This is a genomic window from Ekhidna sp., assembly GCF_965227465.1.
Taxonomy (GTDB): domain Bacteria; phylum Bacteroidota; class Bacteroidia; order Cytophagales; family Cyclobacteriaceae; genus Ekhidna.
This window is the reverse complement of the sequence record NZ_OZ245746.1, coordinates 345,842-403,512: the sequence shown is the minus strand read 5'-3', so window position 1 is coordinate 403,512 and position 57,671 is coordinate 345,842. Positions and strand designations below refer to the sequence as shown.

The following is a 57,671-nucleotide window of genomic DNA, read 5'->3' as shown; positions in this document are numbered from 1 at the left end:
CAGCCTTTTCTTTAACCTCTTCCTTTTTAGAGATTTTCACCATGTTTACCGCTTGTTCCACAAGGTCACGAACCATACTTTCCACGTCCCTACCAACATAACCGACTTCAGTAAACTTAGAAGCCTCTACTTTGGTAAATGGAGCATCAGCAATTTTGGCCAGCCTTCTGGCAATCTCTGTTTTGCCAACACCTGTAGATCCTATGAGTAAAATGTTGTTTGGGACAATTTCACCCTGAATTTCCTCTTTCACATTCATCCTTCTCCATCTATTTCTCAAAGCAATTGCCACATTTCTTTTGGCGTCATTTTGACCTATGATGTATTTATCTAACTCAGCAACTATTTGCCTTGGTGTCAAATCTTTATTTATCTCACTCATAAAATTTTCTTGAAATCATTTAAATCTGTCCGTAAGCTGATGAAACTACTACCACCCGCTGCATGATAAGTAGCTCTTGAAAACCTGAATTCTATTCTTTTTACACGAAGCATAAGTCCGTATGACAGACCCGCTCCCCCACCTATCTCGTCCAACTTCAATTCTTGTTTCCTTTTATGACTATACCCAATCAGGAACTGGAAGTGTTTATTTAACAAGACCTCAGCTCCAAAGTTCACTCTTTTTAGAATCTGATCAACTGTTCTATTTGATCTTCCAGTATTCTCTGAAGATTCACTTGAAAAGTCATTAACCAGATTAGTTGATGTTAATGTAAACCTTAGTGGCATATACTTAGGCTTAAATGTTGTGCCAAGCTTAACGTCAAAAGGTATCTGAGGGGAGTCAAAATCAGTGAATGTAGACAGTCGAAACCCCATGTTCTCAAAAACCATGGCAACCGTCCAGTTATTATTTACCCTGAAAGTGCCACCAATATCCATCAAAAGGGCTGTGGCTCCATAGTTTTCAATTGAGGAGTGAGTCAACTTTAAGTTCGTACCCAAAGTAAAAATCCCAACCTGATGGGCCTTCCCCAGATAAAAGGTATAATCCTGTGCCTGAAAGGTCCCCAGTTTTGACCCGGATTCATCGGTCATATCAAAAGATCCAAAATTGACATAGGTAATACCTACTGCAAAATTATCTAATCCTTTTGCATTGAAAGAATACGCACCAGAGAAAATAAACGTGTCAGCGAAATAGGGATTAAAGTTTACAAAAACATTTTTTTCTCCTACCGAATCAAGGGTTGATGGATTTTCTAAAAACTGTGAAATATCGCCATCTGCCAGAGATATGGTGGTCCCGCCTAATGCCGCAGTTCTTGGATTATTCGTGAGGTTAAGGGATTGATACCCCAACCTGCCCCCTATTTGACACCATAATAAAAATGGCGTCAGACACATTATGAATCCTAAAAATCTCAATCTTTCTTTTCTTCTGGAAGGATAAATTCAATTGGATTTATCGCTTTCTGCTTGGTTAACGCAATATCGAGTACTTCAGGTACGTGTTCTACAAAATGTATTTTCAGGCCTTTTAGATATTTCGGGTTAATCTCTTCGAGATCTTTTTCATTACGCTTGCACATAAGAATTTCTTTTATCCCAGCCCTTCTGGCAGCAAGGATTTTTTCTTTAATTCCTCCAACAGGCAAAACTTTACCTCTCAAGGTGATCTCCCCGGTCATTGCCAGCTGACTCTTTACCTTCCTCTGTGTAAACACAGAAGCAAGAGAGGTGAGCATCGTAATTCCCGCCGAAGGGCCATCTTTAGGAATTGCTCCGGCAGGCACATGAACATGAAGATCGTAGTTATCAAAAACGCGATGATCAATTCCAAGCATTTCCGAATGCGATCTTAAGTAGGAGAGAGCTGCCACTGCAGACTCTTTCATAACATCCCCTAATTGACCAGAAAGTGTCAGCTTTCCTTTTCCTCTACTCAGGGACGATTCGATGAACAAAATATCGCCTCCGGATGGAGTCCATGCCAGTCCGGTAACAACTCCAGGTACGGAATTATCTTCATAATTATCCTTATCAAAAATTTCAGGACCCAGTATTTCTCTAACACGATCCGAGGTGATTTTTGACTCATACTCTTCCTCCATAGCAACTGATTTGGCCACAGACCTAATCACAGCAGCTACTTTTCGCTCTAAGCTTCGAACACCAGACTCTCTTGTATAATCGTTTATGAGTTTGGTAATCGCATGTTTATCAAATGAGATGTCAGTTGCTTTTAGTCCGTGCTCTTTTCGCTGTTTAGGTATCAAATGCTTTTTGGCAATTTCTACTTTCTCTTCCAATGTATATCCGCTGACATCAATGATTTCCATTCGATCTCGAAGCGCTGGTTGAACCGTGTCAAGTGAGTTAGCGGTTGCAATAAATAACACTTTAGATAGATCGTAATCAACTTCTAAGTAATTATCCTTGAAAGTAGAATTTTGCTCAGGGTCCAAAACCTCAAGCAGTGCCGACGATGGGTCACCTCTGAAATCTGAACTCACTTTATCAATTTCATCAAGAATAAATACCGGATTTGATGATTTAGCTCTATTCAGGTTTTGAATTATTTTTCCCGGCATTGCTCCAATGTAGGTCTTTCTATGACCCCTTACCTCCGCCTCATCATGCACACCTCCCAGAGACATTCTAACATATTTCCTGTTAAGTGCATCAGCGATAGACTTCCCTAATGATGTTTTACCTACACCAGGAGGACCATATAAACATAAAATAGGCCCTTTCAGGTCTTTCTTGAGTTTTCTAACAGCCAAATATTCGATTATCCGGTCTTTTACTTTTTCCAAGCCGAAATGATCCCTATCCAATACTTTTCGGGCATTTTTCAAGTCGAAGTTATCTTCGGTCACCTCATTCCATGGAAGATCAATTAATAATTCTGCATAGCTCATTGCAACTGGAAATTCAGCTGCAGCCGGATTCATTCGCAAAATCTTGTCTAACTCCTTATTGAAATGTTCGTTGACTTCCTCTGGCCAATCTTTTTTGTCTCCTTTCTTCCTAAGCGCTTCCACTTCCTGATCAGGACCATCCTGTCCTAATTCATCTTGAAGAATTCTGATTTGTTGCCTTAGGAAATAATCGCGTTGCTGCTGATCTATATCCGTATGAACTTTCTCCTGAATTTCCTGCCTCAACTCTAGCATCTGCAGGTCTTTGAGCATAAATTGAAGCAATTTCTCCGCACGATCTTTTGGATCATCCATTTCAAGTAAAGCCTGCTTATCTCCTACTTCTGCGTTGACATTGGATGAAAGAAAGTGAGTCAAAAAATTGAAATTATCAATATTGTCAACAGCTATCTTCGCCTCTTTAGGGATTTCAGGGCTGAGTCCCATGATTTTGGTAGCAGTGTCCTTCAATGATTGAATAATGGCCTTTTGTTCTTTTTTAGAAAGCACATTCTTCTTATCCGGAATGATTTCATAATTAATAATATGATGAGGTTCCTCCTGAACTTGGCCAGAAATCTTAAATCTTTTTTGACCTTGAATGATGATTGTGGTGTTACCGTCCGGTAGCACAATCATCTTCAATATTTTGGCAATAGTACCGTATTCATACAGGTCTTTGAATGTAGGTTCTTCGGTCTTTACGTTCTTTTGCGCAACAACTCCAATTATCCGGTCACCTTTATAGGCCTTTTTAACGAGCCTGATTGATTTAGTTCGACCCACTGTAATGGGTAATACTACTCCAGGAAAAAGAACGGTATTTCGAATGGGTAGAATTGGAAGATCAGATGGTAGATCCGATTCAGCCATTTGATTATCCTCTGGTGAAATGATTTGAATCAGCTCATCAGAATCCTCATCTTCAAATTCAGGTATAAAAATTGATTTCAAGTTTGCGTCGTTCATAAAGTGCCAATGTGTCAGACAAAAATTGTACACATCCCTTCGTTTTGGGAAAGGTACATAATTGTCAATCGCTATGCCAAAGTGGATGACTTGTACAAATAGTGCTAACTTTCAATTAATTTTAATTTTTACTGACGAATCGACAGAATGCGCCATTTTTTTCAACGCCATATTGGACTATTTTTAGTTCTCTCATGTCTTTGCGCTACCGCTCAACGCAGTAGGAAAGAGGTTCAAATAATTACTGATTCGATCCCAAAAGATGTTGTCTTTAATGTCTATGAATTCAAGGGAATAAATAAGTACCCCGAATATTTCAATAAACAAAAACTTGAACGCATAATCCAACTTGATAAAGCCCAGAAATGGGAAGAATTGTATGAAGCACTCAAGGATTATGTTAGTCGTTTTGGTATTCAGAATTTTTACAAGGACACTAAGCTAATATGGCGCCTTGCAAAAATGACTGAACTTTTTGGTAATGCCGATGAGGCAATGACACTTTACAGAATGGTTCTGCGTCATCATTATCAGGGAATAAGTATAAAAGAAATTGAGCTGTATTATGACTCACTCAATCGTCAAGCAGCAGAGCAATTTGTGCCTATTGACTACTACTATGAGCTGGTTGAACACAGAAAACTAATTGACACACTGCAACCTCCGCGAGGTGTTCTTCTAAATATGGGGATGTTAGTAAATAGTTCTAGTGCAGATTATGGACCCTCACTCAACATCCATAATGACATCCTAGTTTTCACTTCCAAACGAAAGAAGGTAGACGAAACAATAAGATTTCGAGCGGATGAGGATTTGTTTTTTAGTCGCAAAGATCCCTATGGCACCTGGTCTAAGGCTAAGCCAATCCCAAAACTCAACTCCCATTATAATGAAGGATCCCCCTGCCTAAGTGGGGATGGGAAAACTTTAGTGTTTTCTCGATGCGACTCTCCCGATTCATATGGAGACTGTGATTTGTTCATAGCCACGCTAAAAGAGGATAGTACCTGGACTCGCCCTGAAAACCTAGGTGTAACCATAAACTCATTGGCGTGGGATTCACACCCTGCTTTATCGCATCAAGGCGATACGATATTTTTCTCTTCTGATAGGTTGGGCGGATTTGGATTAGCTGACATCTACTACACGACACGAAATGAAAAGGGGAAATGGGCTCCAGCACTCAACATGGGTCCGGTTATTAATACCAGACAAAATGACGTAAGTCCATTCTATCACCCGGTATATGAGGTGCTCTACTTTAGCTCTAATGGTCAACTTTACAATTTTGGAGAATTTGATATTTATAAAGCTTATCATGTAGATGGCTTCTGGACAGAACCTCAAAATATTGGTCCATTGGTAAACGGAAGAGGTAGTGAATTCTATTTCACAATAGACTCTGAATCAGAATTGTTGTTTTATGCGCGATCATCGACCAGAGACCTGAATAAGCAGGATATTTACTCATTCCCACTCCCAATGGAGGCCCAACCAGAGGCAACAACTACTGTCACCGGTACACTAACAGACTCATTGACTGGGGCACCATTTCAAGGAATAGTTTCAATAATTGATCTGGATAAAGGGCATGAAGTAGCACCAAGGTTTTTAAAACAAGATGGGTCTTTTGAGTTTGATTTGATAAATCAGCGAAATTACCTGCTTGTATTACAAGGCGATGATTTTTTTAGAATTGAAGAAGTATTCTATCTCGACGGACCTACCGAGCTCAATACTGTGACAGAACCAATTGCTTCAAAAATGAAATTTGAATCTATTGAATTTGATGTGGGAAGAGCGGAACTCAAAACTGAGATGTATGCTGACCTAAATAAGGTGGTTAACTTCTTGTATGATAATCCTGACTTTAAATTGAGAATCTCGGGCCATACGGATTCAGTTGGAGATCCTGAAAAGAATCTTCAGCTTTCACAAGAACGTGCCCAAAATATCAGAGACTATGTTGTGATTTTTGCGGGGATCATAAAAGAACGAATAGAGGCCAGAGGATATGGCGATACACAGCCAATTGTTGAGGAAGAATTAACCGAAGCTGATCGTAAACTTAACAGACGAGTTGAGTTTGAAATCTATAGAGAAGCTCCCCCAACAAATGAGTCAGAGGAGTCTTCGAATGATTTTTAAAATAAGCTTATCGTGTCATTTATGATGACAAATGCCATTAGAGAAAGTAAGATTACCATTCCGACTTTTTGGGCATTTTCAAGAAACCTGTCTGAAGGTTTTCTTCCCGTCACAATCTCCCATGTCAAAAACATGACGTGACCACCATCCAGTGCTGGGATCGGTAAGAAATTCATGAAAGCCAAAACCATTGATAATAGGCCTACAATTCTCCAAAAGTTATTCCAATCCCAAGTACCCCCAAAGAAAGTTGCAATCCTAATCGGTCCGGAGAGTGATTTTCTTACATCCACATCACCTGCAATCATTTTCTGGAAGCCTTTAATATTAAGCCATACGACAGCAAAAGCATTGTAAGTACCCTCTCCAACTGCTTCTGTGAAAGTAAAGTCTCGACTGACATAGTCTAACTCATATTGAGCAATAAAGCCGAGTGTCCCATCTCCACCAACTGTGGTTGACATATCAACTATCTCACCATCTCTTTTTGCTTGAAGTGTGATTGGCTGTCCTTTTAGTGAATCCAGAATAGCACTTAATTGATCGAAATACCTTGTTTGTACACCATTAACAGAAATAATTTCATCACCTGCTTTTAGTCCTGCGTCTGAAGCCAATGACCCTGGAACAACTGACTGTACCGAAAAAGGTATTCTCGGCTCTATCACACTTACTCTGTTTTTCTTATCAGCAAATTTGTCAATGAAATCATTAGGCATTTCTACTCGAATCTCTTCCCCGTTCCTTAAGACTGTATAATAATTATCTGAACCTAAAAGAAGGTCAGGGCTAAGAAGATCTGAGAATCGCTCATATTCTTGACCATTGATTGAAAGAATTTTATCGCCGGTTTTAAATCCAAGCTGTTCCCCCAGGTCAAATGCGATGATCCCATGTTCATTAAGTTTATCTTTAGGTAGATAAGCTTCTCCATTCACAAGTGCTAGACCTATAAATATAATGATCCCTGTGATCACATTTACGATGATACCTCCCATCATGACTATGAGTCTTTGCCAGGCAGGCTTAGCTCTAAATTCATAAGGTTCCGGCTCAGCATTCAGGGTCTTTGTATCCAAGGATTCATCAATCATCCCTGTGATCTTAACAAAACCACCTAATGGAATTGCCCCTATTGAATATTCTGTTTCACCAATTTGCTTTCCCCATATTTTAGGAGGAAACCCAATTGAAAATTTTTCCACTCGCATGCCAAATGATTTGGCAGCAACCATGTGCCCCCATTCGTGCACCCCTACTAAAATCGACAGCCCAAGAAGCAGCTGTCCTACCATTATTAAAGTCTCCATTATCTAATTAATTCAAGCGCTTTGGCTCTAGTTTCCTTATCTGTTTGTATAAAATCTTCTAATTCAGGGTTGCGAATATAGCTTACCTTTTGCAGGCAACTTTCAATCACATCTGAAATCTCAAGAAAGCTCACCTTGTCTTCCAAGAATCCTTGAACAGCAATTTCATTTGCTGCGTTCAAAATACATGGCTGATTGCCTCCCTCCTTTGCAACTTCAAAAGCTAGGCCAAGGTTACGAAAAGTTACCATATCCGGTTTTTCAAATGTTAATTCTGGATATTCTGTAAAGTCAAATCGTGGGAAATCAGCTTTGAGACGAGAAGGGTAGGTCATGGCAAATTGGATAGGTACCCGCATATCCGGCAATCCCATCTGAGCTTTCATGGATCCATCTTCGAACTGTACCATGGAATGAATAATAGATTGTGGGTGTACAACAACTTCTACCTGATCTAAAGAGACACCAAAAAGCCATTTAGCTTCAATAACCTCCAGTCCTTTATTCATCATGGTGGCTGAATCAATGGTGATTTTGGCACCCATATCCCAATTTGGGTGTTTAAGCGCCTGTTCTTTTGTGACAGAAGCCAATAAGTCTCTATTTTTTCCCCTGAAAGGTCCTCCAGAGGCGGTAAGAATTAGTTTTTCAATTGGATTATGGAATTCACCTACGATACACTGAAATATGGCAGAATGCTCTGAGTCAACAGGTAGAATATTTACTCCTTTTTCCTGAGCCAAATTAGTGATTAGTTCACCTGCTACCACAAGCGTTTCTTTATTGGCCAGCGCAATTGTTTTCCCGGCATTGATTGCTCTTATAGTGGGCAGTAACCCTGCATAACCAACTAAAGCTGTCAAAACCATGTCTATGGCTTCCATCTCCACAACAGATGAAAGTGCATTCTCACCAGCGTATACTTTTATTTCATGTGAGTCTAGTGCATGAAAAACCTGTTGATAGAGATCTTCATTTACAATAACTACGGCATTTGGTTTGAACTCAAGTGCCTGTGTAATTAATAACTGTGCGTTGTTTTGAGCTGTTAAAACCTCGACTTCAAAGTCTTCAGGATGTCTTTTGATAACATCTAATGCCTGTGTCCCAATAGATCCTGTGGAGCCAAGAATGGCAATATTTCGTTTCTTCATTAAAAATAAAATGACATTCCAATACCGTGTTGCTGGAGACCCAAATTTAAAGTTGTTTCAACTGGTTCATTGCTCTTTTTGTTATAAATACCAATAGCAGCATTAATATTATTCTTAAAACCAGATGTTAATGGGATAGTCACTAACGCAATCGCTAAACCAGATCCAAGGACTACTCCATTTATCTCCCCACCTCCTATGACTTTTCCCAATTCCCAACCAACTAATCCGCCTCCAATGAAACCTAATGTAATCCCTACATCATAATTTGACTTTGCCTTTTGAGCATACTCTGATGCTTCTGGGTAATCATCAAGAATATCAATAATGCTTGTAAGCGACTTTTTTTCATCTAATCTGACTGCATCCTTTCCTTGCACTTCAAAATAGTATTTACCCTTTTGCTTGACCATTAGGATTTTATTCTGCGCAAAGCCCATTGTTGATAATAGAACTAAAACAAAAAAAAGAAAAGGTGATTTAGACTTCATTTGAAAGTGCCGCAAACATAATAGGCGGCAAAGATAGAAGTTTGCAATTTTTAACAATGCGATGGAATAATTTTGATCAAATTCAGTTTACTTTTCATAGCAATGAATATAAAAATCATGAATACAATTAAGACCGTTATATTGAGCCTGATCGCAGGTGCGGTAGGTGCCTTTATAGTCACTCAAAATTCCGACAATAATATTCAAGTAGATTCGATTCAACTTGTTGAGCATGAAGTTCCTGAGACGAACCAGTACATTAGTTCTGTTTCTTATTCATCGCTTATTCCAAATGAAAATTTTGTGGTCGCATCAGAAAAAAGCACTGGGAGTGTTGTGTTTATTCAGACGCTGAGTGAAGTTGAGTATCGGACCGGAGGATGGATGGATTGGTTTTTCGAGCCGCGATCTTCTCAAAGAGTAGGCAGTGGTTCAGGTGTTGTCTTCTCCAACGATGGATATATTGTCACCAACAATCATGTAATTATGGATGCTGACGAAATAACAGTGATCGCTGGCAAAAGAAGTTATAAAGCTGAATTAGTAGGTCGAGATCCAAGTTCCGATTTAGCTGTGATTAAAATTGATTCAGATGAACTACCTGCAATTGAAAAGGCAAATTCAGAAGAAGTAAAAGTTGGAGAATGGGTTTTAGCCGTAGGTAATCCTTTCAATCTTACTTCTACAGTAACTGCTGGAATTGTAAGCGCAAAAGGGCGGAATATTAACATCCTAAGGGATAAATTCCCAATTGAAAGCTTTATTCAAACTGATGCTGCAATCAATCCTGGAAATAGTGGTGGAGCTCTGGTGAATTCCAACGGCAAGCTCATTGGTATAAATACGGCAATACTTTCTCGAACGGGATCATATGCAGGGTATGGTTTCGCTATCCCGGTCAATATTGTAAATAAGGTATTCAATGATCTCGTGAAATACGGAGAAGTTCAGAAAGCTTTTACAGGAGCAGAATTTATTGATATCGATAGCGAAATAGCGTCTAGAATAAGCGTTCAAGATCTAGATGGTGTTTTGATAGCAGATATCAAAGATGGTAGTGCTTCTGATAAGGCAGGATTAAAGAAAAGAGATGTAATTAGAAAAGTCAACGGAAAGCAAATAATGAGCAAAGCTCATTTAGAAGAGCTAATTGCCAAAAGTTATCCAGGCGATGCATTTCAGATTGTTGCTGAACGGGACGGAAATATGATAAATAAAACACTCACGCTTACCAACAGAGAGGGGACAACCAGTATTATCACAAGAGATATTTATTACGCTGATGAATTAGAAGCTCGATTCGAACGGGTATCTAAAGTAGAACGTGACTTATTAGGAATTGAGAGTGGAGTAAAAGTGATCGATTTTAAGAACAATGGATTTTTTGCCAACCTTGGTATTCCTAAAGGTTTTATCATTACCCAAATCAACAATAAGTCCATTCAAAAACCCGAAGAACTTGCTCAAACGCTACAAAACATTAGAGGTAGATTTGATATTATCGGGATAAATGAAAGTGGAAGAAAAGTGTATTACCCATTTCGACGTTAGGCAGTACGCATTTTCAACTTTTTCTTAAGCTCATCAACGGAATAGCGAAATTTAGAATCTGTGTCCATCATGTCATTGACTGATTGAAGGGCATGGATTACTGTACTATGGTCTCTTCCTCCAAAATGATACCCTATTGATTTAAGTGAGTGATTAGTATAATCCTTCGAAAAATACATAGCTACCTGACGTGCTATTACGATTTCTTTTTTCCTTGTTTTAGCCTTCAAATCATCTTGGCCAACATGAAAATAATCAGATACGGTTTTTTGTATGTAATCAATACCTACCTCCGAATCGATCTCTTTGACAATGTTTTTGAGAACTTTTTTAGCGAGTTCCAGATCCACCTCAACTTGCATTAAGGATGCATGGGCGATTAGAGATACTACTACTCCTTCCAACTCCCTAATGTTGGTATCAACTGTATAAGCTATGTACTCAATTACTTGTTCAGGGATATGAATTCCGTCCTCCTGAATTTTTCTTTGAATAATTGCCATCCGTGTTTCGAATGCTGGTTGTTGCAAATCAGCAGTCAACCCCCACTTAAAACGTGACACTAATCTTTCCTGCAGTCCTTTTAAATCTTTAGGAGCACAATCACTTGTCATCACAATCTGCTTTCCAGCTTGGTGGAGATGATTGAAGATATGGAAAAATATTTCCTGTGTTTTTTCTTTATCCCTTAAGAACTGTACGTCATCTAAAACCAATATATCAACACCACGATAATAGGAGATAAAGCTCTGAACGTTATTATTCTTTAATGAATCAATAAATTGATTCGTAAATTTTTCCGATGCTACATAAATGATTTTCTTGGAAGGATCTTCACTTTTAATGTAATTACCAATCGCTTGTACAAGGTGAGTTTTACCAAGTCCAACTCCTCCATAAATCATTAATGGGTTGAATGAAGTAACTCCGGGCTTCTTGGCAACAGCATAGCCTGCAGATCTGCCTAACCTGTTACAATCGCCCTCAATAAAGTTATCAAAGGTGTTTGTGGGATTTAAATTATTTTCGCTCTTAAGATCATCGATAAATGCAGTATTTATACCCTTACTATTACTTCCGTTACGATCAGCTAGGTTATTGATTTTCAGCGTAGTGGGTGTATTTTTCGCCGTTTTTTCATTTTCTACGACAACAGAATATTCCAATCTTGCCCCCTCACCCATTTCTTTCGCAATTGCTTCTTTCAAGATGTGAACATAATGTTCTTCTAACCATTCATAAAAAAACTGACTGGGTACTTGAATTGTCAGAACGTTACCCTCTGATTTTAAGGGGCTTATTGGCTCGAACCATGTAGAGAAACTTTGATTAGGAATGCGCTCTTTTATGAACTCAAGGCAGTTTTTCCATACTATTTCATGCATTCTCGATTAGAGTTAATAGTGGTTTATATTGGCTTAGGTGATCCTTCGAATTTTCGAAAGGGCATCAAATATGTCTCAAATTTTTTTCTAAAAAAAATGGATTTTATCCTTGATTTTTTCAAATAGTTTCCTATGTTCCTCCAGGGGCATTTTTAAATGAAAATTCTTTGAAAAATACAATTTTTCTTAACATGCCATTTCTGGTCTAATTTCGTGAATCAATCCCTAAAAACACTCAAAATTTGAAAGAACTAAACCTGAATATTTTCCCCTCAGTTTCTAAAGAAAAGTGGAAACAACTTGCTGAAAAGCAACTAAAAGGTGCTGATCCTAGTGCCAAATTGACTTGGTTGAATGCCGCAAAAATCGAGATTGAAGCATATTACGATAAGGAAGATACCGCCAACCTCAAGTACCTCCACGATTTTTTTTCACAAATTAATTCCCACAAATGGAAGTTGTACGAAGAGGTTCAAGTTCTAAATGCTAAACAAGCAAATGAAAAAATATTAAAAGCCCTAATGGGCGGGTGTGATGGAATTATCTTAAAAGTTGAGGATGATCAAATACTGGGACCTGCACTGGAAGGTGTTGATCGAACCATTTGTGACATTTCCCTAATCTCCTCAAAAGAAGTAGACTCTGTCGGTTTAAATGGGTTTAAAAACACGGTGAATGGAAATTGTTTGTATTTAGGTCAAAAAGATGATCCTATAGATCAACTTGTTAGTTCAGTATCAAAAATCTCAAACCATTCTTATCTGTATCGATATGCCTTCAAGGATTTCTTTCTCGAAATAGCCTCTATTAGAGCATTGAGATTTCTATTGGGTACCAAGGGGCTATCAAACATTCATATCCACACCCAAATACCAATTCATGAATCTACAGAACATCAATGGTTTTTAAACACAAGTTCTGCCATTGCCAGTATTCTTGGTGGCAGCCATTCTATTGACTTACCAACCGCCATGGGAGATAGCAGAATAAGTCGTAATGTGGGTAATCTGATTCGGGAGGAGAGTGGGATAAATGAGTATTCTGATCAGTGCGGAGGCTCCTTCTATATTGAAGCCCTGACAGATAAAATAGTTAATGAAGTTAACACTAAGCTGAAATAATGAAAGATAGAAAATATTTACAAGAGGGATTTTCAGCTGGGACACCCCCGTTTCTTAGGGGGCCATATGCCACTATGTATACCTCCAGACCATGGACAATCCGCCAATATGCAGGATTTAGCACAGCAGAAGAATCGAATGCATTTTATAGAAGAAATCTAGCAGCGGGTCAAAAGGGGCTTTCAGTAGCCTTTGATTTAGCCACACATAGAGGATACGATAGTGACAACCCACGAGTAAAAGGAGATGTTGGTAAGGCAGGGGTAGCCATAGATTCAGTTGAGGACATGAAAGTCCTTTTTGATCAAATACCATTGGATCAAATGTCTGTCTCAATGACGATGAATGGAGCAGTTATTCCAATCATGGCGTTTTATATAGTCGCTGCAGAGGAACAAGGGGTATCACCAGCACAACTGACAGGCACTATTCAGAATGATATTTTGAAAGAATTCATGGTGAGAAATACCTACATTTATCCGCCTGCACAATCGATGAGGATAATTGCGGATATCTTCAAATACACTTCTGAAAAGATGCCAAAATTTAACTCCATCAGTATCAGCGGATATCATATGCATGAAGCCGGCGCAACAGCTGAGCTTGAAATGGCATTTACATTAGCTGATGGGCTTGAGTATGTGCGAACAGGAATTAAAGCGGGAATCAATATTGATTCTTTCGCACCTCGCCTATCTTTTTTCTGGGGAATTGGCATGAATTTTTTCACGGAAATTGCCAAGATGCGGGCTGCAAGGGTTTTATGGGCAAGAATCATCAAAGAATTTGATCCAAAGAATGAAAAATCCATGGCCTTGAGGACACACAGCCAGACCTCTGGCTATAGTCTGACCGCCCAGGACCCATTCAATAATGTTGCTCGCACAACTATAGAAGCCATGGCCGCTGTACTTGGTCATACACAATCATTACACACTAATGCGCTCGATGAGGCCATTGCTCTTCCAACAGATTATTCTGCAAAAATTGCCAGAAACACCCAAATTTATCTTCAGCAAGAAACAAACATTACCAAAGTCGTTGACCCACTGGGTGGCTCGCATCATGTAGAAAAACTCACCCACGAATTGATTGAGAAAAGCTGGAATATTATTCAAGAAGTAGAAGAAATGGGAGGCATGTCTATGGCGATTGAGGCCGGTTATCCAAAAATGAAAATTGAAGAGGCTGCTGCACAAAAGCAAGCACGAATTGATTCTGGTCAGGAAGCAATAATTGGTGTAAATAAATTTATAACAGATGAAAAAACAGAGATTGAATTGTTGGAAGTAGACAACAATCAGGTAAGAAAAAAACAAATAGAAGGGATTAGGGGAATCAAGTCCTCGCGTAATGAAGAAAAAGTTCAACAATCATTAAGAAAAATTGAAGAAGGTGCCAAATCCAATGAAAACTTGCTTGAGTTAGCAATTGAAGCTGCACGTAATAGGGCGACTCTTGGGGAGATATCTGCAGCAATGGAGAAAGTTTTTGGTAGATTTCAGGCGACAAACCGAACAATATCAGGCGTGTATTCATCAGCTATTAAGAATAACGAAGAATTTAAGAGAGCCCTTGCGCTTTCGGATAAATTTGAGGAATACGATGGTAGGCGTCCGCGCATCATGATAGCAAAAATGGGGCAAGATGGTCATGATAGAGGTGCAAAAGTGATTGCCACATCATTCGCTGACCTTGGCTTTGACGTGGATATAGGACCTCTGTTCCAAACACCAGAGGAGGTAGCTAAACAAGCTATTGAAAACGACGTGCATCTGGTAGGAGCGTCATCCCTTGCCGGAGGACACAAAACCTTGATACCTGAATTAATTCAGGAACTAAAAAATCAAGGCAGAAGTGATATTTTAGTTGTTGCTGGTGGAATAATCCCGGAAAATGATCATAAAGAACTCTATGAACAAGGAGTTGCAGATATATTCGGACCTGGTACAATTATATCCCAGGCGGCAATTAAAATTCTTAACAAGCTGATGAGCGAATAGTTGCTCCATTTTAGATAACTTTAGTCATAAGAAAAATCCTATTGAAAATGAAATACTTGCAATCCGCCCTGATGGTAGTCCTGATGCTTTGCGTCACTTTTACGAATGCCCAATATCAAAAGTATATTGATAAGGCAGACGAAAAATATGAGTCTGGAGATTATTCATCGGCTCGAAAGCAGATAGTAAAGCTAAAAAAGAAAGCCACTAAAAGTCTGGGATACAATAATCCTTACAATGCAATTGGCTTGGTTAAAGAAGCTAAAATCAATGTTGGCTTAGGTGAACTAGTGAGTGTTATGCAGCCTCTTGAAGAGGCAGTAGCCATGAGTGAAGAAGTAAACGGTGCTACAAGTGCTGAGCATGGTTTTGTGCTGATGGAGGCAGCCGATGTACTAATATCATATGGAAATTTTCTACTGGCAGGTCAGTTTATTGATAAAGCAAATGAGGCTTTTGAAAGCTCTGGCTCACTTATCGAGGACATTTCTGCAAAACTAGATGTCCAGCGTGCCCAAGTACTATCAGGTAAGGGTTTTTACAGTCAGGCAATAGAACTCGTAGATAATCAGACGGATTACTACCTTCAAAGAGCGCTTGCAGAAGGGGACAAAAAAGAACAAATAAAACGAAAAGAAGAGTTTGCTGAGATGATGATTGTAAAAGCCAACTCCCTCCGACACATGGGTGACTATCAGTCGGCAGATTCTGCATTCATTACCAATTTACAGTGGGTGGATGATAATCTAAAGAAGAGTCATCTGCTTTGGTCAAAAAATGCATTTTTGAATGCGAAGTTGCTTGAAGAAAATGGACTTGCAATATCAGCGCAAGCGAAATTATATGAGGATGCCTACATATGGGCTGTAAGAAAGTATGATTTGTCACATAATACAGTCATGACAATGCAGGCTAATCTAATGAGGGCCTATTTTCAAAATGGTCAAAATTCAAGATTAAAAATTACCAAGGCAGATTTTAAGAAATCACTTAAAGAATTTGATAAAACAAGCATTTTCAACTTAGCTGAGGATAAAATGGACTTAACATTTGATTTAGTTAATCAAGACATCAGAAGACTTGAAAACCAAATCAATAAAATGCTTGCTAGTGAGGTTATTCCTGAATTTCATTCGGAGAGAGTAGAGCTTTTGGAGCTGGCAAAAAAGGTATCTCTATATGCTGGTAATACCAGCAACACCGAAAGTTATGATAGTGAAATTCTCAGAATCAAAGAATTTTTACTGGGTGATGATGCGCCTGAGTACCATTTAACGAAAGTAAAGCTTGCAAATTATTATGTAGACTTTACTGACAAATTTGCTGAAGCAAAAGCTATTTATGATGAAAGTTTTCATGGTAAAGTAGAGCCAGAAATTACGAAAGGGCATGTGGATTACCTGAATATCATGAACCATTTGGCCAAGTTTTATGAGGAGACTGATAACTACGAAAAAGCTTCGGAAATCCTGGATGAAGCTTTGCTGGCAGCCCGTGTAAAGTATGACAATCAGGATATTGAATATGGTAAAGAGCTAGACAAAATCGCTGGGTTACAGATAAATATTGGCGAATATGATAAAGCTACCACCAATCTTGAGTCTGCCATAGAGATAATGAAATCAACCAAGACAGATCTTGCTAAGAGTTACTTATCTGCTGCTTACATTACCAAAGCAAAACTTCTTACTATAAAAGGAGAATATGACGAAGCAGAAGAGCACATTTATGATTCTGAAGATCTCAGGAGCCAAGGGGCTCTAACAACAGATGTTGCAGGAATTTCTTTCAGGGATGATTTAGGTAGTCTATACACAAGTATTGGAAGGTACTCAGACGCCACACAGTTACTAACAAAATCGCTCAAAGAAAAATCGAAGCAATTCGGAGCTACTAGTCGACACTTGAATCAAACCCTAGTAGCAAATGCACGATTAAATCTCATCAAGGGTGATTATACTGAAGCTGAGCAAGAAGCACGAAGAGCTAATACCATTGCAATAAGTACTTTCGGTGAAAGTTCATCTAAAGTAGTTCCATCAATTCTTCAACTTGCAGATGTCTACACGACAATAGGTGATTATGACAAGGCAGAAAGTTTACTTAAAAATGCTATTAGAATTCAAAAAGAAAAGTTTGGACCTGAACATGTTGATGTGGGTAAATCAACATCAAAACTAGCTCTGGTTTATTTTTATCAAGATAAACCACTACCACAAATACAGACATTATTTCAGGAGGCAGAGGGCATTATCGGCAAAAAACTGGGGTCGAATAATCCAACCTATGCTGAAATCTTAAAAAACATGGCAATTGCGAATATTGCATCTGCAAATTACACCCTTGCAATTACCTACCTGAATCAGGCAGAAAGCATATGGAAAAAGAAGATTGGTAAAAGAAATAACATTAATGCCGCAACCGCACTTGTATTGAAAGGGGATATTTTCTATAAACAACGCAATTATACTGAGGCTGAAAATTATTATGAAGATGCCAGAAAACAATATCAGCGAGTTTTTAATGACACACATCCAGAATATGTAAAGGTTCAATCCAAATTAAGCAAGACATATTTCATGCAATCCAGATATAAAGATTCACAGGATGAAATGGAGGAAGTACTTGCTAACTATAAAAACTTCATTCAGGAATATTTTCCTGCCTTGAGTGAACGAGAAAAGGCAAAATTCTGGAATACGATTAAGGGAGACTATGAATTTTATAACACCCTTGTGGTGAGTAGAAACAGAAGCGCAAAGTATATCGGAGAACTTTATAATAATGCGCTCTTAACTAAAGCACTTCTTCTCAACTCATCAATTAAGGTTCGTCAAAGAATCATGGGCAGCAATGATGAAGAGTTAATAGGCATGTATACCAAATGGGTGGAAGACAAGGAATTACTTACAGCTGCCCTGTCTATGAGTACTCAGGACCTTACTGAAAATGGAATAGACCCTGCTGCACTAGCAAACAATGTCGAGCTATTAGAAAAAAATATCAGCTTAAAATCTGAATTATTCTCACAAAGTGCTGATAGCAAACAAATTCTATGGGAAGATGTGAAAAATTCACTTGGTGAAAATGAGGTGGCAATTGAGATGGTAAGGTTCAGAGTATTTGATCATGTCTTCACAGACTCTGTGATGTATGCATTGCTTTATGTGAAAGGAGACAAACGATCTGAACCTAAAATGATTCTCTTAGCTAATGGTGGAGATTTGGAAAACAGGTACTTAAAAAGATACAGGAACAGTATCAAGTTTAAAATCGAGGATAAATACTCCTATGACCAGTATTGGAAACCGATTGAGCAAGAAATAGGTGCTGTCTCTACCATATATTTATCCCCCGATGGAGTTTATAATCAAATAAATCTAGAGGCAATTCCTACTCCTGATGGACGATATGTTCTTGATAATTCGAACATTCTACTCATAAGTAATACGAAGGACTTATTCCTTAATAAGATCAAAACCAAAGTTGTTGCTGAAGAACAGTATGCCATGATGTTTGGTAATCCAGAATTTTATATCCAAACTCAGCCAGGAAAGCCACTTGCAAGTTCAGGACTTACAAGATCCACCGCTGAAGTAGTCTCCCCATTACCCGGAACCAAAAGAGAAATTGACGAGTTGAACGACCTGCTTGACCGGAAAGGATGGAATACAGATAAATACACAGAAAATGATGCAAGTGAATCCACTATCAAGCAGGTGACAAATCCAAGGGTTTTTCATGTTGCAACACACGGTTTTTTCAAAGAAGCACCCAAAGCAAGTAATCTTGATCAAGAATACAACGAGACAGCAGCTTATGACAACCCGCTTCTAAAGACTGGGTTGCTTTTAGCTGGTGCCGGTGACATCCTTAACCAAACGCAATTCAATTACAACGTAGATAATGGTATTTTGACAGCTTATGAGGCCATGAATCTAAACCTTGATCAAACAGATCTTGTCGTGCTATCTGCATGTGAAACAGGGCTGGGTGAAGTTCAGGCTGGTGAAGGTGTTTACGGATTACAGCGAGCCTTCCTTGTTGCTGGAGCACGCACCATTGTAATGTCACTCTTTAAAGTAAGTGATGAGGCCACTCAGCAATTGATGGTGAAGTTCTACCGAAAATGGATTGAAACCGGAAATAAAAGACAGGCCTTTATAGATGCTAAAAAAGAGATTAGAAACGAATATAGAGATCCTATCTACTGGGGACCATTCGTAATGATTGGATTGGATTAATATTTAAAATAAATTGGAAAAAAGGGATGGCAATGGCATCCCTTTTTTTGTTTCTGCTTAATTTCTTAATTAGTGTTAAGAGCCTGAACGCCGAGTCAAATGATTCGTTAGTGCATCAAAAAACTATGATACATAGCTCATTATTTTGGCAAGATCATTTCAGAAAAAACCTAACAGCTAATCGGGTAGATTGGAAAATTCGACCAAAAATTTCCCACATCGAAAAAAAAGAAATCATTTACTCGCTAAAAGCCTGGCAACTAGGAGAAACGAGTGATGGGTCTCACCTACTCAAGGTTGCAGAAAAATATGCAAAGAAAATCGATGACCCTGATTACCCGAATGCTGTTCGTCTATTCATAAAAGAAGAACAAGAACATGGAAGAAACCTAGGAAAATATATTGACCTAATTGATGAACAGAGGTGCAAAAGTGACTGGGGAGACACTCTTTTTCGAAGAATAAGATACTTCAATTCAAGTATGGAGCTGTGGACAGTTGCAGTTATAATCGTAGAAAGTGCAGCGCAAATATTCTATTTAGCGCTAAAGGATTCCACTAAATGCAAACTTCTAAAATCAATTTGTCAGGATATACTTATTGATGAGGCACATCACATTAAATTCCAGAACGAACGTTTGTATCAGATTTTTGAAAAAAAGAGTTTCTATAACAAAGCCTTTAGCATTGGCTGGTATGGTATTTTATTCTTTGGCACCATTCATGCAATATGGTTTGGTCATAAAAAAGCCTTTAAGGCTGGCGGCATCAATAAAAAAGAATTTATGAGGCTTATGTATTACAAATTTTTCAAGAGCATGAAATATTGCCATTCACAATTTTCATTAACATCTCCAAAATTTGCTCATGCTTAAATGAACTAATACATTTCCTAAAAACAAAAAACCCTGATCCACACGAATCAGGGTTTTGAAAATTGTTTCTATTTGGAAATATTATTCCTCGCTGTAAACTTTAATTCCATTTCGCTCGATAATATCTTTTTTGATGATTTTAAAATCATCAACCTCAGGATTCATTTTGATAGCTTCTTCAATAGCAGTCAAGGCATCAACAATAAGGCCATTCTCTTCATAGAATGAAGCGTAGATAACCTTGTTTAGCGGGCTGCTTTCATCAACTTCAGCTTTCAGGCTGTTAAGTCCTTCTGAATATTGCTCAGGATTTTCAGGACGCTTGATAGCAATGTCACCTGAAGAAACATCCATGTTTTCCTTAGCTTTTACATTGATGATCCACAGACCTTCTTCATTTTTCATCTGATCCTGTGTGAAATCAAGTGTCACTGCATTTCCAGCAACCTCTTCTTTCATGATCTCTTCATCAAAGATATTTTTCACGGTAACAATGAAGGTGTTTTCTTCCATGCCCTCCGGAGTGTCCCAGTTAAGAATTGCTTTATCCCCAAGAACACTTGCGTCTTCAGCAGGAATAAGTACCTGAATTTGCTCATCACCAGCCAAAGCTCTTGATACAGCTCCTGTAGCATTTAATCTGGCTCTGTAGTTAGGCTGTTCTTTTTCATTCATCTTATTCGCTAAAAACTTAGCATATCTACTAGATACGCTCGCGGCTTTGGTATTTACCATTTTAGCAAGATCTGAAACTTTTTTAGTACCCGGAGTTCTTACCTCTAGCGTCTTACCTGATTTGTGCATCAAACCGATGTAAGCACCTTGTGAAGCGATTAATTCATCACCGTCACTTAAAGTAGCTCCAGTTTTTAGTGCAACAGCGGATGTTGCACCTTGTTTTTTAACTTGATTTTGACCCTTGTTGGCCAAAACTCTAAATGTGTATCCTTGTCCGTAAGCTACTCCAGCTACGAAAACAAGCATAATGGTCATTGCGATAGAAACAAACTTTCTCATAATAGTTCCAATAATAATTTGGCGTTTTCTAAAAATTTATAATCGTGATACTTTAAATAATTCTTTTCTTCCTTCTTTCGATAGTGAATTTTTCACTACTCCATAAAATACTTCCAGGCCATCACCTGAAAGGGCTACTGCGAACAGTAAATATGTTAGATCCAATTTCATGCTAAAGATATCCATGAAATAAACCATAAGATAAATTAAGCCTACAAATTCTATAACCTGAATGACTTTGGTGATACCATCGTACCATTTAGGTAATTTTTTATAAATCCATGAGAATACCATGATATTTAAAAATAATCCGATAAAGCCTACCAAAATCTTCTGCCAATCTTTTAGATAAAATATGTAATTCTCATTCATGATCATAGAAACGATGTTCGCATGAATAACTCCTCCATACATATCTGGAAAAGCTCTTCCGATATAGGTTTCATTTAAAGGCGTAAAAAACTTATCTTCAAAATTTTCTCTATCCCCAAGATATTCTCCTAAAAAACAGAAAATCACCACTTTACCTTCAATTATATCTGGTGTGTAGTTACTCCCAAAAACATCTCCGACATCAAGCGCATAATACTTATTACCAAATTTGGTCGCACCATAATCAAGCACGTTACCTCGGTAATTTATAACCTCCACTTCATTACCTCTATCAACAAATTGTTGTGTCTTTTCAGGAACAACATAAGAGGATAACTTAACTGCGAAAGCCTGATGCGTTACTGAATCCGAAGTTGTCAGTGTTGGATTAAACTCCCTACACATTTTCAAATCGGCTTGTTCTCCCGCGTCTGTTAACAGATTAGCGAAAGCAGGCTCAGCATTGAATGTGAACCATGGCCAGGACATATGAACAGAATCAAGTTCTTCCGTATCTGGATTGTACAGCACTTTAGTTACCATTACCAGATTTTCTACCCTGCTTAATGCATCCATGAGCATCATATCACCCAATGTATCTTCTTTTGGAAAATCAAAGAACGAATCCACACCAATCACAGCAGGATTATGTTGACTGATAGAATCAATCATCATGGCAATTCCTGCCCGAGACTCCAATCCCATATTTATCAATATGACATTTTCGTCAGCTATGGGATCATCCAGCAATTGCGAGAAATAGATGTCCGTAAACTCCATGTCCGCAAACGCATCTCCAATTGGATCAAACATGTCAAAGACCTTGAAGGCTGATACTGATCCTATAAAGACCATTAAGCCTATAATAAAAATTGTTCCCAGGATTACATCCCGCCAGAATCTTCTAAACATTGTCTATTCGTTGGTGAGTTAGTCAGTTACGATTATATATGCAATTAAAACATTTATCACTAACGATCACAATTGCTCTATTAGAAGAGTTCAATTTTTTCTTCAAATTACGCAATAAAAACTTTAATAATCGTCCTATGGATTCAACTTTTCGGCGAACACCTAAAATTCATCTACAAGACTTAATAGATGGCCTACTGAGCGGAAATAGGGTTTTTCTTAGCCAATCCATAACTCTTGTCGAAAGTAAAAGAAGCGACGATAAAGCCCTGAGTGCAGAACTAATTGACAAAATCATTCAAAGATCGGGTAAAAGCTTACGAATCGGCATCACAGGAGTACCTGGTGTTGGGAAGAGTACATTTATAGAAGTATTCGGTAAAATGCTCACAGCTAAAGGAAAAAAAGTTGCCGTTTTATCCATAGATCCAAGCAGTAATCGCACTAAAGGGAGCATACTGGGTGATAAAACACGAATGGATGAATTATCCAGAGATCCCAACGCATACATCAGACCCTCAGCATCTGGATCCAGTCTTGGTGGTGTTGCTTCAAGTACACGTGAAGCGATCCTTTTGTGTGAGGCTGCAGGCTATGATGTCATTCTTATCGAGACCGTTGGCGTTGGACAAAGTGAAACTGTAGTTAAAGACATGGTAGACTACTTTCTGCTTCTCATGCTTGCAGGTGGTGGAGATGAACTTCAAGGCATAAAACGTGGCATCATGGAAATGGCAGACCACATCCTAATCAATAAAGCTGATAAGGATAATACCAAAGCTGCTAAAAGAGCTCGAGAAGACTATAAAAACGCTGTACACCTCTTCCCGCCTAATGACGCTAACTGGGTTGTACCAGTTGGATTATGTTCGGCCCTCGAAAAAAAAGGTATTGATGAAGCTTGGAAAGAGATCGAAAAATATGTGGCTCATTCAAAATCTAATGAGTGGTTTTACGAAAACCGAAAAAATCAAGGGATAAAATGGTTTCATGAGCGAATTAGTGCGCGATTGCAGAGTAGCTTTTATTCGAAACCAGAAATTAAACAGGAAATTAAAAAAAGGGAGGAGCTAATCTCCTCCCAAAAAATATCTGTTCGTAAAGCTGTGGATGAGCTATTTAGTTGAATTGATATTTGATACCAATCCTGTAATTTCTTTCTACCGAGTTGAATCCATATATCGCTTGATAGTCTTCATCTAATAAATTATTGATGCCCGCTGAAAAAGTGAAATTCTGATATTGGAACGAGGTAATCAGGTCCAACAAATCGAAAGCTTTCAACTCAGCTTCATCCACGGCAAAAGTGGTGTTATTAAAATATTGTTGTCTTCGCTCTCCGGTGTGTATGTAGTTCAGTGAAATGTTTAAACCATCCAGTGGCTGATATCCTAACGAAGCACCGTATTTATGTGATGGGATTCGGTAAAGTCTTGAGTCATCCAATCTTCTCAGGAATGTATAATTTGCTGAAAGGCTAATCTTTTCTGAAAGGTCAAATGCACCATTAAACTCAATACCATCTGTTTCTATTATTTCTCCGGCATTGTCATATTGATCAGTGAAAATAATCAGGTTTTTGTCCTTACGATAGAAATAAACAGCTTCTACCTTAACTCTTCCTTGTAAAAGGGTAAAACCTCCTTCAGCTGATTTAGACTCTTCAGGTTCTAGTGCTGTATTGGCTCCAAATGGTCCAAATAATTGAAACAATGAGGGTGCGATGAATGAGGTGGAATATGATGCGAATACTTTAATAGTTGATTCTCCACTATTTATCGAATAAGAAGGATTTACATTCCAGACAAAGTTGTTACCATACTCACTATGATTATTTAGCCTTGCTCCTACTTGAAAATTGAAGCTTGATTGATCGAAAATCAGGGAAGCATAAGGGTCAATCATGGTGAAGTTCGTCTCATCGATACTTGGCTGACTATAAGCCAATTTTTGATAATTTATTCCACCAATCAACTTAAAATTTTCATTTAAATTTTGATCAATCACTAGATCAAATTGTGTATTTGTTGCATCATATTCATCAACAAATCGTGCATTTGGATCAAAGAAGTCTGGAGAATTGAATAGGCGATCCAAATTTGTGATAAAAAAATCTCCTCTCAGATTTCCTCCCTGCCATTCAAGTTTGGGTGACAACCCCATTCTTATTTGTTGATATTCTGTAAAGTTGTCACCATCAGTGAATGCTCCCTGATCATAATCAGCCCTAAAATCATCCAACGCTCCTGTGAAAACGATATCAAATCGATCAGTGAATTCATAACCCACCTTCCCTAAAAAATTAAACCCTTTAAATCCATCATCGTCAAAGTTTTCAGCCCCGGATTCGTCTCTAGCTGCTGAAAAACCATCAGACTTTCGGTAGCCTACATTGATTACAATGCTCAACTCCTCCGATTTTTTTGAAATACTTAGATTAGGATTTACGGTATTAAAGCTACCGTAATCGAGACTCACAGTTCCAATTACACCTTTTTCTTTAGCTTTTTTGAGAGTGATATTTATTACTCCGGCCGTAGCTCCTGTTCCGTAAAGCGTGCTTAATCCTCCTTTTAATATCTCGATGGATTCTACTTGATCCAGATCCAGTAATCTTAAATCATAGGTTTGGTCAATTCCTGAAGGATCATTAAATGGAACACCGTCGATCAGTACAAGTGTACGCTTGCTGGATGCCCCACGAACAAAGTATCCAATGTTTGTTCCAAGTGGCCCAAAGTTTCCGTCCATTTGAACTCCCGGAACTTCATTAAGGATATCCGCCACTGTACGGCTACCACTGGATTCAATATCCTTTTGTGTGATTTTAAAAATAGATTTCCCTGATTTTTCAACAGGAATTGCAGATTTGGTGCCTGTAACCACCACTTCATCCAGCTGGACGGTTTTGAGGGTGTCCTGCGCCTTGACAGTCCATCCCGTGCATATACATGCAATGATTAATTGTAGTTTTCTCATAGATAATTGGTACTATGAGCCTCGTAGAAAGAATGGAGCTAACCCCTTCCTCTGCTTTCACCCGAAGCTTAGAATTATATTTATTGACTGGCAGGTCTCCTGGCTTGTCTGGTTTTAGCTTCCTTCCCATCTCTTAGATAGTGGATTTATAAAGGCTAAAACATTCTGCAGACTTACAGTTGCGGGGACAGCTCTCGATTTCCAGCAGTGCCGGTCACGAGATTCCCATTTTAATTCTCCTCCACTGTTGTGGAATCGAAACCAAATCGAGGGTAAAGCTAAACAACTTTGATATACCGATGAGCTACTTTTGAACTATGTATAGACTTATCTTCATGATATTCATTCTCCTCTGGTCGTGTTCAGGTCCAACAAAAGAAAAAATACCTGTTTCTAAATCAGAAAGCGTACAGTATGCAAAGGGTTTTCATTTTGAAATTGAGGGAGATAATAGATACCTCGTGGTTGATGAGCCCTGGCCCAATGCTAGTAGTCCGATAAGGTATTTAATAGGAGAAAAACCTAATAAAATCGTCTGTACATCTACCTCCCACCTCCCCTTTTTTGAATTACTCGATTCTGAGGAATCCGTCATCGGCTTTCCAAATTTAAAGTACATAAGCTCTGAAATTTTTATAGAAAGAGCCAATGAAGGGCTTCTTACTGATCTTGGTCCCGATGGTAGTATGAATATGGAATTACTATTAGGAATCAATCCGGATGCAGTCATTGCATTTGATATGGGTGGAGAATCTAAGACCCTTGATAAAATCAAAGAATCAGGTATTCCGGTTTACTACAATTCCGATTTTTTGGAGCAGTCTCCTCTAGGCAGAGCTGAGTGGATTAAGTTTTTCGGAGCATTACTAGGAAAAGAGCAGCAAGCAGATTCCATATTTAACCAGATCGCATCCGAATATAATCGATTGAAAAAATTGGCAAGCACTGTAGAAACAAAGCCAAGTATTCTGAGCGGAGTGGTTTATGGAGACACATGGTTTCTCCCGGGTGGAGATAATTGGGCAGCAACATTTTTCGAGAACGCCGGAGGTGAGTATTTGTGGGATGCAGATACCACAACAGGTTGGCTGGAGCTAAGTTTTGAATCTGTCTACGAAAAAGGAAATAAAGCGCAATTTTGGATCGGAACCTCAACCTTAAATAGCATGGAACAAATGAGCGGACAAGATGAAAGATATGAGACTTTTCAAGCTTTCAAAAACGAAGAAGTTTATAACTATAACAAAAAAATTGGACCAAATGGAGGTTATGACTTTTTTGAATCAGGGTACTCAAGACCCGATCTGGTTTTGGCAGATTTGATAAAAATTCTACACCCTGAATTACTACCGGATTACGAATCAGTATATTTCCAGAACATAAAATGATTGAATCTAAAATTGACGAATCTAAAAAAAAGTGGCGTGTGGTTTTTCTTCTACTCACACTTATTTTACTCCTAAGCACTATTCTGAGCTTATCATTAGGTTCTGTCAAAATCCCATTCAGTTTCGTATTGCATCATATTTTTGGATCAACGGATAATGAAGTGTGGTCAAACATTATCCAAAATTTTCGAATCCCAAAAACATTGACATCTGTACTAGCAGGGAGTGCACTCGCAATTAGTGGCCTTCAGATGCAGACACTATTTCGCAACCCATTGGCTGGCCCATTTATTTTGGGAATAAGTTCAGGGGCGGGCTTGGGTGTCGCATTGGTAATATTTCTCGGTTTTTGGCTCGGGGGTTTTATAGAAATGACCGGTTTAGGACGAAGTTGGCTACTTGTAAGTGCTGCCGGATTAGGTTCATTTATTGTTTTATCAGTCGTGCTCATCGCCTCATTCCGAATCAGGTCCGGTGTTTCTCTTCTGATCATCGGCCTAATGTTTGGATCTGCTGTTGGTGCACTTGTTAGCATTCTCCAGTACTTCAGTCAGGCAGAAAATATTCAAGCGTACGTAATCTGGAGCTTTGGTAGCCTGGGAAGCCTTTCCTGGAATGAACTGCAGGTCATGGCTCCTGTAATTATACTATCTCTGCTATTTTCATTTCTGCTTTCTAAACCTTTGAATGCACTACTTCTGGGAGAATATTATGCGGAATCTTTAGGTGTAAACCTGAAAAGAGCCAGAATGCTCATTATAATAAATACAAGCCTATTGGCCGGTACAGTTACTGCTTTTTGCGGTCCAATCGCATTCATAGGGCTCGCAGTACCACATATTGCCAGAATGATTTTCAATACGGGTAACCACCTCTTTTTAACTCCATTGGTAATTCTAATAGGTAGTACTTTGTTAATCATTTTTGACTTGCTGGCGCAGCTACCAGGCATGGAGGAGACGCTACCGATAAATGCGGTAACCTCGCTTTTCGGTGCTCCCTTTGTAATCTGGTTGATCTTAAGAAAATCAAATCTTAACTATTCCTTCTGATGAAATTATTAGAAATAAATGGGGTAGATATTGGGTATGAGCCAGAAAAAATTCTTGTCAAAAACATTAACCTATCGATAGCCCCTGGGCAACTAATTGGTCTAGTGGGACAAAACGGAGTAGGTAAATCCACATTTATCCGCACAATATGTGGACTTCAACCCAGACTTAAAGGCGAAATCTTGCTTGGTGGCAAAGAAATTAATGCTCAAAATTCTAAATCGATTGCCACTCAAATAAGTGTCGTTCTTACTGGCCGACCAGAATCATTAAACCTATCAGTGGTTGAACTCATAGCATTAGGCAGACACCCTTACCTGGGTTGGTTAGGCACTTTGAAAAAACAGGATCGGGAAAAAATAGAAGAGGCCATCACCCAAATGGAGATAAACTATCTCGCAAAAAAACGACTTTTCGAACTTAGTGATGGACAACTACAGAAGGTCATGATTGCACGAGCTCTTGCTCAGGACACTAACCTCATCATACTCGATGAACCCACCTCACACCTTGATTTAAGGAATAAAATTGAGGTGCTAGAGCTTTTAAAAAAAATCAGTACTGCTGGAAAAAGCATTCTAATTTCTACGCACGAAATACAGCTTTCTGCTAAAACTTGTGACACTTTTTGGTGTATGGATTTTGCAAAAGATATGCTCTTAGGAAATCCTAAAGCACTTATTCAAAGTGGTGACTTACAAAAATACTTACACATCCCGAAGGAAGTATTGACATAAAAAAAGGGGCCCAGGGAGGGCCCCAATATTATGGATGGGATAATCGTAACCTAACCTAACCGAATAGAAACGTGCCTTTGCACGCTAACCCACCCATTTCACCTAATCACCATTTATAGGTACGTATTAAACAGAAATTAGATTAGTAAGGTTTGAATATTTTTTTGTCACCTGATTGACAAATGTGGCTTTACCGATACAAATCAATTAAAACCCCCTCATACTGTAGTTTTTACCACATAATTGATTTGCATTTTTTAACATATACTATGTCAATCCCTTGACAATCGGGGGTTGTTATTCGTATCTTGAAACCTACACAATTATACATCTCCGTATTATTGAACATCTAAACTCACTCAATGCAAAAAATTGTCATAATCGGAAATGGAGTAGCCGGGATTACGGCAGCAAGAAATATCCGAAAATTATCCAACGATCAGATCACTGTTATTTCTGGTGAAACCGATCATTTCTTTTCCAGAACAGCACTCATGTACATCTACATGGGCCATATGAAATATGAAAACACCAAGCCATATGAGGACTGGTTTTGGGGAGAAAATAATATCGATTTAAAAAGAGCGTGGGTTCAATCAATAGATTTTGACAAAAAAGAAATCAGATTTGACGGGTCTGAAACGATGGCTTATGACAAACTCATTCTGGCCACTGGTAGTCAATCCAATAAATTTGGATGGCCCGGTCAGGATCTAGACGGTGTTCAAGGCCTTTACTCCTATCAAGATCTAGAATTGATGGAGAAGAATACTCAAAATGTTGACCGGGCCGTGATTCTTGGAGGTGGATTAATTGGAGTGGAAATGGCTGAAATGCTTCACTCGAGGCACATTCCTGTTACCTATCTTATTCGTGAGGAGCATTTTTGGGGTAACATGCTTCCCAAGGAAGAAGCTACCCTAATAGATAATCATCTTGCCAAACATGGTATTGACCTGAGACAGGAAACAGAGTTGGAAGAAATTCTTGACGATGGGAATGGAAAAGTAAAAGGTATCAAAACCAAGTCCGGAGAAATAATAGACTGTCAGTTTGTTGGCCTCACTGTGGGTGTTCATCCAAACATAGATCTTATAAAGAAATCTAAGGTTGAGGTTGACCGTGGAATTTTAGTGGATGAGAATCTTCAAACAAACATTCCGGATGTATATGCTATTGGGGATTGTGCTCAATTGAAGAATGCTCCATCTCACAGAAGACCTATCGAAGCTGTATGGTACGTCGGAAGAATGATGGGTGAGGCCGTAGCACGGACAGTTACCGGACAACCAACCAAATACCAACCAGGAATCTGGTTTAATTCCGCCAAATTCTTCGATATAGAGTATCAGAATTACGGGGTTGTTTTACCAGAATGTCCGGAGGATTCCGCTTCATTTTATTGGGAATGTGATGACAAAGAAAAATGCATTAAGATCATCTATAAGAAAGAAACCCTGGAAGTTCGGGGGGTCAATCTTTTTGGAATCAGAAACAGACACGAGGTATGGGATAAGTGGCTAAGTGAGAAACGTCCATTGGATTACATCATATCAAACTTGCCTGAAGCCAATTTTGATCCGGAGTTTTATAAACATTGGGAAGGAGAGATTCAGAAAAAATTCAACGGAGAATTTCCTGATCAACAAGTAAGTGTTCGAAAAAAAGGATTTTTAGAAAAAATATTTGCGTAAAAATGAAAGCCATTAGATATACCGGACTTATTCTATTTCTATTTTCATTGGGTTTATTCCTCAGCAGTTTTTTCCTCTCAAGTTTTACACTTACTGAAAAATCTTTTGATTCAATAGTAAAAACTGAGCATCAGGAGAGTTTGAGGCCAGTATTCAAAGAAGTTTTCGATAAAACATATAGTGTTAGTATTCCATTTGTAAATGACATCAAAAGTGCTGTTGAGCAGGTAAATGTAAAAGCAAGAGCTGAACAGCGATGGAATGATGTGATTTACGATGATTATGTGGGTTCGCTCACTAGAGCCTCAGCAGAGGGGTTTGTGCCTGATAACAAACTGCTAACCTTCCTTTTAATCTACGTCATCGGAGCTGTTGGTGCGCTTATGTTTATTCTACCACAGGTTAGACTAAATGGCCCTCCGGGAATTAAGAACAATCACGTTTTTGATCATGCGCTCAATAGTCGAGGCTGGATGGGTATTTTGACTGGTGTGCTATTGATAGGATTTTACATTCTGCTTTATTTCTTTCCGGCATACATCACCAATTGGATCATAATTGTCGATCCACTCCAAAAGCTTATTAACCCCTCTGCTACCTCGAGTCAATGGTTTCTTTATGGGTTCCTCTATACGTTCACAGTATTGGTGATGGGAGTCCGAATGATCATTAAATACCGACACAATAAATACCAGGTTTTTCGTACATGCTCGGTCATGTTTTTTCAATTGGCGTTCGCTTTCTTAATACCTGAAATTTTGGTTCGCCTCAACCAACCCTATTTTGATTTTAAGAATATGTGGCCACTGGATTACGATTTCTTTGACGCATGGCATATCAATACCCTTACCTCCTCTGGAGGAGCAGGAATCTTCATGTTTGCCTGGGGGATTACCTTGTTTGTTATAGGAGTGCCAGTGTTTGTGTACTTTTTTGGTAAAAGGTGGTATTGCTCATGGGTATGTGGGTGTGGAGGATTAGCTGAGACTGCTGGTGATCCGTTCAGACAACTCTCGGATAAGTCACTTAAGGCCTGGCAGATAGAACGTTACCTGGTTCATGCAGTGCTGGTTTTTGCAGTTATTATGACCATAGGAGTCCTCTATTCCTTTATCACAGGCTCCAATACGATTATGGGAATTGATACCTATACCTATTTAAGAAAACCCTACGGTTTTGCCATCGGATCCATATTTTCAGGAGTTGTGGGTACCGGCTTTTACCCCTTAATGGGAAACAGAGTATGGTGCCGATTTGGCTGTCCGCTGGCCGCATACCTTGGGCTTGTGCAGCGATTTAAGTCTCGTTTTAGAATCACCACAAACGGGGGTCAATGTATTTCATGTGGTAACTGTTCCACGTATTGTGAAATGGGAATTGACGTGAGATGGTATGCACAAAGAGGACAAAATATTATTCGATCTTCATGTGTGGGATGTGGTGTTTGCTCCGCAGTTTGTCCGCGAGGCGTCCTTAACCTGGAAAATCGAGATGAAGAAGGTCGATTTAACCAACCAATTTTATTAGGAAACGATAGTATAGAAGTAAATAAATAGACGATGAAAAAATTATCTATTTTGCTTGTAGTGCTTTTTGGATGTGTTGGCGAGGACATTATAATGGATCAGGTAGAGCCTGAAGTTCGTGTGACTAATACCATATCAAATCTCGAGATCAATACCACATGGCAGTTTGAACCGATTTTTTTTGATAATGTAGGAAATGAAACAACTCCTGATGAGGTAGTATGGTCTACTTCAGATGCTTCAGTAGCCATTATTAATCAAGATGGGCTTGCAACAGGTCTGGATTATGGAGAAGTGACTTTCACTGTAGCTGCGACAATTAATAACATCCCTGTTATTGCAACTATTGATTCAGATGTATCAGATGATCCCACCTCAGGCTCTCTGGAAATACGATCAGGGAAGATAATGACTACCAGTAGCTACGACCTTCAGGGTAATTTCGATATTTCCCAAGATGGTGAAAACCTATTAATTGAGTTTGAAGCAAATTATATAGCAGATCAGGGACTACCAGGCCTTTACGTTTACCTCACAAACAATCCCAATTCACCTGCAGGAGGATATGAAATTGGAGCAGTTACTGTATTTAACGGTGCACACTCTTACCTAATTCCCAATGTCGACCTGTTTGATTATGAATACATATTCTATTACTGTAAACCTTTTAAAGTCAAAGTTGGCCATGGAGACATTGAGTAAACTTCAAAAATCAATTCTATTAATTCTGCTAATGACCCCTGTCTACGTGAGCGCAGGAGGTGGTTGGACCAAATCAAAAGGAGCTGCTTATTACAAAGTCTCCCAGTGGTGGGTAGAGGCCGCTAAACACTACACAAGTAATGGTAGCATTGATCCAAATGCAACTACAGGCATATTCAATTCTTCTTTTTATGGAGAGTATGGAATTACAGACAGGGTTACTGCGATCGCCTATTTTCCTTTTTTTAGCAGAACATACAGAAATGAACAAGTTTCAGGAACAACCGGTATGGTAACTTCTCCGGGCGAGGCTGTTAACTCAATTGGAGACACAGATATAGCCCTTAAATACGGAATAAGTAAGCCAGGAAGTAAATTTGCTTTCGCTGGAACTTTGCTTTTCGGTCTGCCTCTTGGTAAAAATGATGGTGGAAGTGATGGTTCGCTCCAAACAGGCGATGGAGAATTCAACCAAATGTTAAGATTTGATTTGAGTCGTTCATTTTCTATCGGTAAAATAAATGCCTATGGAAACATCTATGCTGGTTTCAATAATCGAACAAAAAACTTTTCTGATGAATTCAGAACTGGAGGTGAAGTAGGTGCTTCTTTTCTAAAAAATAAACTCTGGACAATCTTACGTGTAGATGCCGTAGAATCTCTTCAAAACGGACTGACCTCAGCCGAAGGAAGTAGTGGAACGACCATTTTTGCCAACAACACAGAGTTTGTTTCTTACACTTATGAAGTTGCTTATTACGCCACGGAAAAATTGGGAGTTTCTGCTTCATACAGCGGAGCGTTTAGCGCACGATTAATTTTAGCAGCCCCGTCATATTCAGTGGGAGTCTTTCTGGATTTGAAATAGTCCAGTTCGTGTTATCTTAATCGTCATAAATGAAAAAATGGGACAGAAAGGAGATAAACACACAAATGAAGCTGCACTTTCAGCCGAATTACTAGTTGAAAAGTTAGCATCTATTAAAGGGATTACCTCTAAGAAGATGTTCGGAGGACATGGGATCTTTCATGAAGGGAAAATGTTCGGAATGGTTGACTCTAAGGGGAACTGTTTATTTAAGGTAGACCCTGAATTGGAGAAAGAATATATCAATCAAGGTGCTGAAAAGCATGGAAAGATGCCTTATTATACCATTCCAGCTGATATCTTTAATTCGACTGACATAGTCGATTGGGCCAAAAAATCCATCTCTATCGTTTAGTAATAATTGTATAACATTACTTGTAAGGAATCATGTTATCTTGATTTTATATTAGAATAAAATTAAGAAGTGATGAAATATCTCTTTTCATTTGGCTTTGCTTTCCTTTTTTCATTTTGTAGCGGACCAGAAAAACATCCTCCATTAACTGAAGAGGTGGCTTATTTGCGTGATCCTTCATTGTCACCATTCTACCATGGTGTTGCCTCAGGTGACCCCTTGTATGATCGGGTAATTATCTGGACACGAGTAACTCCAAATGATTCACTACCTGACATTGATGTAGTTTGGGAAGTCTCATCAGATGAAAATTTTCAGGAAATTGTTAAAACCGGAACAACATCTACTGATCCAAGTAGAGACTATACAGTGAAAATTGATGTAACCGGGTTGGATGAAGGTGCATCCTATTTCTTTCGTTTTCATGCTTTAGGAAAAAGCTCTATGGTTGGTAAGACAAAAACTGCATCAAAAAATCCAAAAAAAATCAACTTAGGAGTTGTTAGCTGCAGCAACTACGAGTGGGGGTATTTCAATGCATATGGTGCCTTAGCTAGTGAAGAACTTGATGCTATCATTCACTTAGGTGATTATATTTATGAGTATGCACCCGGTGGATACGGAGATACAACGCTTGATCGTTCTCCAGTGCCTGCTAAAGAGATTATCACTTTACAAGACTACAGAACTCGATACTCTCAATATAGATTGGACAAAGACCTCATAGCAGCCCATGCCAACCATCCCTTCATCAATATCTGGGACGACCATGAAATCGCTAACAATTCATATAAAGATGGTGCTCAAAACCATCAGGCCGACGAAGGAAATTATGAAGATAGAAAAAATGTAGCTCGTCAGGTTTACTATGAATGGATTCCTATCCGAGAAGAGGATAAACACTACCGGAAGTTTCAATTTGGGGAATTAGTTGATTTAATTATGTTAGATGAACGGCTGGAAGGAAGAACATTTATCGCTGATAGTTTGGGAGATCCCTCCTTGTTAGATTCATCCAGGACGATGCTAGGAAAAGAACAAAGAGACTGGTTCATAGAAAATCTAAAAGTCTCTAAGGCCAAATGGAAAGTAATTGGCAATCAAGTGGTTTTTTCTTACTTAAACTATGCATGGCCTACTTTTCAAATAAACCTTGACTCATGGGATGGCTATCCAATAGAGCAGCAACTTATAGCTGATGCAATAAAAACTAAACCAATTGAAAATGTAATTTTCATCACAGGCGATACGCATACCGCCTGGGCTTTTGAATCAACGAATAAACCTTTTCTTGGCTACAATCAACAAACCGGCGAAGGTGCATTTGCAGTTGAGTTTGGAGCTACTTCGATCAATTCAGGAAATGCGAATGAAAGCTTTCCGGATAGTCTGGTTTTGTTGCATGAAGATCGTATTATTAACTCTGAGATTAATCCTCATCTAAAGTACGGAAACATGCGAGATCATGGCTACATGGTACTTAGTCTCGAAGAAGATGGCTCCACGGCAACCTGGAAGTTTATGCAAACTATAAAAGAACGGAACCTAGAAATTAAAGACGTGAAGACCATCTATGTCAAAAGTGGAAAAGTAAAGTTGATGAACGATTAATGGACATAATTTGTTTAAATGTACTTTGAGAGCTTCACTCCATCAGACTTCTTAAAAAGCATAGTTAAGGAATATTGGATCTATGAAAATGACGATCCTAAGCGAGTGCAGCAGAAAATTATCCCAGACGGATTCAGTGAAATCATCATACATTATGGTGATCCGTATCGGATCAACCTCTCAGGACAATGGGAAGAGCAATCTTCAATTCTTTTCTCCAGTCAAATCAGCAAGTATTTCTTTCTGGAAAATACAGCTAGGTCTGGTATGCTGGGTATAAAACTGTACCCTTGGGCTTTTTTTGAATTGTTTCAACAAGATGTATCCAATTTCACTGATAAGGTAGAAGACATTCAAACACTATTAAGTGCCAAAGCAGATGGCCTCAAAATGATTTCGAACTCTGGTCATGAAGCCATTCACCATGCTGAAAATTGGCTTTCTAAGCATTTAAGTACAATTCAAATTCAAGAAAAAACCAGGAGCAGTGTTACTGCAATTTTTGAGAGTCACGGACTCATAGATATTGCAATTCTAGCTAAAGATATTAATCTGAGCACTCGTCAATTTGAAAGACACTTTAAAAAAGTAATAGGCCTTACTCCAAAATTCTACTGTCGTATTATTCGCTTCAATTACATATTTGAGGTTATCAAAGAACAAAGTAGTTCATGGATTCGAACAGCCCTACAATCCGGCTATTTTGATCAATCACACTTCATCAAAAATTTCAAAGAATTTACAGGAGAGGAGCCTTCAAAGTATGGATTTGATGAGGTCAATCTGGCAAACTTTTTTCTGAAAAAGTAATGTCGGGTTTTTACAATATTTAAAAATCCGGTCTATCTATCATTGTCAGAAAAATGATGAAAAAATCAATACTCATAGTCTTCGGACTTTTTTTTGCCCACTTCAGTTTTTCTCAAGCCATGGAGGATTTTAAATGGCTAGAAGGAAAATGGGAAAGACAAAATGTGCGACCAGGAACAACTGCATTTGAAGTTTGGGAGCGAACCAGCGATGGATATAGTGGTCTGGGTATATCCATGAGAGGTGCAGATACCACTTTTGTGGAATCACTAGCCCTAGTAGAAAAGGACGAGACCATTTACTATGTAGCCAATGTAAGTAGCAATGCTGAGCCAACATATTTCAAAGTAACAGAGATAAGTAAAACAGGATTCGAAAGTGAAAATCCTCAACATGATTTTCCTAAGAAAATTCAATATTTTTTGGAAGGAGAAAAGCTAACTGCTGTCATTTCTGCTGGTGAAAAAACCATGGGGTTTATTTTCAAAAAAATGAATTAGCTCGAATGTCTTCGTAAGTACATGATTGAACTGGCGAGTAGGATACCTTTGCCTTCAATTAATGAAGCACTTCGTTGGGTAAACCAGACATCCGAGTAATTATCCCTGCATTTAATGAGCAAAATGCAGTAGGTCTTGTAATAGATGAAATCCCAAAGGAGTGGGTTTCTGAAATCATCGTAGTGGATAATGGCTCTACGGATGATACGTTCGAGCAGGCTAAATCCAGGGGAGCCACTGTATTAAAAGAACCCAAAAGAGGCTATGGAAATGCATGCCTTAAAGGAATGAGTCACATAGCCTCGTCCACTACCAAGCCAGATATACTCGTTTTTCTTGATGGAGATCACTCTGATTATCCCGAGCAATTGGTTGACCTTATCAAACCAATCATCGACGACCATGCGGATCTAGTTATTGGCTCACGCGCCCTGGGACAAAAAGAGAGAGGAAGTATGACTCCACAGCAGGTATTTGGAAACTGGCTGGCAACTACCCTCATTAAGCTCTTTTATAAAAAGCGATACACCGACTTAGGACCTTTTAGGGCAGTTAGATACGATAGCTTAATGAAAATTAGGATGCAAGATCAAACTTATGGCTGGACAGTAGAAATGCAATTAAAGGCTGCTAAGTTAAATTTGCGTACGAAAGATGTTCCTGTGAATTACAGGCAAAGAATCGGAGTTTCAAAAGTGAGTGGAACAATAAAAGGAACCCTAGGGGCAGGTTATAAAATTATCTATACAATTTTTAAATACTTATAAGGGTGGAGTGGTTAGTTATCGTACTGTATGCGGTCACATTGTTGATCATTTGCCTTTTCAGTTTGGGTCAGTTTAACCTTACGTGGCATTATTTAAAGGCGAAAAAGACGAAGGAAGAAATACAGGAAGAACTTTCCATATATCCTCATGTCACCATTCAATTACCTGTCTTTAATGAACTATACGTAGTAGAACGGCTTATTGATGCTGTTATCGAAATACGGTATCCAATAGACAAACTCGAGATACAAGTGCTTGATGACTCTACTGATGAGACCGTGCAAATTATCACTAAGAGAGTAAAGAAATATGCCTCAGAGGGCTGGGATATTGTGCACATCCAACGCCCTGATAGAATTGGATATAAAGCTGGTGCTTTGGCTTACGGAATGGAGCGTGCAAAAGGCGAGTTTATTGCCATATTCGATGCGGATTTTGTACCTAATCCGGAGTTTCTACTTAGAACCTTGCCAAAATTCAAAAATGAAAAAGTGGGAATGGTACAGACCAAATGGAGTCACCTGAACACGGATTATGGATCTCTTACAAAAATTCAAGCTTTCTGGTTGGATGCACATTTTACTGTTGAGCAGAAAGGTCGTGAGCATGCGGGGAGCTTTATCAACTTCAATGGAACTGCCGGTGTGTGGCGCAAAGACTGCATTAAAGATGCCGGAGGTTGGCATTATGATACCATTACCGAAGATTTGGATTTAAGCTACCGCGCTCAACTGAAAGGATGGAAATTTGTGTATCGGGAAGAGATAGAGTCCCCTGCAGAGCTGCCAGTTCTAATACCCGCTGTAAAGTCGCAACAATACAGATGGAATAAGGGAGCTGCAGAAACTGCAAGAAAAACGTTAGGCAAAGTTTTGACATCTAATATTGGCTGGAACCACAAGATACGAGCCGTATTTCACCTTTTGAATAGCTCTGTTTTCTTGTTACTATTAATTGCTGCTGTGTTGAGTATTCCCATGCTTTACATTAAAGAATACAACCCCGAGCTTTCGCTGGTTTTTGATCTAGGAAGTATTTTTATCATTGGCTTTCTGGCTATGGGATTCTTTTATTGGGTATCTGCCAAGGCTACTCATCCAGAATATACCTTTAAGTATTTCATCAAAAACTTTCCGATGTTTCTGGCATTCTCCATGGGTATGGCCCTTCACAATTCCATCGCAGTAGTTGAGGGCTATTTAGGAATAAAAACTCCTTTTGTTCGTACACCAAAATTCAATGTTCGGTCAAAGGGAGATTCCTGGAAAGGGAACCAATACCTCAACAAAGTCTTCACCCCAGCAACATTCATGGAAGGAGTTCTTTCCATCTATTTCATTTACGGCATCTTTTCAGGATTTAAACTGGAGGATTATGGGCTCATGCTTTTTCATGCAATGCTCGCAATAGGTTTCGCATACGTCTTTATCTTGTCGGTGAAACCGATAAAGCATGCCTAGTCAACAAAAAACCGGTTACTATACGTTCTTAGTTATCTATATTCTGGCTGTTTTTTCGATAGGCAGCTGGATAGAGAGATATCAGACCGTGCCCCTTCTATTGGCTTATTGCAGCGCATTCATGGGGTATGTCTTTATCTCCATAAAAAGAGAGGATTCGAAAACGCTTTTATCAGTCGGTATTCTGGTCCGTATCCTTCTCTTTATCAGCCTGCCTACTTTATCCGATGATCTTTATCGATTTATCTGGGATGGCACACTTCTTAACACCAGCATTCATCCATTTGCTCAACTCCCATCTTATTACCTGGATAACCCAGTTGAAGGGTTGAGTCAGGAATTGTATGATAGGCTTAACTCGCCAAATTATTTCAGCATCTATCCACCATTAAATCAGCTTATTTTCTGGCTAAGTGTTACGCTTGGCCAAAGTGATTGGTTGTTTTCAGCTAATATCATTCGGGTGATATTAGTAACTGCAGATGTAGGCTCTTTCTTCTTGCTGAGAGAATTACTTAAGCTATATGATAAACCGGCAAGTCTCGCCTATTGGTATTGGCTAAATCCACTTGTGATTTTAGAATTTACCGGTAATCTTCACTTCGAAGGAATGGTGGTTTTCTTTTTACTAACTGGTATGTATTTTTTTGAAAAGAGCAGGGAGTGGTTATCGGCAGCTGGCTTGGGACTGGCCATTGGAACGAAACTTCTACCGCTGATCTATCTACCTTTTCTTTTCCTCAAAGGTCTTAAAAATAGAAAATGGTGGATATCAATAGTGGCAGGGTTGATTGCCTTACTCACATTGCTTCCGATGCTGGATACGACTTTTCTAAAAGGGATGCAAACCAGTCTTGACTTGTATTTCAGGAGCTTCGAATTCAATGCCAGTAGCTATTTCATTGCTCGGGAAATAGGAACCTGGATTTATGGGTATAATAATATTGCGCTGATCGGGCCACTGCTTTCTGCCCTTTCTTTTATATCCATTATGGTTATCTCAATCATCGCTTACTTGAAGAATTGGAGTCTTCCGAAAACCTTTCTTTTTATTCTGACCATATATCTAATTTTTGCCACTACGGTACATCCTTGGTACATTTTACCATTGGTCGCATTCGGAATACTATCCGGTTATTGGTATTCAATAATTTGGTCATTCTTGATATTTTTCACCTATATCGGTTATCATAAAGATGGATTTGAACTTCCTATGTTCATAATTGTTATCGAGTATTTAATTACTGGTTTAGCTTTGCTATTTGAGCTTAGAATGAAAAAGGTTAAGACATGAAAAAATACCTGCCCCCCTTTATCATATTTCTTGTTTCCACGCTGACTTCTTGTGGACAAAAAACATTTGATGAGAAAATGGAGAGCCTTTATAAGAATACTGTACCATTGATAAAGGCAGACTCGCTCAAACCCAGGCTTACGGATGTTGTTTTACTCGACACCCGTGCACAGGAAGAATTTCAAATAAGCCATATTCAAGGAGCTCGGTTCATTGATTATGACAATTTTGAATTGAATCAAGTGGCCGATATTCCGAGAGATCAGGAAGTTATCGTTTATTGTTCAGTGGGTTACCGAAGTGAGCGTGTCGGCGAAAAACTTCAGAAAGCGGGTTATACCAAAGTTAAAAATTTATACGGCGGAATCTTTGGTTGGAAGAATGAGGGGTTTGAGGTGATCGGACCAAACAATTTACCAACTGACAGTGTACATACCTACAATCGTCTATGGGGTAAGTGGCTTTATAAAGGAACTAAAGTTTATTAAAAAAATAAGAGAAAAATGAGTGACAGCTTATTAATGATTTTCGTGAAAAATCTGATTCCGGGTATGGTAAAAACACGTCTTGCAAAAGATATTGGGATCGATAAAGCATTAGACGTGTATCAGGAGTTGGTGTATCATACCCATAAAATCACGAAGAAGATAGAGGTAGACAAAGCGGTTTACTATTCCGAATATGTAGAAATAGAAGACATCTGGGATAATGGAGACTATAAACTAACCTCCCAAAAAGGCTTTACACTGGGCGAAAAAATGTCGAATGCATTTGATGAGGCATTTGACTCTTACAATAAGGTGATCATCATTGGGAGCGATTGCTATGACCTCAATGCTAAGATTATAAAAAATGCCTTTGAAATGCTTGAAGAAAATGATGTGGTCGTTGGTCCCGCGAAGGATGGTGGCTATTACCTCTTGGGGATGAAAGAATACATCCCCCAGCTTTTTCAGGATAAAGAGTATAGCACGGATTCTGTACTTCAAGAACTATTGGATGAATCAGAAGAGCTTCAGCTTTCTGTTCATAAGTTGCCTACTTTAAACGATATCGATACGCTCGAGGATCTAAATGAAACAGATATCGATTTAGAAAAGATTGGTGAGGATGCTGAAGCTGAGAGTGATGAAGAAGGGGAAGTTTATTAAAGCAACTAAAAATACTGTCCGATACCGAGTACAAACCCATTGACTGAGGGTTCTTGTAGATTAAAACCATAGTCTACGCGGAGTATGGCATTGTATATTTTTTTGTGGATCAACCGAAAACCTCCTCCTGCAAATAAGACGAAGTTTTCATCGTCCGTAAAATCAGAAAGTTTACCTCCCGGATTTCTCCACGAGCCGGAATCAGAAAATAGTACTCCCTGAATGGCTACTTTTTCTTTGTCCTGAAACGTGTGTCTATATTCCGTGTTTAAAATAATTGCTCCTGTCCCTCTATCCACCCGATTTCCTACCCCTCTGATATTCAAATAACTATCAAGCACGAAAGGGGCAAAAGGACTCACTTCATTTGTACTCAATCCCAGCCGTAAGCGTGTGGCGAAGTTGCCTTTTTCACCGCTCCTCCAAAATCGCTTTACGTCATTGAAAACGATGTAAAATGGTGGATCACTATCCAGTGATTGTACCGTCTGCATATTAAGCTGATTATGTATTCCACTTAGGTAGTGAAAGTGATAGTTAACACGATTTGAGACAACAGTCACTTTTCCCAATATTTTATTCTTGGTTACCTCTTCAGGTGCACCATCAACTTCTCCCTCAGTGAATTTTAGGTAGTTTTCTGTGAAGAATGCACCTCCAATCTCTATCCGATCAGTGAAACTGAAATGTCGAATAAGATCAGTTCCTATTGTGTAGTTATCATATTCATACTCTACCGTTTGATCAGAGAAGAACAGTGGCTCAAGTGTAGACCACTTAATTAAATTGATATTGAGCCCCCAGGGGCTTTGATTGATGCGATCGAATTTTAAATGGGTAGCGAAAGAGCTGCGATCATAGTATTGGTAATAGGCGACCAATTTATTTCCTCTGCCTCCTAAGTTCACCTCTGTTGCTCCTATCTGTATCCAAAAATTCTCTTCAATACCTCCAAAACTAAAAATCGGCAATAGGGTGTACAGTTCAGTGCATTCAAAGACAACCAGGTAATTTGATTGACGTTCCTCAACCCTGAACTTTACATCAGAAAACATTTCAAGGTTAGTCAAGCGCTGCTTTGTGATACTGAGCAATACAGAATCCAACTGGTCTCCCGCTTTGATAGCCAGGAACTGTTGTAAATAGTTGCTTTTGGTATTCACTAACCCTTCGAACTTTATTTCCTGGATTACCTGAGAGAAAGTAACATTTAGAATTGAGCAGAAATATGTGATTAGGACTAATTTCTTCACTTTTGGCGTATCACTCTGATACCCAAATTTATAGTTTCACCAGCTCCTTCACCCTCACTACCCTTCCAAAAATTTGTATAAAGAGTCTCTAACTCTATCAGATTCGGCACCAGTTGGTATTTTACACCGATACCAGATTGAATGAAATAAGAGAAAAAAGCCTCTCCATTTTCATTCGTCAAATCATAATGACGTGGGAAATACTCACTCATTCCATAAATGGTCCATCTTGAAGTTGGGAAATAGCTGTAGAAAACGCTCGTCTGTGTTTCGAGAAAGTTGTTATCAACCGAGGATGTGTTTTTCGTCATTCTATACCAGAATGCTTGCTGAAAAAACAACTGAGACTTATCATTCAAAGGCAAGTCGAAGAAGAATTGATTCAACCATAAATTAGCATCCCACTCAAGGAAATACCGACTGCCATTAACACCTTCTGGATCATCTGAAGTGTTAATTAAAAAAGTACTTTGAAAGGATAGCCTGGGAACATCCCTGAATGGTGCAATCTTAATCTTCGGACCGATCCCGGTAAGCCCTGTTGATGGGCTGAAAGCATCGGCGCTGTTATTTGATGATTTGATCCATACGTCAACACCCACATTAATTTGTCCATTTATTCCGTAAAGAAATTGGTTGATGGATGTAAAAAAAGTCTCTCTAAGCCCCTTATCCACTTTGCTACCACTGGCATCAAATTGCTTGGTCTGAGTGTATAAATTTTGAAAAGTCTTATACTCCCAATCTCCTTTCTTAAAAAGTATGGATGGCGTATAGTTTTGAAGATTGCTTTGACTGAAGCTTAATTGGACAGTGAAAACAGCCATAGCGACTAGGATGATTCTCATATAGATTTCTTTTCTTCAAAAGAACGGAGAATTCTGCTTTTATGACGGTCAACCAGCAGACAATAATGCCTTTACTTGCTATTCGTATCTCAATGACTCGATCGGATTTGCCTCAGAAGCCTTCCAAACCTTTACTGCAATGGAAGCTAATGCAATAAACATAGATGCCAGGCCGCCCAGTACATAAATCCACCAGGAGATATTTGTCTGGTAAGCGAAATCTTCCAGCCATTTTGAGATAAAGTAATAAGCAATAGGGGTAGAGATAATAAAGGCGAAAAGTATCAATAAGATAAACTCCTTTGATAAGATTGACCCTATTTGTAAAATCGATGCTCCCATGACTTTTCGGATTCCCATCTCTTTTGATTTTTGAACAATTGTATGCGAAATCAGTCCAAATAAACCCAAACATGATATGAATATTGCTATTCCTGTTGCAGTTGATGCAAGTTTTGATGTTTTCTTCTCAGTTTCATAGAATCGTTCAATCGTCTCATCCATAAAATAAACTTTGAGGGGATTATCCGGGTATACCTCAGCCCACTTGTCCGTAAGCTTATTAATCGTTGATTGTAATTGATCACCTGTTTTTACTTTTAGCGCAATGCAACTTGCTTTATCCTCGTAGAGATACAACATGGGTTCGATTGGGTGATGAAGTGATCTAAAATGGAAGTCTTCCAATATTCCGACAACCGTGTGGTTCTCATCATTAAACTCTATTGTGGTTCCAACTGCTGATCTGGGATCGTCAAAACCTAAATCCTTCATGAAAGTCTCATTAATCAATAGCTCAGGTAAGGTATCATTTGGTATGAGGTTTCTTCCCGCCAGTAGCTCAATGTCATAAAATCTTAGGTACGTAGTATCACCTGCTTTTCTGTGCGCATTCGTAACCACTTCTCCTTGCGGAGAATCGTATTTTACTGTAGAGGTGGAGTAGCCATTCTGCACAGGAGGCGTATTTTGAATGGAGATATCCAACACTTCCGGCATGGTTTCAATCTCATCCGTTATCAGCTTTTGTTTATTGTAAGATTCGTAGTACGGTGTATAAAAATAGATAACTCCATCTTCCTTAAACCCAAGATCCTTATCCAGCATAAAGGAGATCTGCCATACAACCGCAATGGTGCCAACAATCAGAAGCTGAGAAAACAGGAACTGGAACAATATGAGGGCTTTACGAATAAAAGACCCGCCCGGGCCTTTGTTGCTCCCGGCAGACTTCAAAACAATAGCCGGCCGATAGGAAGAAATAACCAACGAAGGATAAATCCCTGCAATAAAACCAACAATAACGACCAGCCCACCCAAAAATGCCCAGAATATCGGATCACTAAAATCCATGGAGACACCATCTGGGATAAATTCATCAAAATAAATAAATCCATAATGAGCTAATGGGACAGCAAGCAAGACCGCAAAAAAGGAGATTAGCATACTTTCTGTAAGAAATCTCCCAATTAATTGTCTTTTAGGGCTTCCTAATACCTTTCGAACTCCAACTTCTTTCGACTTGGTAGTCGATTGAGCTGTCTCCAGATTAATAAAATTAAAAATTGCAATAAGTAAAATTGCAAACGCTACCACACCCAAGACCAGCAATGTGGGTAAATGAGCTGCATCTCTACCATTATCAAAAGTGGAAATATCTGTGTTAAAATGCAGTTTATCCAAAGGCTGTAACTCATAGTGCTGAAACCAATCCGTATCTCCTGTTTGCTCCTGCACATGTTTATCCAAATTTTCCAGCTGCATCAAAATATCTGCACGATTCACATTTGGTTCAAGTTTGACGAAAAGCTGAGATGAGCTATTGGTATTTCCCCATTGATCCGAATCAAACCGGTCCTTTAACCAGGAGTTTTTGATAGTCGGAAAGGAAATGATATCTGTGAAAACAAAGTCAGTATTATAATCCGGTTGCTTAACAATACCCGAAACAAATAAATTGAGTGAATCTCGATAAATAATTTTCTTACCTACAATATCCAACCAGCTTTCATGACCAAAATATGTTTTGGCTTGTTCATCTGTAAGAACCACTTTGAAAGGATCTGAAAGGGCAGTTGAAGGATTGCCTGCCAACCATTTATATTGACCTACCACCTGAAAGTACGAGGAATCAGCTATCCCCAGCTGGCTCTGTCTTCCGAAATCCTTGTTGGTCTCTTCTCCATCAGGTACTTCAACGGCCGCACTATAAGTATGGAAATATGCTACTGCATCGATTCCTGAAAAATTTTGCTCCACATAAGGTCCAATTGGAACTGCGACTCCCTTGTTTGTTGCAGTAAATGAACCGGTAAAAGAGGTGTAAATTCTGTAAACATTTTCCTTTTCAGGAATTTCCGTATTGAAGCTAAGTTCAAATTGAACAATCCGAACTATCGCTAAAAAAGCTCCTATGCCTATCGTTAGTCCAAGTACATTAATCGCCGTGGTTGCTTTGTGTTTAGTGAGATTGCGCCACGCGATAATCAAGTTGTGTTTTAAGATAGTAATCGAATTATTGATCTTGCTATTTTTCATTTTAGTCCTTTTTAGTGCAAATGATCGAAAGCTTCTGATGACGATCCACCAATAGAAGAGTTTGGCAAATCGGATGCCTTTTTCTTGAATAAATTTATTGTATACCTCAAATAAATCTCCCTCCAACTCTTCTAATCGCTCCTCTGAGCAATAGAATCGAAAGATCTTTAGGGGCAATTTGGGTGGAGTGTTGGAACTCATCTGAGATTTTCAAATGCGATTTCGGGTATCTGATTTCTAAGACGATTTCTAAGCTCATTTGCTTTCTCAAGTGCAACTTTCCCCGCCTGCGAAATGTTAAACAAGCGCTTTCGCTTCCCTCCTCTTTCATTCGACATCTCACCCATCCGGGAATTCAACAACCCCTTTTCTTCTAGCCGATATACAGCTGCATGAACTGAGCTTATACTTACTTTTCTGCCAGTTTGGCTATTCAGCTCCTGCTGTATGGCCACACTGTACGCATTGTCATAAAGTATACCCACGGTTAGCAGCACGAGCTCTTCAAACTCTCCCAGATTCGTTCCTTTCATTTTTTTTGAAATATTAATTTCGTAAATGTAAGTATTATACTGAAAAAGAAAAGGAAGGTTACGAACTCTTCCTTTTTGGCTATGCAAGATTCTCTAAATCCCGAATGAGAATACGTCTGCGATCAAACGTAAGCAGGTTCTTTTCTCGCAGTTCATTCATTACAGTGGTAACTGTCTGTCTAGAAGTTCCAGTTAAGCTTGCAATATCCTTATGAGTAAGGTGATTTTTGATCATCACTTCAAACCCTACCTTCTGCCCTTTTTCCTCAGCCATCTCTTTCAAGAATTCTACTATTCGAGTACGAGCATCCTTAAACACCAATGATTCAATCTTGCGCTCTGTTTTACGCAGACGAAAACCAACAATTTTTAAAATCTTCAGATTGAGGTCTTTATTGTCTACCATCAGGTTTTGAAGATCTTCGATGGTCATTGAACACACCCGAGTATCATTGTCCATAGCCTGAGCAAAGTCCTGCCTTTTTTCCTCCCCTGCCAATGCGAGTTCTCCAAAAATTTCACCGCTTGTTAAGATGGCTTTTACGATCTCTTTGCCATCAGGACCATAAGTTCCAATCTTCACCCGGCCTGCAGAAACCATGTAAATATTTTCTGAAGACTGATCTTTAAAATAGATGAATTCATCTTTCTTGTAGACGCCCGGAGTGTGCTTGTCCTCCATGTAGGGCGTCTTTTTAGGACACAAAATTTCGAATAAGTCTGTGTCTTCAAAATACCATAGATTTCTTTCAGCGCTCATAATCTTATGTCAGTATTTAATGCAAATTTGCAAACATCCACGGTCAACAACAATTATAACTAAAAAGCTCCCGAATGGATTACTTATATCTGAAAGCTCTTCATATCATATTCGTAATAACCTGGTTTGCCGGATTGTTTTATATCGTGAGATTATTCATTTATCACACAGAAGCGCTAAATGAAGAAGAACCTAAACGCTCCATTCTTTCAGAACAATTGGCTCTTATGAGCAGAAAACTGTGGTATATCATCACGTGGCCTTCTGCCGTATTGACCATTATTCTTGGCACTTCGCTACTCATCAGTCAGCCATCTTGGCTAAAAATGCCATTCATGCATATCAAGTTAGGTTTTGTTCTTCTTTTAATCCTCTATCACCTGGGGTGTCATGGCTTATTCAGGCAACTTCAAAAGGGAATTACAAAATACTCCTCTCTCCAATTGCGAGTATTTAACGAAGTAGCTACCCTAATTCTTTTTGCAGTTGTTTTCCTGATCGTATTAAAGAATGAACTCAGTTGGATATGGGGGACGATTGGACTTATTAGCTTTGCGATCATATTAATGATTGCAATCAAACTTTATAAAAAACTAAGATCTTAAAATGAACAAATTACTTCCGCTCTTAATTATTTTGATTGCATGCGATCAACAAACAAATTCAGGTAAGCTGCCCATTCTGGGTAATACGATCTATGAAGAAAATGATACGATCTATCACACAGTTGTTGATTTTCAATTGGTCGATCAGGATAGTAATTTTGTCACGAACGAAACGTTTGCAGATCAGATTTATGTAGCAGATTTTTTCTTTACCTCCTGCCCTACGATCTGCCCGACTATGAAAGCTCAGATGAGTCGCGTGTACAAAAAATTCGAAGACAATGAGCAAGTTGCAATCCTTTCTCATACAATCGATCCGACATATGATACGGTGGCTTTATTAAAAGATTTCGCTGAACGATTGGGTGTAAAATCCAGTAAATGGAAGTTTGTGACCGGAGATCAGGACTATATTTATGACCTTGCCGAGAAAAGCTACATGTCCATCGTGGATGAAGATTCCAATGCACCAGGAGGGTACATTCATTCAGGAGCATTCTTATTGGTAGACAAAGAAAGGCGTATAAGAGGTGTATATGACGGCACTGTACCTGAACAGGTAGACGTACTAATGAACGATATTAATAGACTGTTGAAAGAATATGAATAAGCTAATTTCAAAAGGAGTTGTAGTCCTCACCATTGTACTTTTTTCGTGTGGCGGAGGCACAGAAAAAAAAGAAGAAAAGTCTTCCTCTCTTACCTCTCGAGATGAAATACGCTTAAAACAATATCAGGTTCAGGGAGCGAAGGTTTATGCTACCTATTGTGCCAATTGTCACCAACAAGATGGCAAAGGGTTAGCATCTTTATACCCGCCGTTAGCAGGATCTGACTACCTATTGGAAAACTTGCCCAGGGCCGCCTGCATTATTAAAAATGGACAAAGCAAAGAGATTGTGGTAAATGGGGTCACCTACAATCAAATGATGCCGGGTAATCCCATTACAAACCTGGAAGTAGCTGAGGTTCTTACCTTCATCGCCAATGCATGGGGAAATGAAGGTGGATTAGTGGGCGTGAAAGATGTAGACAAATGGTTGGAAGAGTGTGAGGAGGAATATTAATTCTCAATAACTGCTTCTCCTTTCGCAAGTGAACCATTCATCTTCTCTTTAACTTCTTGAATGGCAACTTTTTGTCCTTCCAGGTATTGCTTAATCTCATCATCAGTGCCTTCAAATTCAGGTTCATACTGCCGCATCCAAACCATCATACTTTCACTGGCATCTCCCAACTCGTCAGCTGTGGTCGTTAACATAGCAGCACGCTCCGGATTGGATTCCATCAATGAATCTGCCTGTAGCAGTAGGTCTTTTCTCGCTTTTCGCAATTCTCCAATTTTAGGCATCACTTCGTCATGGATAGCCATGACCTCATCCTTTAAGGTTTGCAGTTCTTCTTTTTTTGAAGAGCCACATGAGGCTAAAAGGATAATCAGTAGTATGGATAGGTTTTTCATCGGTTGCTATTTTGTTTAGCTATAAGTCAATTCTAGTCTATGGTTAATTTAGCGTCTTTCAGGATGTACATCAGCTGATCATAATCGGTATCGTTAAGCTCCAGTCGGCCGGTCACCGTAACAGGTTTTGCCGTATACTTCACCTCTTCTTTCAAATATGCTTCAGCGACAGTTTCCGGTCCACTTCCTCCGCAGAAAAAACATGCTGCTATAGGTAGTGAGGAAATGATGATGTGCTTAGGCTCGAACATGCCTTCAAAAGGAATAATAAATCCCTTTAGAGAGACCATTTTCCCATTCATTTTCTGAACATCATCACCAAACTTTGGGACATAAATTTCACCATACTCATCCTGAGATTTTTCATATTTCACATCTGCCATGGTTTCCCAATTCTTATTAGAATCCGTAAACTGAGCAGTTGCTGCAAATGAAAGCGTTAGAATAAACAGACCAAGTATATGTTTCATAATTTATGCTTTTGAAAGCGTTTCCGATATATCTGACTTATACGCAAGAAATGCCGGAATGATCGAGGCAAAAATACCTACTGCCAAGCTTCCCAGCATCACATAATATTCATCATAAACAAAAAACATTCCGCTTGTCTGAATTTGTTCCATTGAATCGACCAAAATACCGAAACCAATATGCGCCAATCCAAATCCACAAAGACTGCCAATAATAGTAAGAACAATTCCTTCTGTCAGAATCAATAAGAAAATTTTTAATTGACTGGCACCCATCGAACGCATGATGGCCAACTCATATTTTCGCTCTTTAAGCGAATTTATAAGTGCAATGAAAACGCTGGTAGCACTCAGAATAATAATGACAAGTCCTAAAACATTTACCACATCTACCCCTACACCAATGATATTAAATAACCGAGCTGTTTCATACGGGGGAGATGCCGCCTGTAGGTTACTGGTTCCATTCACGATTCTTGGCAATTGAACAGCAGCCATTGGCGACCGGTATTTGATCAGCAGGGAGGTGATATCTTCATTCTCCAATTGCTCCTTCGTCACTTCTATGCCCAGCCGATCCAACGAAACTTTTTCATGCAGATCGCTTGTGGCATCATGCTCATGTTCCTCATGACTTGCATGAACCTCCCATACACTTTGAACGGTTACCAAAATCAACTGATCCATAACAGATCCTGTTTTTTCCATTATTCCAACCACTTTGAATGGATGCTCTTCATGACCCCCGGCCCCTTCCGCCAATCCATGAGCACTTTCCAGTTCATCACCAATTTTCAACCCTAGATTTTTGGCTACTGCGGCTCCAACTGTTGCAGTCATTTCAGATCCAAACCATTCACCATCGACCAATTTTGCTCCATACAAATCAGCATAGGCTTTTGATGTCCCTACAATCCGATAGCCTTGATAGCTGTCACCCAATGATAGGGGTATCGCAGATTCAACCAGCCGATTCCGTGTGAGGTTATTGGCATCATTTAAGGATATGTTTCCGGTTGGAAAATCAATATGAAAAATACTCGCTAATATGATTTGCAACGGACTGCCCTTTGCTCCTACTACCAGATCAATACCCAGCGCATTTTTATTGATCTCATTCTTCAGAAAAGTACTGGTCAAGAGTATAGCGACAATGATGGCTACACCAAATCCAAATAACAACACACTAAGCAATGAGCTAAGTGGTTTTCCAAAAACATTTTTGATACTTAGTGAAAATAGATTCATAAGTTCAGCTGGTTTTGAAACTCACTTTTCACCCGGTGATCATGAGTAGCTACGATAAGCGTAGCTCCGGTCTCTTCTGCCTCTGACTTAAGTAAGTCAATCACTTTTTTGCAATTTTCATCGTCCAGGCTTGCGGTAGGCTCATCGGCCAGCAATAATTTAGGGGAGTTGATCACCGCACGAGCTATGGAAACTCGTTGAGCTTGTCCCTGACTGATTTGATGTATTTTCCTATTAGCCAATTCTTTTATTCCCAATCTGTCCAATACTTCATCAGCTCTACTGCCATCGATCTTCTTCTGTCCTAAATATTGTGATAATGTAAGGTTTTCCTTCACTGTTAATGATCGAACTAAATGCGGTTTTTGAAAAACAATACCGATGTTAACTCCTCGAAAATGATCGAGACTTGTATTACTTTTTTGAGATAAATCTTCTCCTGCCACTTCCAGATAACCGCCTGTAGGCTTAGTTAATCCACCTATCAAATGAAGCAATGTGGTTTTACCACAGCCTGAGTTGCCTAATATAATCGCATGATTTCCTTTTTGCACTTCCCAATCCGGATAATTGATCATTGCTGACCCATCGTAGGAATGCTTCAATTCTTTTATATGTAGCATTAAAGGCCTAATTTTTTCTTAATTCGGTTGATTTGATGTTTGTGGTGAATCTGATGGTAAACAAAGGAATCGACAGCCCTCTCCAGATTTTGACGACCACCCATAGGGTGTTTATATACCAGCTTACTTAACCATTTATCCGGATACTCATCAACAAACTGCTGAATATCATTCCTCGTTTGCCCCCATTTAGTTTTGATTTCCTCCAACGAATAGACCGGCGGACTAGAAATATATGAGGGTGCGCGCCATTTCAATGAACTTTTCAATGCCTGATTTGTAAGCCACATTCGCAAAGAGTTGCCCATTCCTGTATTGTGCATTTTATCGCCAGCCTGAACTTTCTTTTGCATGTATTTTAAGGAAGCAGTTTCAGCATCATTGAGGTGCGAAAAAACCTGAATTATGCTCCAACCGTAACTTTGATCACTAAGCTTTTCTTCCGAAATACCCGCTAGTGAATCGTAAATTTTTTCCGTTTCCTCATTCAGCCGTTTTAGCTTCTTATTTATCTCATTCTTCACTGATATTCATTTTTTGCTAAAAAATATAAAAAAAGTTATCTTCGTTCCTGTAAATCAGCCTTTTATAAGGTATAACCCACCAAAAAACCCTTTAAAAATAGGGCAGGTACTAAAAGAGGTACCAAATTATATAGTATTCTGCTAATCATTTGATTGACTCTTATGATTAGCAAACATTAAATTGTACTCTCATACGCTTGTATATTGTTCGTACTGTTAGTTTTTAAAATTAATATTGCGTTGAATCACCTTTAAATTACACGGAAGTGAGTATTCTCGACATTATCGCCTTATTTATCTTCCTTTCAGGAGCGTTTATTTTTATAAATACGTTCTACCTGAAACTGCCTTCATCAATCGGATTGATGATTATGGCGTTAGTACTTTCAGTCATTGTCTATCTGGTAGGTACTTTTTTCCCAGAGCTTCACCTGGCAGAACATGTAAAAGAATATGAGTTTGAAGAAGTTCTTTATCAAATCGTATTGAGCTTCATGCTCTTCTCAGGAGCATTAAATATCGATTTTAGAAAATTAAGTGGTCAAAGTAGTTCGGTTCTTGTCCTGGCAATCGTTGGGGTACTTATTTCTACACTTGTAATAGGTACAGGTGTATACTTCATGCTGGATGCAATGAGTATCCATCTGGATTATTTGTATTGCCTGGTTTTTGGAGCATTAATCTCCCCTACAGATCCAATTGCAGTAACCAAAACAATTAAAAGATTCAATCTATCTAAAGAACTTGAAATAAAAATTGCAGGTGAATCATTGTTTAATGATGGTATTGCTGTTGTACTGGCTCTTACATTATTAGATATTGCTCATGCAGGTGAGGATCATACTTTATCCTTTTTTGAGACAACCTACATCGTAATTGCAGATATTGGCGGTGGTATTTTTATTGGTTTATTGCTTGGATACATTGGTTATAGACTTCTAAAGTATGTTGACAATGATGCCGTAGAGGTAGAGGTGCTGATTACTCTTGCTTTGGTGCTTGTTGGATCTCAACTAGCAGATTTCATTCATGTCTCTGCTAAGCAAGCAGCTGTAGTCATGGGACTGGTGCTGGGAAATGAAGGTAAGAGCACTCACGTTGCAAGCGCCGTGGGTGATTATGTCTTTAAATTTTGGAAACTCCTTGAGGAGACATTTAGCGCTATGCTTTTTGTGCTCATAGGCCTGGAAATGCTTGTTCTAGATCTCAGATTGGACTTTATCGCAGCGGGATTCTTTGCCATTTGTATTGTATTATTTGGAAGGTGGACCAGTGTGTTTATCCCAATTAAAATGATGTCAGTAAAAAATCACTTCGCTCCTAACACGATATCAGTCCTTACCTGGGGTGCCTTAAGAGGTGGTCTTCCAATTGCACTTTCATTATCACTTACAGATTTTCAAGGCAAGGATGTGATCGTTACCATGACCTACATTGTAGTGGTATGCTCGGTATTGTACCAGGGACTTACCGTTCCAACGCTCATGCGTTCAAGTGGGAGTGGCAGTAATTCTTGATTTGGCAGCTTATTCTTCTAAGTATCTTGCTAATTTTAAGTCATGATCAGAATTGGCTATGTGATTTGTGCTTTTCTTCTCATTGCTGCATGTAGTGATAATAAGGAAACTACAAAAAAACCGTCCTCACCACGGATAAAGAAATATTCGAGCGTCGAAAGCCCGTCACAAAACCAGGTATATAACAGGGGAGCCGATATTTCAATCTCGGTAGCAACCAGCGAGGAGTTTCCAATTGACTCTATTCAAGTGACCGTTGGTGATCAGACCAATGTTTTCACCTCCTCGACTTTTGATGTAAACCTACCCACCAGAAAGGTGGGATCATGGAGAATACAGCTAAAAGCTTTTAGTGGAGATAAATCAGAAACCCATTATCGAAAAGTGATCATTTTGCCTGAAAATGAACCTGAGCAGCTTACTTACACCATAGAAAATACGTTTCCACATAACACGGATGACTATACGCAGGGTTTGTTGATCAAGGACGGCATACTGTACGAGAGCACCGGTCAACGAGGTGAATCAGCTTTTAAGAAGAAGAATTTAACTACCGGTGAAGTAATTCATGCGGTTAATCTACCGTCCAATTTTTTTGGAGAAGGACTTGCACTACTGAACGACGAGTTTTATCAACTTACCTGGACCTCCGGCAAAGGGTTTGTCTACAACGCAAATATGGAGCAGATCAGAACTTTTAATTATCAGGTTGAAGGTTGGGGACTCACCACAATCGAAGATCAATTGATTCTGACGGACGAAACTGAAAAAATATATTTCATGGAGCCACAGAGCTTCACCATTCAAAGAGAACTGGAGGTCTATGATAACAATGGTAAAGTAGATGCACTCAATGAATTGGAGGCAATCGACGGTCTTATTTATGCCAATGTATACCAGGAAGATATTATTGTGGTAGTGGATCCAGATACTGGTGAAGTATTAAAAAAAATTGATTTAAGCGGATTATTAACCCCAGAAGAAGCGGCAAGAGCAGATGTCTTGAACGGGATTGCTTATGACGATGCTACTAAACGCATTTATGTGACAGGGAAATGGTGGCCTAAACTTTTTGAAGTGACTTTTCAACCAAAAACGATATAAAATGACATTAGAAGAAATTACCGGAAAAATTAAAAAACTGGCAGACAAACACAGTGGACAATTTCAGGGGAAGGCCAATTTTAAGTTTGATGAAGGAGTCGTCCACCTCGATGATACTGTGTCTCCGACGCTAGTCGTCAATGAAGAACGTGAAGCACCTTTTGCGATCAAAATGTCTGCTGATAACTTTAACAAAATTCTTACCGGTGATTTAAACGTAATGATGGCGTTTATGAGTGGGAAACTGAAGATTGAAGGAGATAAAGGAGCTGCTATGAAATTAACAGCGTTGTTCTAAGAGGCTCAGTCTTAACTAGTCTACGTCCATATTTTTAAGGTCGATATCTGCCAAACCTTCATCTGGAGATTTGGTAGAACCGGTGTTTTCTTTGTTCAGGTATCTTTCGAACGTCATATAAAATGCCGTGGAAATAATTACTCCTGCTAAAGACCCGGCCATCACATCTATCAGAAAATGTTGCGCCAGGTAGATCCTTGAAATAGTCGTGAAGGTAGCAGCTATCAATAAGAACAATGCGTACCTATTATTCTGTAGCATTAAAGAAATGAAGGTGGCTAATCCAAAAACGCCCATAGCGTGACCGGAGGGAAATGAATGAAAACTTAAGATGTTGACTCCATCTACAAATTCAAGAATTTTTTGACCCTCGAAATATATCCGTGGACGAGGAGCTGTTTCAAATAGGACTTCTTTAAAGAATGCTGTGACGCCACCTATTGTGATACCAATTAATGCCAGTACCAATCCAAATCTTTTGTTCAAAAAGATTAATACGATCGTCACAACCGCAAAAAAAACACCGTGTCCTGTGTAAGTCCAGTACTTAAAAAAAAAGTCCCAAAGTGGATTATGTAGCTGGTTTAGCCACAACACAAAGTCACCATGCTCCTGATAGAAATAGAAAACGATAGCTAGTGTCAGCAACGCCAAATAAGGAATATAGAACCTACTTGTATTTCTAAGCCGATTAATCATAATTGATTAACGTAAGATATACAGTTTACCAAAGCCATTTTTGAATGCCTTGTCCGCATTTGTAGCACGTTGCTGCATTTGCCTTCCTGCGGCGTTCACAAACACTTTATAAAAATATACCCCGTTAGCGAGCTGATCTCCATTTTCGTCTCTTCCATCCCAGGCATAGCTGGTGATATTATTTCCAATGCGTATAGGTCCAATTTCATCCTGTGTTATTTCTCTAACCACTCTACCTGAAACTGTCAATATTTGGATTTTGATCTCATCAGGAATTTCTGTTCCGGTAAGCGTAAAAACAAATCTACAATTCGTAGAAAATGGATTTGGGTATGGATAGAATTGGGTGATCGTTGATTCATTTATGACCTCAAAAGAGACTTCATAGGGTTCCTGTCCTGCTTGATTTCCCGCCTCATCTTGCGCTTGTATTTGGATTGCATGAAGACCATCTCCCAATGGTCCCGGGCTAAATGTTATTTGAAAATCTTGATTTTCACTTGCCGGTGTATAATTCAGTCGAGGGTCTGAAAAATTGACACGCTGGAACTGACTCTCTTCTCCCGGAAGTCTTAAGGAGATATTAACTCCCACTGTATCTGTTTTTGAGATAAATGGATTTTCATCTCTCATCCGTATTACTACATTCGGATTGGGAGATACCACATCACCATCAAGGATGTGATAGCCATCAAAAGTGACATCCAAAATGGGGTTTGTCTCATCTGCCTTCACCTCAATAGCATTAACCAGACTTAATCGGTTGTTAGAAGTATAAACTTCATTTTCATTCGCAGAGACCTCTACTACTAAACTGCTCATTCCTCCTTTATTGAATGAGGAGAAGGTCGTATTAAAAGAAACTGTGTCCCCTGCATCAGGCGGAGCTACCTGAAAACTGGATTGAGTGACAACACCCTCCTGGTTTATTAAAGAGGCCATGATGCTGAGTGAATCAGCAAAGTCTACTCCAGAGATATTATAAAAATTAAATGCCTTACTAATCTCTTCTCCCTCTTGAACCGTAGTTACGTTTTTATTATCAGGAATGAGAATACCCTCTGGAGGATACTCATAATCAATTTCCCACAGATTTAGTTGTGCAGGTGTTTGATCCACATCATCGAAAAGCGATAATGAAAGTTCTATTTGAGGATAGATCAGTGGGTCTACTGAAGCTATGTCAATGGTTTCAAATCTTGCCCGAGAATCCAAAGTGGTCAAATTCCCATTCACATCCACTCCAATTACTTCAATAGTAGCATCATCATTTACCTCTTCAGATATATTATAGGAAAAAGAACTCCATTCAGATGCAGGACCAATACGTCTGCTCCGTATTTCTCCACTTACAAACTTCCCAATTACATCATCCATCAAATCAATACTTTGCTCTCTTCGAGGGGTTGGAGATCCATTGTCAATAATGGTAGTGGCCGTTCCTGGAGTATCTCCCTTCCTTCCAAAAAATATGACAGGTTGACCGTCCTCCAATGAATTAATAGTTGCTGTACTAATTCCCAGGGAGTTTAAACTGGCTTCTACCTCTGCATCCCAACTGCTATAATTCACATTCCCAATATTGAAAAGCACAATCATATCTCCATCTCTCATATTATCAATTAACACTTGCAGTCGCCTCCCCGACCCAATCAGGTCCTGCTCCCTGAATTGATAAATCCTTTGAGGTAATCTTCCGCAAACCTCCCGGTTAAATACGTCTATTTGAGTAGCCTGAATAGGTCGATACGGATCGGCACTTTCTCTATCAAAAGCGATGGCATTGAACGTATTAACTTCACAAACCGGATCAATCGTATTGGATGTAACAAAGAAATTTAATCCCCCAATAATTGCTTTCAAATCATCATAGGTG

The 57,671-nt window shown here is 39.0% G+C and carries 51 protein-coding genes and 1 riboswitch (2 of these 52 running past the window's edge); of the genes, 29 read left to right on the top strand and 22 right to left on the bottom strand.

What is annotated here, in order from left to right; genetic code table 11:
* The 3 genes in view from hslU to lon are tightly spaced (each overlapping or abutting the next) and all read right to left on the bottom strand, a layout consistent with a single transcriptional unit that may run on beyond the window.
* Window positions 1-382 carry the start of an ATP-dependent protease ATPase subunit HslU gene (gene hslU, locus ACO05G_RS01820; RefSeq protein ID WP_421764428.1) on the bottom strand. The gene continues 1,004 nt to the left of window position 1, outside the view, so only the first 382 of its 1,386 coding nucleotides appear in the window; it begins with the start codon at window positions 380-382; the stop codon falls past the left edge of the window.
* A complete protein-coding gene (gene porQ, locus ACO05G_RS01815) occupies window positions 379-1,371 on the bottom strand; it encodes a type IX secretion system protein PorQ (RefSeq protein WP_421764427.1) in 993 nt (330 codons plus the stop codon). Before porQ ends, hslU begins: the two co-directional genes overlap by 4 nt.
* Window positions 1,368-3,836 carry an endopeptidase La gene (lon, locus tag ACO05G_RS01810; protein WP_421764426.1) on the bottom strand — a complete coding sequence of 823 codons (2,469 nt, stop codon included), beginning with the start codon at window positions 3,834-3,836 and terminating at the stop codon, window positions 1,368-1,370. Before lon ends, porQ begins: the two co-directional genes overlap by 4 nt.
* Before the next feature lie 147 nt (window positions 3,837-3,983).
* On the opposite strand from lon, the gene ACO05G_RS01805 reads away from it, so the two are divergent.
* On the top strand, window positions 3,984-5,984 hold the full coding sequence (locus ACO05G_RS01805; protein WP_421764425.1) for an OmpA family protein: 2,001 nt from the start codon (window positions 3,984-3,986) through the stop codon (window positions 5,982-5,984).
* On the opposite strand, the gene rseP is transcribed toward ACO05G_RS01805, so the two are convergent.
* The 3 genes from rseP to ACO05G_RS01790 are packed head-to-tail and all read right to left on the bottom strand — an operon-like array spanning window position 5,981 to window position 8,861.
* The gene (rseP, locus tag ACO05G_RS01800) at window positions 5,981-7,294 is read right to left on the bottom strand and encodes an RIP metalloprotease RseP (RefSeq protein WP_421764424.1); all 1,314 of its coding nucleotides are present in this window, start codon (window positions 7,292-7,294) and stop codon (window positions 5,981-5,983) included. The genes ACO05G_RS01805 and rseP overlap by 4 nt on opposite strands.
* Window positions 7,294-8,448 carry a 1-deoxy-D-xylulose-5-phosphate reductoisomerase gene (locus ACO05G_RS01795; protein WP_421764423.1) on the bottom strand — a complete coding sequence of 385 codons (1,155 nt, stop codon included), beginning with the start codon at window positions 8,446-8,448 and terminating at the stop codon, window positions 7,294-7,296. The genes rseP and ACO05G_RS01795 overlap by 1 nt, the downstream gene beginning before the upstream one ends.
* Window positions 8,448-8,861, bottom strand: coding sequence for a hypothetical protein (locus ACO05G_RS01790; RefSeq protein ID WP_421764422.1), 414 nt, complete (start codon window positions 8,859-8,861; stop codon window positions 8,448-8,450). The genes ACO05G_RS01795 and ACO05G_RS01790 overlap by 1 nt, the downstream gene beginning before the upstream one ends.
* A 195-nt stretch (window positions 8,862-9,056) precedes the next feature.
* Here ACO05G_RS01790 and ACO05G_RS01785 point away from each other — a divergent pair, with 195 nt between their 5' ends.
* Window positions 9,057-10,490, top strand: a complete 1,434-nt coding sequence (locus ACO05G_RS01785) for a trypsin-like peptidase domain-containing protein (RefSeq protein ID WP_421764421.1) — start codon at window positions 9,057-9,059, stop codon at window positions 10,488-10,490.
* Here ACO05G_RS01785 and dnaA read toward each other — a convergent pair.
* Complete coding sequence (dnaA, locus tag ACO05G_RS01780; protein WP_421764420.1) at window positions 10,487-11,875, bottom strand: chromosomal replication initiator protein DnaA; 1,389 nt, start codon at window positions 11,873-11,875, stop codon at window positions 10,487-10,489. The two genes, ACO05G_RS01785 and dnaA, sit on opposite strands and share 4 nt — an antisense overlap.
* A gap of 242 nt (window positions 11,876-12,117) precedes the next feature.
* Here dnaA and ACO05G_RS01775 point away from each other — a divergent pair, with 242 nt between their 5' ends.
* The 4 genes from ACO05G_RS01775 (at window position 12,118) to ACO05G_RS01760 (ending at window position 20,118) form a co-directional block, all read left to right on the top strand.
* On the top strand, window positions 12,118-12,996 hold the full coding sequence (locus ACO05G_RS01775) for a methylmalonyl-CoA mutase family protein (RefSeq protein WP_421764419.1): 879 nt from the start codon (window positions 12,118-12,120) through the stop codon (window positions 12,994-12,996).
* Window positions 12,996-14,999, top strand: coding sequence for a methylmalonyl-CoA mutase (gene scpA / locus ACO05G_RS01770; RefSeq protein ID WP_421764418.1), 2,004 nt, complete (start codon window positions 12,996-12,998; stop codon window positions 14,997-14,999). The genes ACO05G_RS01775 and scpA overlap by 1 nt, the downstream gene beginning before the upstream one ends.
* Before the next feature lie 47 nt (window positions 15,000-15,046).
* Window positions 15,047-19,243 (top strand): CHAT domain-containing protein, encoded by a 4,197-nt coding sequence (locus ACO05G_RS01765; RefSeq protein ID WP_421764417.1) that lies wholly within the window; start codon window positions 15,047-15,049, stop codon window positions 19,241-19,243.
* 125 nt (window positions 19,244-19,368) lie between these two features.
* A complete protein-coding gene (locus ACO05G_RS01760) occupies window positions 19,369-20,118 on the top strand; it encodes a ferritin-like domain-containing protein (protein ID WP_421764416.1) in 750 nt (249 codons plus the stop codon).
* An 81-nt stretch (window positions 20,119-20,199) separates the two neighbouring features.
* Here the strand turns inward: ACO05G_RS01760 and ACO05G_RS01755 are convergent, their stop codons facing one another.
* Window positions 20,200-21,135 (bottom strand): hypothetical protein, encoded by a 936-nt coding sequence (locus tag ACO05G_RS01755; protein WP_348282668.1) that lies wholly within the window; start codon window positions 21,133-21,135, stop codon window positions 20,200-20,202.
* Between the two features lie 36 nt (window positions 21,136-21,171).
* Entirely contained in the window at window positions 21,172-22,362 is a 1,191-nt protein-coding gene (locus ACO05G_RS01750; protein ID WP_421764415.1) for a CHASE2 domain-containing protein, read from the bottom strand.
* Between the two features lie 194 nt (window positions 22,363-22,556).
* Here ACO05G_RS01750 and meaB point away from each other — a divergent pair, with 194 nt between their 5' ends.
* Window positions 22,557-23,546 (top strand): methylmalonyl Co-A mutase-associated GTPase MeaB, encoded by a 990-nt coding sequence (gene meaB / locus ACO05G_RS01745; RefSeq protein ID WP_421764414.1) that lies wholly within the window; start codon window positions 22,557-22,559, stop codon window positions 23,544-23,546.
* Here the strand turns inward: meaB and ACO05G_RS01740 are convergent.
* Window positions 23,539-25,398, bottom strand: a complete 1,860-nt coding sequence (locus ACO05G_RS01740; protein ID WP_421764413.1) for a TonB-dependent receptor plug domain-containing protein — start codon at window positions 25,396-25,398, stop codon at window positions 23,539-23,541. The genes meaB and ACO05G_RS01740 overlap by 8 nt on opposite strands.
* Before the next feature lie 72 nt (window positions 25,399-25,470).
* Window positions 25,471-25,679: riboswitch (cobalamin riboswitch) on the bottom strand.
* Window positions 25,680-25,733: 54 nt separating this feature from the next.
* Here ACO05G_RS01740 and ACO05G_RS01735 point away from each other — a divergent pair.
* The 16 genes from ACO05G_RS01735 (at window position 25,734) to ACO05G_RS01660 (ending at window position 41,313) form a co-directional block, all read left to right on the top strand.
* On the top strand, window positions 25,734-26,786 hold the full coding sequence (locus ACO05G_RS01735) for an ABC transporter substrate-binding protein (RefSeq protein ID WP_421764412.1): 1,053 nt from the start codon (window positions 25,734-25,736) through the stop codon (window positions 26,784-26,786).
* Window positions 26,783-27,838 carry an iron chelate uptake ABC transporter family permease subunit gene (locus ACO05G_RS01730; protein ID WP_421764411.1) on the top strand — a complete coding sequence of 352 codons (1,056 nt, stop codon included), beginning with the start codon at window positions 26,783-26,785 and terminating at the stop codon, window positions 27,836-27,838. Before ACO05G_RS01735 ends, ACO05G_RS01730 begins: the two co-directional genes overlap by 4 nt.
* Window positions 27,838-28,575: an ABC transporter ATP-binding protein gene (locus tag ACO05G_RS01725; protein WP_421764410.1), complete on the top strand. Its 738-nt coding sequence runs from the start codon at window positions 27,838-27,840 to the stop codon at window positions 28,573-28,575. Before ACO05G_RS01730 ends, ACO05G_RS01725 begins: the two co-directional genes overlap by 1 nt.
* Window positions 28,576-28,937: 362 nt before the next feature.
* Entirely contained in the window at window positions 28,938-30,269 is a 1,332-nt protein-coding gene (locus ACO05G_RS01720) for an NAD(P)/FAD-dependent oxidoreductase (protein ID WP_421764409.1), read from the top strand.
* Window positions 30,270-30,271: 2 nt separating this feature from the next.
* Window positions 30,272-31,825: a 4Fe-4S binding protein gene (locus ACO05G_RS01715; RefSeq protein WP_421764408.1), complete on the top strand. Its 1,554-nt coding sequence runs from the start codon at window positions 30,272-30,274 to the stop codon at window positions 31,823-31,825.
* Between the two features lie 3 nt (window positions 31,826-31,828).
* Entirely contained in the window at window positions 31,829-32,497 is a 669-nt protein-coding gene (locus tag ACO05G_RS01710; protein WP_421764407.1) for an Ig-like domain-containing protein, read from the top strand.
* Between the two features lie 31 nt (window positions 32,498-32,528).
* A complete protein-coding gene (locus tag ACO05G_RS01705) occupies window positions 32,529-33,365 on the top strand; it encodes a hypothetical protein (RefSeq protein WP_421764406.1) in 837 nt (278 codons plus the stop codon).
* A 37-nt stretch (window positions 33,366-33,402) separates the two neighbouring features.
* Entirely contained in the window at window positions 33,403-33,720 is a 318-nt protein-coding gene (locus tag ACO05G_RS01700; RefSeq protein WP_421764405.1) for a TfoX/Sxy family protein, read from the top strand.
* Window positions 33,721-33,792: 72 nt separating this feature from the next.
* Window positions 33,793-35,331 (top strand): alkaline phosphatase D family protein, encoded by a 1,539-nt coding sequence (locus ACO05G_RS01695; protein WP_421764404.1) that lies wholly within the window; start codon window positions 33,793-33,795, stop codon window positions 35,329-35,331.
* Between the two features lie 18 nt (window positions 35,332-35,349).
* The gene (locus tag ACO05G_RS01690) at window positions 35,350-36,141 is read left to right on the top strand and encodes a DUF6597 domain-containing transcriptional factor (RefSeq protein WP_421764403.1); all 792 of its coding nucleotides are present in this window, start codon (window positions 35,350-35,352) and stop codon (window positions 36,139-36,141) included.
* Between the two features lie 53 nt (window positions 36,142-36,194).
* Entirely contained in the window at window positions 36,195-36,641 is a 447-nt protein-coding gene (locus tag ACO05G_RS01685; protein ID WP_421764402.1) for a DUF6265 family protein, read from the top strand.
* 74 nt (window positions 36,642-36,715) lie between these two features.
* Window positions 36,716-37,408: a glycosyltransferase family 2 protein gene (locus tag ACO05G_RS01680; protein WP_421764401.1), complete on the top strand. Its 693-nt coding sequence runs from the start codon at window positions 36,716-36,718 to the stop codon at window positions 37,406-37,408.
* 2 nt (window positions 37,409-37,410) lie between these two features.
* The gene (locus tag ACO05G_RS01675; RefSeq protein ID WP_421764400.1) at window positions 37,411-38,868 is read left to right on the top strand and encodes a cellulose synthase family protein; all 1,458 of its coding nucleotides are present in this window, start codon (window positions 37,411-37,413) and stop codon (window positions 38,866-38,868) included.
* The gene (locus ACO05G_RS01670) at window positions 38,861-40,162 is read left to right on the top strand and encodes a hypothetical protein (protein WP_421764399.1); all 1,302 of its coding nucleotides are present in this window, start codon (window positions 38,861-38,863) and stop codon (window positions 40,160-40,162) included. The genes ACO05G_RS01675 and ACO05G_RS01670 overlap by 8 nt, the downstream gene beginning before the upstream one ends.
* Window positions 40,159-40,650 carry a rhodanese-like domain-containing protein gene (locus tag ACO05G_RS01665; protein WP_421764398.1) on the top strand — a complete coding sequence of 164 codons (492 nt, stop codon included), beginning with the start codon at window positions 40,159-40,161 and terminating at the stop codon, window positions 40,648-40,650. The genes ACO05G_RS01670 and ACO05G_RS01665 overlap by 4 nt, the downstream gene beginning before the upstream one ends.
* A 15-nt stretch (window positions 40,651-40,665) precedes the next feature.
* Window positions 40,666-41,313 carry a TIGR04282 family arsenosugar biosynthesis glycosyltransferase gene (locus ACO05G_RS01660; protein ID WP_348282649.1) on the top strand — a complete coding sequence of 216 codons (648 nt, stop codon included), beginning with the start codon at window positions 40,666-40,668 and terminating at the stop codon, window positions 41,311-41,313.
* A gap of 5 nt (window positions 41,314-41,318) precedes the next feature.
* Here the strand turns inward: ACO05G_RS01660 and ACO05G_RS01655 are convergent, their stop codons facing one another.
* The 5 genes from ACO05G_RS01655 to ACO05G_RS01635 all read right to left on the bottom strand — a co-directional run bounded on the left by ACO05G_RS01655 (window position 41,319) and on the right by ACO05G_RS01635 (window position 47,245).
* Entirely contained in the window at window positions 41,319-42,566 is a 1,248-nt protein-coding gene (locus ACO05G_RS01655) for a hypothetical protein (protein ID WP_421764397.1), read from the bottom strand.
* Window positions 42,563-43,414 (bottom strand): hypothetical protein, encoded by an 852-nt coding sequence (locus ACO05G_RS01650; RefSeq protein WP_421764396.1) that lies wholly within the window; start codon window positions 43,412-43,414, stop codon window positions 42,563-42,565. Before ACO05G_RS01650 ends, ACO05G_RS01655 begins: the two co-directional genes overlap by 4 nt.
* Window positions 43,415-43,492: 78 nt before the next feature.
* Window positions 43,493-46,153, bottom strand: a complete 2,661-nt coding sequence (locus ACO05G_RS01645; protein ID WP_421764395.1) for an ABC transporter permease — start codon at window positions 46,151-46,153, stop codon at window positions 43,493-43,495.
* The gene (locus ACO05G_RS01640; protein ID WP_421764394.1) at window positions 46,150-46,485 is read right to left on the bottom strand and encodes a PadR family transcriptional regulator; all 336 of its coding nucleotides are present in this window, start codon (window positions 46,483-46,485) and stop codon (window positions 46,150-46,152) included. Before ACO05G_RS01640 ends, ACO05G_RS01645 begins: the two co-directional genes overlap by 4 nt.
* A gap of 79 nt (window positions 46,486-46,564) precedes the next feature.
* A complete protein-coding gene (locus ACO05G_RS01635; RefSeq protein ID WP_421764393.1) occupies window positions 46,565-47,245 on the bottom strand; it encodes a Crp/Fnr family transcriptional regulator in 681 nt (226 codons plus the stop codon).
* A 74-nt stretch (window positions 47,246-47,319) separates the two neighbouring features.
* Between ACO05G_RS01635 and ACO05G_RS01630 the strand changes: the two genes are divergently transcribed.
* From ACO05G_RS01630 to ACO05G_RS01620, 3 genes are read left to right on the top strand one after another with little or no spacing between them, the layout of a single operon-like run.
* The gene (locus ACO05G_RS01630; RefSeq protein WP_421764392.1) at window positions 47,320-47,850 is read left to right on the top strand and encodes a CopD family protein; all 531 of its coding nucleotides are present in this window, start codon (window positions 47,320-47,322) and stop codon (window positions 47,848-47,850) included.
* Window position 47,851: 1 nt separating this feature from the next.
* Window positions 47,852-48,460, top strand: coding sequence for an SCO family protein (locus tag ACO05G_RS01625; protein WP_421764391.1), 609 nt, complete (start codon window positions 47,852-47,854; stop codon window positions 48,458-48,460).
* Window positions 48,453-48,917, top strand: a complete 465-nt coding sequence (locus ACO05G_RS01620) for a c-type cytochrome (protein WP_421764390.1) — start codon at window positions 48,453-48,455, stop codon at window positions 48,915-48,917. Before ACO05G_RS01625 ends, ACO05G_RS01620 begins: the two co-directional genes overlap by 8 nt.
* On the opposite strand, the gene ACO05G_RS01615 is transcribed toward ACO05G_RS01620, so the two are convergent.
* Genes ACO05G_RS01615 through ACO05G_RS01595 form a run of 5 tightly spaced genes read right to left on the bottom strand, consistent with a single transcriptional unit; the run spans window position 48,914 to window position 52,177 of the window.
* Entirely contained in the window at window positions 48,914-49,312 is a 399-nt protein-coding gene (locus ACO05G_RS01615) for a hypothetical protein (protein ID WP_421764389.1), read from the bottom strand. The genes ACO05G_RS01620 and ACO05G_RS01615 overlap by 4 nt on opposite strands.
* 32 nt (window positions 49,313-49,344) lie before the next feature.
* Window positions 49,345-49,782 carry a hypothetical protein gene (locus ACO05G_RS01610; protein WP_421764388.1) on the bottom strand — a complete coding sequence of 146 codons (438 nt, stop codon included), beginning with the start codon at window positions 49,780-49,782 and terminating at the stop codon, window positions 49,345-49,347.
* Window positions 49,783-49,785: 3 nt separating this feature from the next.
* The gene (locus ACO05G_RS01605) at window positions 49,786-51,030 is read right to left on the bottom strand and encodes an ABC transporter permease (RefSeq protein WP_421764387.1); all 1,245 of its coding nucleotides are present in this window, start codon (window positions 51,028-51,030) and stop codon (window positions 49,786-49,788) included.
* Window positions 51,027-51,653: an ABC transporter ATP-binding protein gene (locus ACO05G_RS01600; RefSeq protein ID WP_421764386.1), complete on the bottom strand. Its 627-nt coding sequence runs from the start codon at window positions 51,651-51,653 to the stop codon at window positions 51,027-51,029. Before ACO05G_RS01600 ends, ACO05G_RS01605 begins: the two co-directional genes overlap by 4 nt.
* Window positions 51,653-52,177: a DinB family protein gene (locus ACO05G_RS01595; protein WP_348282636.1), complete on the bottom strand. Its 525-nt coding sequence runs from the start codon at window positions 52,175-52,177 to the stop codon at window positions 51,653-51,655. Before ACO05G_RS01595 ends, ACO05G_RS01600 begins: the two co-directional genes overlap by 1 nt.
* Before the next feature lie 266 nt (window positions 52,178-52,443).
* On the opposite strand from ACO05G_RS01595, the gene ACO05G_RS01590 reads away from it, so the two are divergent.
* Genes ACO05G_RS01590 through ACO05G_RS01580 form a run of 3 tightly spaced genes read left to right on the top strand, consistent with a single transcriptional unit; the run spans window position 52,444 to window position 55,096 of the window.
* A complete protein-coding gene (locus ACO05G_RS01590) occupies window positions 52,444-53,694 on the top strand; it encodes a sodium:proton antiporter (RefSeq protein ID WP_348282635.1) in 1,251 nt (416 codons plus the stop codon).
* Window positions 53,695-53,736: 42 nt separating this feature from the next.
* Entirely contained in the window at window positions 53,737-54,798 is a 1,062-nt protein-coding gene (locus ACO05G_RS01585) for a glutaminyl-peptide cyclotransferase (protein WP_421764385.1), read from the top strand.
* A gap of 1 nt (window position 54,799) precedes the next feature.
* A complete protein-coding gene (locus ACO05G_RS01580; RefSeq protein WP_348282633.1) occupies window positions 54,800-55,096 on the top strand; it encodes an SCP2 sterol-binding domain-containing protein in 297 nt (98 codons plus the stop codon).
* Between the two features lie 15 nt (window positions 55,097-55,111).
* Here ACO05G_RS01580 and ACO05G_RS01575 read toward each other — a convergent pair whose 3' ends face one another.
* Window positions 55,112-55,795, bottom strand: a complete 684-nt coding sequence (locus tag ACO05G_RS01575; RefSeq protein WP_348282632.1) for a phosphatase PAP2 family protein — start codon at window positions 55,793-55,795, stop codon at window positions 55,112-55,114.
* A gap of 6 nt (window positions 55,796-55,801) precedes the next feature.
* Window positions 55,802-57,671, bottom strand: the final stretch of a protein-coding gene (locus ACO05G_RS01570) for a C25 family cysteine peptidase (RefSeq protein WP_421764384.1). The gene runs 3,092 nt beyond the window's last position; 1,870 of the gene's 4,962 nt are visible here — the last part of the coding sequence; the start codon falls outside the window, past its right edge — the gene reads right to left on this strand; its stop codon occupies window positions 55,802-55,804.

Bases quoted from the DNA above. Each gene is read 5' to 3' on its own strand.
- ACO05G_RS01610 (WP_421764388.1), bottom strand. From the start codon at position 49,782: ATGAAACATATACTTGGTCTGTTTATTCTAACGCTTTCATTTGCAGCA.
- ACO05G_RS01650 (WP_421764396.1), bottom strand. From the start codon at position 43,414: ATGAGAATCATCCTAGTCGCTATGGCTGTTTTCACTGTCCAATTAAGC.
- ACO05G_RS01740 (WP_421764413.1), bottom strand. From the start codon at position 25,398: ATGAGAAAACTACAATTAATCATTGCATGTATATGCACGGGATGGACT.
- ACO05G_RS01605 (WP_421764387.1), bottom strand. From the start codon at position 51,030: ATGAATCTATTTTCACTAAGTATCAAAAATGTTTTTGGAAAACCACTT.
- ACO05G_RS01615 (WP_421764389.1), bottom strand. From the start codon at position 49,312: ATGAAAAACCTATCCATACTACTGATTATCCTTTTAGCCTCATGTGGC.
- ACO05G_RS01785 (WP_421764421.1), top strand. From the start codon at position 9,057: ATGAATACAATTAAGACCGTTATATTGAGCCTGATCGCAGGTGCGGTA.
- meaB (WP_421764414.1), top strand. From the start codon at position 22,557: ATGGATTCAACTTTTCGGCGAACACCTAAAATTCATCTACAAGACTTA.
- rseP (WP_421764424.1), bottom strand. From the start codon at position 7,294: ATGGAGACTTTAATAATGGTAGGACAGCTGCTTCTTGGGCTGTCGATT.
- ACO05G_RS01670 (WP_421764399.1), top strand. From the start codon at position 38,861: ATGCCTAGTCAACAAAAAACCGGTTACTATACGTTCTTAGTTATCTAT.
- ACO05G_RS01635 (WP_421764393.1), bottom strand. From the start codon at position 47,245: ATGAGCGCTGAAAGAAATCTATGGTATTTTGAAGACACAGACTTATTC.
- ACO05G_RS01750 (WP_421764415.1), bottom strand. From the start codon at position 22,362: ATGGTCTTTATAGGATCAGTATCAGCCTTCAAGGTCTTTGACATGTTT.
- ACO05G_RS01575 (WP_348282632.1), bottom strand. From the start codon at position 55,795: ATGATTAATCGGCTTAGAAATACAAGTAGGTTCTATATTCCTTATTTG.
- ACO05G_RS01755 (WP_348282668.1), bottom strand. From the start codon at position 21,135: ATGAGAAAGTTTGTTTCTATCGCAATGACCATTATGCTTGTTTTCGTA.
- ACO05G_RS01585 (WP_421764385.1), top strand. From the start codon at position 53,737: ATGATCAGAATTGGCTATGTGATTTGTGCTTTTCTTCTCATTGCTGCA.
- ACO05G_RS01695 (WP_421764404.1), top strand. From the start codon at position 33,793: ATGAAATATCTCTTTTCATTTGGCTTTGCTTTCCTTTTTTCATTTTGT.
- ACO05G_RS01720 (WP_421764409.1), top strand. From the start codon at position 28,938: ATGCAAAAAATTGTCATAATCGGAAATGGAGTAGCCGGGATTACGGCA.
- ACO05G_RS01805 (WP_421764425.1), top strand. From the start codon at position 3,984: ATGCGCCATTTTTTTCAACGCCATATTGGACTATTTTTAGTTCTCTCA.
- ACO05G_RS01665 (WP_421764398.1), top strand. From the start codon at position 40,159: ATGAAAAAATACCTGCCCCCCTTTATCATATTTCTTGTTTCCACGCTG.
- ACO05G_RS01715 (WP_421764408.1), top strand. From the start codon at position 30,272: ATGAAAGCCATTAGATATACCGGACTTATTCTATTTCTATTTTCATTG.
- lon (WP_421764426.1), bottom strand. From the start codon at position 3,836: ATGAACGACGCAAACTTGAAATCAATTTTTATACCTGAATTTGAAGAT.
- ACO05G_RS01795 (WP_421764423.1), bottom strand. From the start codon at position 8,448: ATGAAGAAACGAAATATTGCCATTCTTGGCTCCACAGGATCTATTGGG.
- ACO05G_RS01690 (WP_421764403.1), top strand. From the start codon at position 35,350: ATGTACTTTGAGAGCTTCACTCCATCAGACTTCTTAAAAAGCATAGTT.
- scpA (WP_421764418.1), top strand. From the start codon at position 12,996: ATGAAAGATAGAAAATATTTACAAGAGGGATTTTCAGCTGGGACACCC.
- ACO05G_RS01600 (WP_421764386.1), bottom strand. From the start codon at position 51,653: ATGCTACATATAAAAGAATTGAAGCATTCCTACGATGGGTCAGCAATG.
- ACO05G_RS01685 (WP_421764402.1), top strand. From the start codon at position 36,195: ATGATGAAAAAATCAATACTCATAGTCTTCGGACTTTTTTTTGCCCAC.
- ACO05G_RS01710 (WP_421764407.1), top strand. From the start codon at position 31,829: ATGAAAAAATTATCTATTTTGCTTGTAGTGCTTTTTGGATGTGTTGGC.
- ACO05G_RS01705 (WP_421764406.1), top strand. From the start codon at position 32,529: ATGACCCCTGTCTACGTGAGCGCAGGAGGTGGTTGGACCAAATCAAAA.
- ACO05G_RS01645 (WP_421764395.1), bottom strand. From the start codon at position 46,153: ATGAGTTCCAACACTCCACCCAAATTGCCCCTAAAGATCTTTCGATTC.
- ACO05G_RS01765 (WP_421764417.1), top strand. From the start codon at position 15,047: ATGAAATACTTGCAATCCGCCCTGATGGTAGTCCTGATGCTTTGCGTC.
- ACO05G_RS01725 (WP_421764410.1), top strand. From the start codon at position 27,838: ATGAAATTATTAGAAATAAATGGGGTAGATATTGGGTATGAGCCAGAA.
- ACO05G_RS01730 (WP_421764411.1), top strand. From the start codon at position 26,783: ATGATTGAATCTAAAATTGACGAATCTAAAAAAAAGTGGCGTGTGGTT.
- ACO05G_RS01735 (WP_421764412.1), top strand. From the start codon at position 25,734: ATGATATTCATTCTCCTCTGGTCGTGTTCAGGTCCAACAAAAGAAAAA.
- ACO05G_RS01625 (WP_421764391.1), top strand. From the start codon at position 47,852: ATGAACAAATTACTTCCGCTCTTAATTATTTTGATTGCATGCGATCAA.
- ACO05G_RS01620 (WP_421764390.1), top strand. From the start codon at position 48,453: ATGAATAAGCTAATTTCAAAAGGAGTTGTAGTCCTCACCATTGTACTT.
- ACO05G_RS01580 (WP_348282633.1), top strand. From the start codon at position 54,800: ATGACATTAGAAGAAATTACCGGAAAAATTAAAAAACTGGCAGACAAA.
- ACO05G_RS01700 (WP_421764405.1), top strand. From the start codon at position 33,403: ATGGGACAGAAAGGAGATAAACACACAAATGAAGCTGCACTTTCAGCC.
- dnaA (WP_421764420.1), bottom strand. From the start codon at position 11,875: ATGCATGAAATAGTATGGAAAAACTGCCTTGAGTTCATAAAAGAGCGC.
- ACO05G_RS01760 (WP_421764416.1), top strand. From the start codon at position 19,369: ATGATACATAGCTCATTATTTTGGCAAGATCATTTCAGAAAAAACCTA.
- ACO05G_RS01790 (WP_421764422.1), bottom strand. From the start codon at position 8,861: ATGGTCAAGCAAAAGGGTAAATACTATTTTGAAGTGCAAGGAAAGGAT.
- ACO05G_RS01630 (WP_421764392.1), top strand. From the start codon at position 47,320: ATGGATTACTTATATCTGAAAGCTCTTCATATCATATTCGTAATAACC.
- ACO05G_RS01640 (WP_421764394.1), bottom strand. From the start codon at position 46,485: ATGAAAGGAACGAATCTGGGAGAGTTTGAAGAGCTCGTGCTGCTAACC.
- ACO05G_RS01660 (WP_348282649.1), top strand. From the start codon at position 40,666: ATGAGTGACAGCTTATTAATGATTTTCGTGAAAAATCTGATTCCGGGT.